A 57,671-nucleotide genomic window follows, 5' to 3' on the forward strand; every position below is an offset into this window, starting at 1 on the left:
CCGCGCACCACGCGCTGCCTGATCCTGTCGCCGACGCGCGAACTGGCCAGCCAGATCGCCGACAGCTTCAAGGCCTATGGCCGTCACCTCGGCTTCAAGGTCGCGGTCGTCTTCGGCGGCGTGAAGTACGGCCCGCAGGAACGCGCCATCCAGGCCGGCCTCGACGTCCTGGTCGCCACCCCCGGCCGTCTGCTCGACCACATGCAGCAGAAGACCCTGGACCTGTCCTCGACCGAGATCTTCGTCCTCGACGAGGCCGACCAGATGCTGGACCTCGGCTTCGTCAAGCCGATCCGCCAGATCGTCAGCCGCATCCCGGCCAAGCGCCAGAACCTGTTCTTCTCCGCCACCATGCCGACCGAAATCGGCAAGCTGGCCGGCGAGCTCCTGAAGGAGCCCGTCAAGGTCCAGGTCACGCCGCAGTCGACCACGGTCGAGCGCATCAACCAGACGGTCATCCACGTCGAACAGGGCCGCAAGCGCGCCCTGCTGACCGAGATGTTCGCCGACGACAACTTCACCCGCTGCCTGGTCTTCACCAAGACCAAGCACGGCGCCGACAAGGTCGCGGCCTATCTGGAAGCCGGCGGTGTCCAGGCCGGCGCGATCCACGGCAACAAGTCCCAGCCCCAGCGTGAACGCACCCTGGCCGCCTTCAAGGCCGGCAAGCTGCGTGTGCTGGTCGCCACCGACATCGCCGCGCGCGGCATCGATGTGGACGGCGTCTCGCACGTCGTGAACTTCGAACTGCCCTTCGTGCCGGAAGCCTATGTCCACCGCATCGGCCGGACGGCCCGCGCCGGAGCCGACGGCTCGGCCATCAGCTTCGTCGCCGGCGACGAGATGAAGCTGCTCAAGGACATCGAGAAGGTCACCCGCCAGAAGATCCCGGCGACCGACCGTCGGAACGACAAGTCGCTGGGCCTGCTGGACCAGTCGATCATGGCCGCCGGCGTCGGCACCAAGGCGACGATGCCCGACCGTGAGGACCGTCCGCGCGGCGAGCGCAGCGGCCCGCGCAATCCGCGTCGCGACGGTGTGAAGAAGGAGCACGGCGGCCAGCCGCACCGTGTGCGCGGCAAGGGCGCCCCGCGTGGCGGCCAGGGCGACCGCACGCATCACGCCGACCGGGGCGACCGGCCGCTGGCCTCGACCCAGCCGTTCGACCCGCTGGCGGCCGACCGCGCCCGTTCGGCCGCGATCGCCAACCGCCCCACCTCCAGCAACCAGGGGGCCGAGGCCAAGCCCGACGGCGAAATCCGCCGTCGCCCGCGCGGCCGTCGCCCGTCCAACGGCGGCAAGGGCTATGCCGCCAAGGGCTGAGGCTCTGAACTGAATTGATGACGGCGGGCCTTGCGAGAGGCCCGCCGTTTTCACGTCTGGAGCGCGGTCACGACACCGGCTGCGGCCAGCACCTCGGCGAGGGCCGCGACCGCCGCCTCGACCCTGGCCGCATCCCGGCCACGCACCACCAGGTTCGTGCCGATCTCGCCGTCCGACCCGGCGCCGAAGGGGTAGCTGCCGAACGACAGGTCGCGCTCTGCCTTCGCCGCCTCGGCCAGGGGCGCCGCGATCGCGCCTTCGCCGACGCCGATGACCCTCAATGTCCGGGAATGCACCACCACCCCCGTGCGCAACCTCGGCGCCACGTCTTCGAGCATCGCAGTCATGATCCTGGGCACCCCCGCCATGACGAAGACGTTGCCTATCTGAAATCCCGGCGCGTCCGTCACGGGGTTGGCGATCAGGAGGCCGCCGTCGGGAATCCGCGCCATCCGACGCCGTGCCTCATTCAACTCATCGCCGTAGCGCCGCTCGAGGATCACCAGAGCGTCCGCCCGCTCGGCGATCCCGACGCCGAACGCCTCCGCCACGCAGTCGGCCGTGATGTCGTCATGCGTCGGGCCGATCCCGCCGGTGGTGAAGACATAGTCGTGTCCCGCCCTCAGCGCGTTCAGCGCCTCGATGATCTGGCCCGGTCGATCGCCGACTGTCCGCGCTTCCATCAGGTCGACGCCCAGCGCGCCGAGGAAGCGCGCGATGGTGTTCAGATTGGTGTCGGCCGTCCGCCCGGACAGGATTTCATCGCCGATGATGAGTACGGCGGCGGTCGGTGAGGCCTGGGTCATGCGCCACACCTACGCCGCCCCGGCCCGGCCACAAGGGCCTGACTGTCGCGGCCCCTGAAAAGCCTTGAGGAACCGTGCTACACTGCCCATCTGACCCCCGATGGCGCTGCCCAGCGCGACCTTGAGACCGCCGAATGTACGAAACGCCTGAGCTGGACGCCGAGACCTGGACGCGGACCAGCGCCATCCGCCTTTATCAGCCCGAGGATTTCGAGGGCATGCGGGTCGCCGGCCGTCTGGTCGCCGAGGCGCTCGACATGATCACCCCCTTCGTCGTGCCCGGCGTGACGACCCAGGAGATCGACGACCGTATCCGCCAGTTCACCCTGGATCGCGGCGGCCTGCCGGCCTGCCTCGGCTACAAGGGCTATATGAAAACGGTCTGCACCTCGATCAATCACGTGGTGTGCCACGGCATCCCGGGCGACCGGGTGCTGAAGGACGGCGACATCGTCAACATCGACCACACCGTCATCGTCGACGGCTGGCACGGTGATTCCAGCCGCATGTACGCCGTGGGCAATGTGGCGCCGCGCGTGAAGAAGCTGGTCGATGTCACCTATGAATCCCTGGCCCTCGGCCTGGAGCAGGTGAAGCCCGGCAATACCTTCGGCGACATCGGCTTCGTCATCCAGCGCCACGTCGAGGCGGCCCGGATGAGTGTCGTGCGCGACTTCTGCGGCCACGGCATCGGCCGTCTGTTCCACGACAGCCCCAACGTCCTGCACTATGGCAGGAAGGGCGAGGGCGCGGTCCTGAAGCCGGGCATGTTCTTCACGATCGAGCCGATGGTGAACCTGGGCAAGCCGCACGTGAAGGTTCTGTCCGACGGCTGGACCGCCGTGACCCGCGACAAGTCCCTGTCGGCCCAGTGCGAGCACACGGTCGGGGTGACCGCGGACGGGGTCGAGATCTTCACCGCCAGCCCGGCCGGCCTGTTCAACCCGAACTAGAAACCCCGCCCGACACCCGCTAGCCTGACCTCGTGTCTGCAGGGGGCGGCGTGGCCGATCAGGACGATCAACCGACGACGGCCGCCGCCAGGGTCGCCCCGCACCATGCGGGCCACCGTGAACGGCTGCGTGAGCGTGCGCGTACCGCCGGCCTTCATCACCTGCCCGACTACGAATTGCTGGAGCTGTTCCTGTTCCGCAGCCAGCCGCAGGGCGACGTGAAGCCGATCGCCAAGGCCCTGCTGTCGCGGTTCGGATCGTTCGCCGCCGTTCTCGCCGCCTCCGTCGAGGACCTGATGACCGTCCGCACCGAGGACACCCGGGGCCGCATCAAGGGCGTCGGCATGGAGACGGCGCTCGACCTCGCCGCACTGCATGAGGTCGCGCGCCGCGTGGCCCTGGAGCCGGCCGTCAAACGCCCCGTCATCTCGTCCTGGACCGCCCTGCTCGCCTACGTCCGTGTCGCCCTGCAGCATGAGCCGCGCGAACAGTTCCGCGTCCTCTATCTCGACAGGAAGAACCAGTTGATCCTCGACGAAATCCAGAACCGCGGCACGGTCGATCACGCCCCGGTCTATCCGCGCGAGGTGGTCCGCCGGGGGCTTGAGGTCAGCGCCGCCGCCATGATCCTGGTCCACAACCATCCGTCGGGCGACCCGACGCCCAGCCGCGCCGACATCGACATGACCAGGCAGATCGTCCAGGCCGCGAAATCACTGAGCCTCGAAGTCCACGATCACCTGATCGTCGGCCGCGAGGGCGTGACCAGCTTCAAGCAACAGGGGTTGATGTAACTGCTGGGCAGGTCTTGGCGCGGCCGCTGCGTTTGAGGCTAGGATGATACGATGACCGTACTGACCACCGCTCGCCTGACCCTGACTCCCGCCTCGCCTGACGACTATGACGATCTCGTCGCCCTGTGGCGGGACGAGGCCTTCACCCGGTTCATCGCGCCGGGCGGTCGCAACGCCGAAGAGGTCTGGATGAGGCTGTTGCGCGACGTGGGCCAGTGGTCAGTGCGTGGCTATGGCAACTGGACGGTCAGGCTTGCCGACACCGGAGACCATGTCGGCAGCGTGGGCGCGCTTGATTTCAAACGCGTGCTGGACCCCCCGTTCGATGCGCCGGAGATGGGCTGGGGCATCGCGCCGCGTTTTCATGGGCAGGGGTTGGCTCAGGAGGCCCTGGATGCCGCTCTGCGCTGGTGCGACGCGGTCTTGAAGGCTCCCAAGACGGTCTGCATGATCGACCCGACCAACACGCCCTCGCTCGTGCTGGCGGCGCGGACGGGGTTTCGGGAGTACGCGCGCACGACCTACAAGACCGCGCCCGTGATCCTGTTCGAACGCCCCGGCGCGACGAGCACCTGAACCCGCCGGGCGGATCCGAAGATCCGTAGCCTCACATTAAGGTTTACGGGCCATTGTCGTCGCCATGCCGATGCCCGTCGAAACCCTGCATGCCTATCTGATCGAGGCGTTTCCCGACGCCGAGATCGCGATCGACGACCTTGCGGGCGACGGCGATCACTACAAGGCGCGCATCATCTCGACCGCCTTCGCCGGCCTGCCGCGCGTGAAGCAGCACCAGCTCGTCTATGCCGCGCTCAAGGGCCACATGGGCGGCGCACTGCACGCCCTCGCGCTCGAAACCTCCGCCCCTTCCACGACAGGCTGATCCGCCATGCGCTATCGCCCCTTCGGCGTCTCCGGCGCCGCCATCTCGACCCTGACGCTCAATCTCGGCGTCGATGCCCTTTCGCGGGGCGTGAACGCCGCCAACGAACTGATCTTTTCGGCGCTGGAGGCGGGCATCAACTCCTACCGGCTGGAGACGGCCGATCCGGTGCTCGCCGAGGTGGTCGGCCAGGCCCTGAGCAACGTGGATCGCAAGCTTCTGAACGTCAGCCTTGAACTGGGCGCCGGCGACGGCCGCCGGGGTTCGGCGCGCGACTTCTCGGCCGAGGGCATGACCGGCGCCATCGACCGCTGCCTGCATGTCTCCGGTCTCGGCTGGATCGACGTCGCCCTGCTGGAAGAGCCCGGCGAGGACGAACTGCCTCAAAGCTCGCTGAACGCCCTGAAGGCCCTGCGCGCCACCGAACGGGTCCGCTATCTCGGCGTCTCGGGCTCCGGCGACGTGATGGACACCTACGTCTCGACCGGGGCCTTCGACGTTCTCGGCACGCCGTTCCACGTCAACGTCGACTGGAAGATCCGCTCACGGGTCCGCGCCGCGCGCGAACAGGACATGGCCATCCTGGCCTATGACTATTTCCCGGCCGAACTCGACACCGAGAAGAAGGCCGCGACGGTCCATCAGCCGAAGAAGGGGCTGTTCGGTTTCGGCGGCCCGAAGACCAAGGACAACCCGCTGGCGCACGCCGGCACCTTCGCCTTCCTGCATCGCACGCCGCACTGGACCGCCGAGGCCATCTGCCTGGCCCACGCCATGACCGACCCCGCCATCTCCAGCGTGCTGGTCTCCGCGCGCGACGCCGAACGTCTCAACGCCCTCGCCAGCGTGCCGGAGCGCGACATGCCTCCGGGCCTCGCCGCCCAGATCGAGATGGCCAGAGTCGCGGCATAGGTTGCGGTCCGGACACGCAGGCTTGAGGGTCGCGTCCCTTGACCGGCGTCCCCGCCGTCCCTAGCTGACGCCTGCAACGAAAGGCGTCTCCCCCGTGTCCGACCAAGCTCTCGATACCGCCGCCGATCCGGTTCACGCCTTCATCGCCCAGACCGTGGCCCAGCATGACGTCGTCCTGTTCATGAAGGGCACGCCCGACAGCCCGCGCTGCGGCTTTTCCTCGCTGGCCGTCCAGATCCTCGACCATGTCGGCGCGCCCTTCGTCGGCGTCGACGTGCTGCAGGACGACGGCCTGCGCGACGGGATCAAGAGCTTCACCGACTGGCCGACCATCCCGCAGCTTTATGTGAAGGGCGAGTTCGTCGGCGGTTCGGACATCGTGCGCGAGATGTTCCAGGCCGGCGAGCTGACCGCCCTGATGGTCGAAAAAGGCGTGCCGCTCGGGCAAGAATAGTCGGGGGCCTGAACCTTGGCCCGCAAGACTCTGACCCCGCGCGAGGACCGCGAGACCTTTGAGGTCCAGCTGGAGATCCGACCCGAGCACATCGACGACAACGGCCACGTCAACAACGTCGTCTATGTCGGCTGGCTGCAGGAGGCTGGCACCGCCCACTGGAATGCGCGCTTCGACGAAGCGACGCGGGCCAGATGGTCCTGGGTCGCCCTGCGTCACGAGATAGACTACCTGCGCCCCCTGATGCCGGACGATACCGCTGTGGCCCGCACCTGGGTCGGGGATCCGCAGGGGCCGCGCTTCGCCCGCTACGTCCGCATCGAGGACGGCCAGGGCCGGCTGTGCGCCCAGGGTGTCTCCGAATGGTGCCTCGTCGATGCCGTCACCATGCGCCCGACACGCATTCCGGCGGACATGCTGCCGACCTTTGAGCGCCGCTGACGAGCTCTCAATATTCGTTGCAAGCTTCACCTTGGCGGACACGATTCCACTTTAAGTCCGGTGCTTTTTATTCGCACGCAACGTTTCGCTTATGGTAGAGTTATTTAATAACGTGGGGCGGTTTCAGAAAATCGGTCCCCCAGAATCTCCCAAAAGCTCGGCCGGGTATGACTTTCGCGTCGCGAGTCTCCGGATCACCTGAAGGGTCAGCCATGGCTGCCCACCCGCCTCTGCATCCTGACGGTCCTATGAGCCTCGCGCTCGCCGTCGTCGGATCCTCGACCGCGCCGCTGCTGCTTCTGGACCAGTCCCTGAAGGTGATCGCGGCCAGCGCCTCGTTCTGCCGCGGTTTCGACGTCGATCCCGATCGGGTCGTCGGCCGTTTCCTGGGCGAGATCGGCACCGGCGAATGGAACAAGCCTCAACTTCGCGTGCTGCTGGAAGCGACCGCCGCAGGCGACGCCGCGATTGATGCCTATGAGATGGATATGAAGGGTCCGCGCCAGGGTGTGCGCTGCCTGGTCATCAACGCCCAGCGCCTCGCCTATGCGGACGGCGCCCCCGTCCGCCTTCTGCTGACCGTCGAGGATGTCACCGCCGCCCGCGAGGACGAAAAGCAGAAGGACGACCTGCTGCGCGAGAAGGCGATCCTGCTGCAGGAGCTACAGCACCGCGTGGCGAACAGCCTTCAGATCATCGCCAGTGTCATCCTTCAGAGCGCCAAGAAGACGAACTCCGACGAGACCCGCGTTCATCTGAAGGACGCTCACAGCCGCGTCATGTCAGTCGCCGCCCTGCAACAGCAACTGGCCACATCACGCCTCGGCGAAGTCGAACTGGCCCCTTACTTCACCCAGCTGTGCAAGAGCATCGCCGCCTCGATGATCCATGATCCCGCGCGCCTGTCGCTGAGGGTCGAGGCCGATGACAGTTCAACCAGTGCAGATGTTTCCGTCAGCCTGGGTCTGATCGTCACCGAACTGGTGATCAACGCCCTGAAGCACGCCTTCCCCGGCGGCCGCTCCGGCTCGATCGTGGTGGGGTACAGCAGCCACGGGCCCAACTGGACCCTGACGGTCCGCGACGACGGCGTGGGCATGCCCAAGGACGCGGCGAGCGCGACGCCGGGCCTGGGCACCAGCATCGTCGAGGCCCTGGCCAAGCAGCTTCATGCCCGCATCCAGGTCGAAAGCCCGGGCCACGGCGTCGTCATCTCGGTGATCCACAGCCAGCTCGTGGCCGTCGAGAACCCCTCGCTGGCCGAGAGTGGGACCGCCTAGAGCATGATCGTTTCTGGTGGACCCGCTTCGCGGGTCCGACATGAAGCGTGAGTCATGCTCTAGCCTAAACCCGGAGCCTGATTCACGGCATCAGCGGAATCGAGAAGCGATTCCACCTCAGCCGATCAGGCTCTAGGTCGTCGGGATGGTGGACGGCAGCTGGTAGGGGTTGTTGACCGACACCCGCGAACCCGGCGTCAGGCCCAGTTCCTCGAACGACCAGATGACCTCGACGCCGTCGGCGATCGGGGTCTCGCAGTCATCCTGCTCGATCCGGCGCAGGGTGATGGTCGAGCCTGCGCCCACGTGATCCACGACAGGCCGCAGGTCATCCTTGTCGGTGCAGCCGTTGGAGCTGACCCAAAAGACCGCCAGGTCGCGCGTGATCGCCGCGGCGTGGATCGGCTCCACCTGGCCCGGCATGGCGACCGTGCGCATGGGGGCTTGCCTGAACAGGGCGCAACTGCTCAGCGCCAGCATCACCGCCAGGCCGCCCGTCACGATGACGATCGTTCTCTTCATGCCCTTGGTCCCGGATCCGTCCGGACAGTATCGCTCAGATCGCGATTCCACGCACGTTCAAATATCAGGAGTCGGATCTGCGGGGGCAGCTGCCCTCGACATCCCGACCCAGGCTGGCCTGAAGCTTTGGCCGATTGCGGGCCGCCGACGTCGACAGGACCAGGAACAAGGCCTGATCGTTCAGGGTCAGACAGTGCAACTCCTGTCGGAACGATCCGATGGAATCGAGCGAATAGGCTCCTGTATCGGCGGCAGTGGTGCGAACCGCACCCAGGTCGTCCAGAGCGCTCAACACCGCCTCGCGGAGTTGCGCCGGCTCGCCGGCGGTCGAGGTCACGGTGCAGGCGCCGTTGGCCTCTTCCTTCAGGTGGACCTGAACCGAGACCGTGTAGCGCCCGTCCTCATCGACACCTCGGCGGGAGGCCGCGGTCTGGAAGAACTCGGTTGCCGGCCTGCCCGTCATCACGGCTGGCACGCACCCTGAGACCACCGCATAGGCGGCCGCGGCGCGAGGCGAAAAATGGATGCCCGGCGACGGTCTTGTCATCGAATAGGTCTGCGCCTGCGCCTTCATGACCTGAGCCAGAGGATCCGACGTCGCCTCCTGGCCAAGCGCGAGGGGGATCAGGAGCGAGAGCAGGAACATGGACGCACCGGACTCTGTGAGACCGCTCCAGTCTTACAGTGTCCGGCGCGAACGAAAAAGGCCCCGGATTTCTCCGGGGCCTTCAAAGCCTTCTGGCTCAAGCAGCGCGAACGCGCGGTAGCCCAAAAAGAATGCGCGGAAGGCGAAGCCTTACGAGCTGTAGTATTCCACGACCAGGTTCGGCTCCATCTTCACCGCGAACGGCACGTCGGCCAGTTCGGGGAAGCGGACGAAGCGGACCGAGAAGCCACGGTCGCCCAGTTCCAGATAGTCGGGGATGTCGCGCTCGCCGGACTGCTGGGCTTCGAGCACCAGCGCCATGTTGCGGGACTTTTCCTTGACCTCGACGACGTCGCCGACGCGCAGGCGGTAGGAGGCGATGTTCACCTTCTTGCCGTTGACGGTGACGTGGCCGTGGTTGACGAACTGACGGGCGGCCCAGGGGGTCGGCACGAACTTGGCGCGATAGACCGTGGCGTCCAGACGGGCTTCCAGCAGACCGATCAGGATTTCCGAGGTGTTGCCCTTGCGGCGAGCGGCCTCGTCATAGGTCTTGCGGAACTGCTTTTCGGTCAGGTTGGCGTAGTAGCCCTTGAGCTTCTGCTTGGCCTTCAGTTGCAGGCCGAAGTCGGAGACCTTGGACTTGCGGCGCTGGCCGTGCTGGCCGGGACCGTAGGAACGCTTGTTGACCGGCGACTTGGCGCGGCCCCACAGGTTCTCACCCATGGCCCGATCGATTTTATACTTGGCGCTATGGCGCTTCGACATTCTGTTCTCTTTTAAATGATGCGGCCCGGCCCCTCCGCGAATGGAGGGACGATCTCAACGGCGGTCCACGCATCGTCCGTAGTGAATTCGCGCGCCGGACCGGGGTCAGGCGCGTGAAGGGGCGGCTTATGCGTTCCCCGCCCTATGGAGTCAAGGCTGGGCGGGCGTTTCCTGGACCCAGACGAAGCCGTCTTCCTGGCGTCGGAACGTGCCGAGGCCGGGGAAGGGGAAGTGGACGCCGTAGGTGCGCAGGCTCTGCGTCGCACCACGCCCCAGGATGGCCAGCCGCGTCGCGATGGCCGCGTCGGAATCGAAGTCCCACTGGTTCACATATTCCGGCCGCTCGACCGAGATGACCGAGCTGTGGAGGGCGTCGCCCAGATACAGCAGCCGGTCCTGACCGGAGACGATCTCGTAGCCCGTGTGGCCCGGCGTGTGGCCCTGCAGGGAGACGGCGGTGATCGAGGGGGTCAGTTCGGCCCCGGGCTCGAAGGTCTCGACCTTTGGCGTAATGACCGGGATCAGGGCGGTCAGTTCGGCGTCGGCCTGCAACGCCGTCCATTCGGCGGCGCTCATCCGGATCGTGGCGTTCGGGTAGGTCAGGGCGCCGTTCGACACCAGGCCGCCGACGTGATCGCCGTGGCCGTGCGAGATCAGGATGTCCGTGATCTGGCCCGGCTGGACCCCGGCGGCGGCCAGAGACGTCGGCAGACGGTTGGCGGTCCCCATCTGGCCGCCCGCGCCCGTGTCGATCAGCACGACCTTGTCGTCGCCCCGGATCAGCAGCGGCTGGATCGACAGATGGATCTTCGCATCGCCCGTGGGACGCAGCGCCTCGGCGACCCCGGCGTTGTCCGCCCAGGGGCTCTGGCCCGTGACGTTGTCGAGCGCCAGGTCGCCGTCCTTCAGCGCGACGGCCTGGAGCTCGCCGATGGTGAAGGGGTAGACGTCCGTGCTGGCGGTCGGCTGGACGGCCGGGGCGGCGGGCCCTTCGGCCTTCTCCGCAGGCTTTTGACATCCGGCGACGATAAGGCCCGACAGGATCAGGGCGGCGGCGAGCTTGAACTGGGTGGTCATGGCATCCCTTGGGGAGAACGAATGGCCCCGCTCAGATAGGTCGATGCGGACAGGACGCCAGACGGCGAACCGTGAAGCTCGTTCACGATCCGCCGCCTGTTGCAGATCGGCCTCGATCAGGCCGTGGCGGCCGCGAACAGTGCGTTGGCCTTGTTCCAGTTCACCACGGTCCAGAAGGCCTCGAGGTAGTCGGGACGGCGGTTCTGGTACTTCAGGTAATAGGCGTGTTCCCAGACGTCGGCGCCGAGGACGACGGCGCCCTTCTGTTCGGCGACGTCCATCAGGGGGTTGTCCTGGTTCGGGGTGGACGTGACCTTCAGCTTGCCGTCCTGGACGATCAGCCAGGCCCAGCCAGAGCCGAACTGGCCGGCGCCGGCGGCGTTGAAGTCTTCCTTGAACTTGTCGAGGCCACCGAGGTCGCGGTCGATCGCGGCGGCCAGTTCAGCCGAAGGCTCGCCGCCCTGACCGGCAGGGGCCAGAAGTTCCCAGAACAGGGCGTGGTTCCAGTGCCCGCCGCCGTTGTTGCGGACGGCCTTGGGCGCGGTCGAGATCGAGGCGAACAGCGCTTCCAGCGACTTGCCCTGCAGGCCCGCATCGGCGTCGACGGCCTTGTTCAGGTTATCGACATAGGCCTGATGATGCTTGTCGTGGTGGAAGGTCATCGTCTCCTTGTCGATGGCGGGCTCCAGCGCGTCATAGGGGTAGGGCAGCGGCGGCAGGGTGAAGGCCATGAGGAGATGTTCCTTGTGTTCGATGAATCCGTAACGTGCATGTAGGCGCCCTGTGTCCGCAGCCAATGGCTTCAGGCGCCAAAAACCGGGCAGCCGTGTACGGAGCCGGAAACTAAAAATGGAACATCGGTATTCATGGGCCGTTGTTCTTCCGAACGGGAAATATCCCGGGAAGGAAATCTCATCTTTCATTCTATCTCGAAAGAGAACGAAGAACGAAACCTCGCCCCGATGTCCACTAGAGGCGTCAAATTCATCACGCGCGCTGCGGCCTGCCTTGAAATTTTCGACAGGAAGCCCCGCGATCCGGCAGCAGATACTGAAATTCAGTCCGCGACAGATGCGGGCCTGCCGACGCAGCCTGCGGAACGGCTGGCCCTTCGCCTTTATCCGAACCGCCGCTTCACCACGACCGTCGGCGCGCTGGCGATCGCCTAGAGGGTGTCGGCGGGCAGATTGGCCTTCAGGCAATCGCGCACCGCCCGCTTCAGGCTTCCCGGGGCGTTGAGGAAGTCGACGCCGTCGGCCTCCAGCACCACCTTCACCGTCGCGTCGAGGCCGGACGGCAGGGCGGCGATCACCTTCTTCTGACCCTTGTCGTGCAGGCAGTGCCCCAGTTCGTTGCACAGGGCGGCGAACAGGTCGTCGTAGGTCGCGTCGGTCATCGCTTCAGTCTTTCCGCATGGAAGGCGACATGGTCGGCGATGAAGCTGGCCATGAAGAAGTAGGAGTGGTCGTAGCCGGGCTGCATGCGCAGGGAGATCCCCTGGCTCGCCGTTTCACCGGCCGCGACCAGCAGCTCGGGCTTCAGCTGCTCGGCCAGGAATGAGTCCGCGTCACCCTGATCGATCAGGATGTCATCGAAATGGCCGCGGGCGGCGCCGGCCTCGATCAGCAGGGCCGCGTCGTGCTGCGCCCATTCGGCACGGTCGTCGCCGAGGTAGGCGGTGAAGGCCTTCTCGCCCCAGGCGCAGCGCGTCGGCGAGGCGATCGGCGCGAAGGCCGAGACCGAACGGAACAGCTCCGGGTGACGCAACGCCAGGGTCAGCGCCCCGTGCCCGCCCATCGAGTGGCCGCTGATCGAGCGGGCCTTCGTCGTTGGGAACTGCGCGTCGATCAGGCCGATCAGTTCCTCGGTGACATAGGTCTCCATGCGGAAATGAGGGGCCCACGGCGCCTGCGTCGCATCGACGTAGAAGCCCGCGCCCTGACCCAGGTCATAGGCCGGATCGTCCGCCACCGCCTCGCCCTTCAGATCGGGGCCGCGCGGCGAGGTGTCGGGCGCGACGATGATCACCCCATGCTCCGCCGCCGCCCCATAGGCCCCGGCCTTGGTGGTGAAATTGTCCTCGGTGCAGGTCAGGCCGGACAGCCAGATCAGCACCGGGAACGGACCCTCGCCACCCGGAACGAAGACCGACAGCGTCATCGGCGTGCCGGTCGAGACGCTGTCGTGCCGCAGATACTTCAGCGTCCCGCCGTGGACGGCATGGGCCTTCAGAATCTGCATCAGCCCGGACGATGCATGGCGCAGATCTTGTTGCCGTCCGGGTCGCGCAGATAGGCGAGGTTCAGGCGACCGAAGGCGCCGTTGCGCTCGCCGGGCGGGTCCTCGATCGAACGGCCGCCGGCAGCGACGCCGGCGTCGTGGAAGGCCTGCACCATCGCCTCGTCTTTGGCATGGAAGCCGATGGTGCCGCCGTTGGCGTGGCAGGCGGGTTCGCCGTCGATCGGCTTGCCGATGGCGAAGGCCCCCCGATCCGTGCGCCACCAGAACCGGCCCTTGGGATCCGGTCCGGTCGACGCCGGAATGCCGAGCGCGCCCAGGGCCGCGTCATAGAATTTGCGCGACGCCTCGATGTCGTTGGCTCCCACGGTCAGGTGCGTGAACATGTTTTTCCTCCCTCAGGTATGGATAGTTTTTTTAAACAACTATCTCGACGGCGCAAGCTCTAGAACACCACCACCGAACGGATGCTCTCGCCCGAATGCATCAGGTCGAAGGCCTCGTTGATCCGTTCGAGCGGCAGGGTGTGGGTGATCATCGGGTCGATCTCGATCTTGCCGTCCATGTACCACTCGACGATCTGGGGCGTGTCGGTCCGGCCGCGCGCGCCGCCGAAGGCCGAGCCGCGCCAGACGCGGCCGGTGACCAGCTGGAACGGGCGGGTCGAGATCTCCTTGCCGGCCTCGGCCACCCCGATGACGATGCTCTCGCCCCAGCCGCGGTGGCAGGCCTCCAGCGCCTGGCGCATGACCACGGTGTTGCCAGTGCAGTCGAAGGTGTAGTCGGCCCCGCCGCCGGTCAGCTCGACCAGATGGGCGACGACGTCGGAGACGTTTTTCGGGTTCACGAAATGGGTCATGCCGAAGCGGCGGCCCCACTCCTCCTTCGTGTCATTGATGTCCACGCCGATGATCATGTCGGCGCCGACCATCTTCAGCCCCTGGATGACGTTCAGCCCGATGCCGCCCAGGCCGAAGACCACGGCGTTGGCGCCCGGCTCGACCTTGGCCGTGTTGACCACGGCGCCGACGCCGGTCGTCACGCCGCAGCCGACGTAGCAGGCCTTGTCGAACGGGGCGTCCTTGCGGATCTTCGCCACCGCGATCTCGGGCAGCACCGTGTAATTCGAGAAGGTCGAGCAGCCCATATAGTGGGCGATGGCCTGGCCTTTGTAGGAAAAGCGCGAGGTGCCGTCGGGCATGACACCCTTGCCCTGGGTCGAGCGGATGGCGGTGCAGAGGTTGGTCTTGCGGCTCAGGCACGACTTACACTGGCGGCATTCCGGCGTGTACAGAGGGATCACGTGATCGCCGACGGCGACCGAGGTCACACCCGGCCCGACCTCGACCACGACGCCCGCGCCTTCGTGGCCCAGAATGCTCGGGAAGATGCCCTCCGAGTCCAGACCGTCCAGCGTATAGGCGTCGGTGTGACAGATGCCGGTCGCCTTGATCTCGATCAGGACCTCTCCGGCGCGCGGGCCCTCCAGATCGACCTCGACAATCTCGAGCGGGCGTTTGGCCTCAAAGGCGACGGCGGCGCGGGTTTTCATGTCTGATCCTTGGTTTTCTGTTCGCGGGCCAACCGCTCCAGCACCCGTCCTCTACCCTTGGACAGGGCCGTGATCACGCCGCGAAACGTCGCGACCTCCTGGGCGGTGAAGGCGGAACGGCCCAGCATGACGCGCAGGTTCTGGCTCATGGAGCGGAACTTCTCCGGCGGATGGAAGAAGCCGGCGGCGTCCAGCTCCTTCTCCAGATGTTCGTACATGCCGAGCTGGAGCTCGCCCGGGGCCGGGGGTTCGGCGTCGCGGAAGTTCGGCGGCGGGGCGTCGAGCACCAGGGTGCGCCACTCATAGGCGTTGATCGCTACGGCCTGGGCCAGGTTCAGGCTCTGGTGGCGCGGGTCGATGGGGATGGTGGTGATGCCCTGGCACAGGGCGATGTCGGAGGTTTCGAGCCCGGCCCGCTCGCTGCCGAACAGCAGGCCGACGCCCAGACCGGAGGCGGCGTCATCGTACAGGACGCGGGAGGCCTCGCGCGGTGTCCGCACCGGCTGGCGGGTCTCGCGCGGGCGGGCGGTGGTGGCGAAGACGGTGGTCAGGTCGGCCACGGCGGCGGCCACGCTGTTGAACACCTGGACCCCGTCCAGGACCCAGTCGGCCCCGGAGGCGAGGGGCCAGGCCCGGTCCTGGGGCCAGCCGTCGCGCGGGCTGACCAGACGCAAACGGTCCAGCCCGAAGTTCGCCATCACGCGCGCCACCGCGCCGATGTTCTCGGCCATCTGCGACCGATCGAGAATAACGACGGGTGGGACAGGTTCAGCCAAGCGGGATCAATCCTCGCCGATCATGGCCAGCCAGGGGTCGGCCGTGCCCGCCTCGACCTCGGCGACCTTGACGGCCGGCCAGCCGATCGACTGCGTGCCCGCGTCGCGCCAGGCGAGGGTGATCAGGTCGCGCAGTTCGGCCGCGCCCGCCGCCAGCCGCGCCGTCGCGAACGCGGCGCCGGGCGTCAGGACGGCCGCTTCAGCGTCGGCGGCGAAGGCGCCGGCCTTCTCCAGCCGGTAGAAGGGAATGACTTCGGCCAGGGTGCTGTTCAGATAGGTCGCCATGCGGGCCCGCAGATCGAACCCGTCGAGGTTCGGCGCCGGCATGGCCGCCTCGACCGCGTCCAGCCGCGTGTTGCGACGGATGAACGCGCCCTCAAACGCCCCGTGGGTGCTGCGGGCGTTGGTGAAGCCTTCCGGGTTCGGATAGTCGCCCCAGCCGTTGTAGTGGATCGACATGTGGTGCGGCTGGGAGCCGTCGCCGACGAAATGCGACAGATAGCCGATGTCGCGCAGGATCAGGGCCTCGCGGCGCAGACGGTCCTCGCGGTACCAGGCCCGCTTGCCCGGATCTGGTTCGCGGGCCTCGGCCGCGTTCAGCACCCGCCAGGTTGCGAAGTCGCGGGCCAGCTGCTGGTACCCGTCCATGATGGCGTAGGGCAGGTAGCCGGCGTCGTTGACCTCAATGCCCGCAGCGAGGAGCTGCGCGTCGTATTCGCTCTTCAGCGTCGGCAGTTCGGACAGGGTGGGGCCTGAGGCGTTCATGACATGGCCGTTGTCGTCCAGGTCGACGAAATGGGCCGTGTCGCGCTCGCGGTCGTGCGGCTGGCCGGCGCCCTTGGTGCGGTCGGGCTCGCGCGACAGTTCGCCGACCTCGGCCACGGCGCCCGGGCTGCGCAGGAAGGCCGGCAGTTCTTCGGACAGGCCGCGCATGGCGGCGACGCCGATGGTGCGGTGGCCGGTGGATCCCCAGGCGTCGACCCGGGTTGCGGTGGCCAGGCCGCCGGCCCCGACGATCAGGGCTGCGACGGCGGCGAGCGCCAGGCGTTTGGGGGAAGGGCGCTTCATGGCGGAGCTCCGGCTGAGGTTCGCACCGCCTAGATCGGGGCGGGCGCGGCGTCCAGCGACAACTGCCCCAGATCCGGCTTGACCGTTTCAGGGTCGGACCCCTACGCCTGCGGTCCTGTTCTCCCGGAGCCCGCCATGAAGCGCCTGTCCCTCGCCGCCGTCTCCCTGATCGCCCTGCTCGCCGCGTCCGCGCCCGCTCTGGCTCAAACCGCGCAGCAGGCGCCGGTCATCGAGCAGAACTCGGTCGCCGCCCACATCGGCTTCCTCGCCGGGGAGGAACTGCAGGGCCGGGGCAGCGCCACGCGCGACGAAGCCATCGCCGCCGCCTATGTCACCGCCCAGTTCCGCCTCGCCGGCCTGACGCCCGTTCCCGGGATGACCGGCTACGTCCAGCGCGCCCCGGTGGTGAAGACCACGCCGTCCGGCGCCGCGACCGTGTCCCTCGGCGGGACCACCCTGACCCAGGGCGCCGATTTCGCCATCCTGACGGGCGGGCTCAACGCGGCCTCGGGCGTCGTGACGGTGGCGTCCGATCCGGCCGCCCTGCCGTCCGGCAGCGAGACCTTGATGATCGCGCCCGCCGAGGGACCCGGCGTGCGCGCCCTGTTCGGCGCCGCCATGCGCAGCGGCGCGAAACTGATCCTGTTGCGCCGGACGGAGGCCCTGGCGGCGGCGACCGGCGACAACGGCTCGCGCGACCCGGTCATCCGTCTGGCCGACGCCACGCCGCGCGTCGGACCGGTGGTCCTGGTCGTCGCGCCCGAGGCTTACGACCGGCTCGCGGCCGCTGGCGGAACCGCAGCCTACGATCCGGGCCAGTCCAACGTGGAGCAGGGCTTCACCTCCAACGCCATCGGCTGGCTGCAGGGGACCGATCCCTCCGCCGGCGTCCTGATGATCTCGGCCCACCTCGACCATATCGGCGTCCGTTCGGACGGGGTGGTCATGTACGGCGCCAATGACGACGCCTCGGGCACGGTGGCGGTGATCGAACTGGCCAAGGCCCTGGCCGCCTCGGGCCCCCATGAACGCAGCATCATGTTCGTCGCCTATGGGTCGGAGGAGGCCGGCCTGCTCGGCTCGCGCTATTTCGTCGCCCATCCGCCGATCCCCCTGACCGACATCGCCGCCAACCTCGAGATCGAGATGATCGGCGACCAGGATCCGCAGCTTCCGGCCGGTGTGATGATGATGACCGGCTTCGAGCGTTCGAACTTCGGCGCGGCGCTGAAGGACCGCGGCGCCCTGATCGGTCCCGACCCCTATCCGGAACAGAATTTCTTCCAGCGTTCGGACAACTACGCCCTCGCGCTCCAGGGCATCGTCGCCCACACCATCTCCGGCTGGGCCACCATCCCGACCTATCACACGGCCGAGGACACGATCGAGAACCTCGACATCCCCTTCATGACCAACGCCATCCAGTCCCTGGTCCAGCCCTTGAAGGCCATGGCCGACGGCGACTTCACGCCGGAGTGGGCCGAGGGCGGCCGACCTGCCGCGAACTAGGCCGCCAGGCCGCTCAGATCAGGCTGACCGCCTGGTTCACCGCCAGGGCCACCAGCACGGTGTTGAACACGAAGGCTGTGACGCTGTGGATCGTCGAGAGCCGCCGGATGCCGCGATCGGCGATCTGCACGTCGGCGGTCTGGGAGGCCACGCCGATGATCAGGGAAAAGTGCAGGAAGTCCCAGTAGTCGGGCTGATCGTCGCCGGGGAACAGCAGGCCGCCGCGATCGCCCCCGGCTTCGGGCGCATAGAAGCGATGGGCGTAGTGCAGGCCGAACAGGACGTGGACGAACAGCCATGAGGCCGCGACCGTGCCGAGGGTCAGCAGGGCCTCGACGCCCTTGCCGATCGCGGTGGATCCCGAGGCGGCTTCCGAGATCACGACTGCCACGCTGGCGGCCGCAGCCAGGAGGCTCAGCGGCAGGACGGCGACACCGGCCTCGTCAAGTTCGGCCGCCCGGGCGCGGATGGCGTCGACCGACCGGGTCCGGGCCAGCTTCAGGAAGGTCAGCATCAGGAACAGGGCCACGCCCGCGTCCCAGCCCGCCGCCAGCCGAACGGTCCAGCGCCATTCGGCCGGGGCGGCCAGGGCGATGATCACCGCCGCGGCCAGTCCGGCCAGAAGCACGCCGTGCAACCTCACCAGCCGGAACGGCGGGCGGGCTGCGGGCGGGGCGGGCGGCTGGGCCATCAGGTTCCGGGCTGGATATAGGGGATGGCGGCGAACAGGCGGCGTTCGGCGCCGCGCGGATCGTCCTCCATCCGGGTCGGCGCGTCCATGATCATCGTCTGGCGCCGCGTGAGATCATAGGGCGTCCAGGTCGGCAGGCCGGCGTGGTTCGGATCGCCGTCGCGGGCCAGTGCGACGAAGGCCCGGGAGAGGCGGTCGGCCATGGGCTGGGCTTCAGGGCCCTGGGCGCGGCTGCCGGTCGCCATGACGGTGTCGAGGGCCAGGGGGATGTCGTCGGTATGCATGGCCCCGCGTCGGCCGCCGTCGATCGGGGAGGTCCAGTCGAGCTGATAGACCCAGGCCGGTGACCCTGACGCCGCACGCGCCTCCGCCTCGATCACCGCGCCGCGCCAGCTGCGGGCCGCCGTGGTGGCGGCGAAGAAGACGTCGGACGGCGTGTAGTCCGGATACATCCGGCGATAGGCTTCGATGACGGGTTCGGGCGCGACATCGATGCGGAACTCGCGGTTGGTCATCTTCCCGGGCAGGTCGTCCCAGGTCAGGGCGAAATTGGCCGGGTCGTTTCCGAGGAAGGCGCGGGTCTCGTCGTGGGTGTTGCCGATGATCATCGGGATGTGCGCCGACTGCGACGGGGCGTCGGGATAGAAGGGGTGGCGCATCAGGCTGCGGTTATCCAGCACCGGCCCCCAGTAGAGGCCGCCGAAGCCGAGCACGGGGTCGGTGGCTTCGGAGGCCTTCAGCAGGGCCTCGACCGGCAGGGTCGCGGCCTCGGCGGCGCGGTCTTTCGGCAGGCCGAGGGCATCGAGCCAGGCCTCGGCCCGGCGGGTCGCGTTCCAGGCGCCGGAGGCGGTGACCTGCTGGCCGCTCATCGTGGCGGCCCGGTGGAACAGGCCGGCGGCGGACGGCGTCGCCATCATCGTCGCGATCTTGGCCCCGCCGCCCGACTGGCCGAAGACCATGACGCGGGAGGGATCGCCGCCGAAGGCCGCGATATTGTCGCGCACCCATTCGAGGGCGAGGTGCAGGTCGAGCTGGCCGGCATTGCCGCTGTCGAGGAAGGGCGCGCCGGCGATGCGGGCCAGATAGGCGTAGCCGAACAGGTTGAGGCGGTGGTTCAGGGTCACCACGACCACGTCGTTGCGCCTCGCCAGCCGGGCCCCGTCATAGAGCGGGCTGGAGCCCGAGCCGTTCGAATAGGCGCCGCCGTGGATATAGACCATGACCGGACGCCGCTCGCGATCGAGGCCGGGCGACCAGACGTTCAGGAACAGGCAGTCCTCGGACTGACTGGCTTCGCCCCCCCCCTGCGGGCTGGCGTGACCATAGGCGAAGGCTTCGGCGGGGGCGGTCCATGAGGTGGGGCGGACGGGCGGCTGGAAGCGGCGGGGTCCGGTGTCGGCGCCGTAGCGCAGCCCCCTGAACACGGCGACGCCGGCGTCGGTCTGGCCGCGCACCGGGCCGTTGGTGGTGGCGACGACGGGATGGGTCTCGGCCCGAACCGGGAGGGCGAGCGTCGGCAGGATCAGACCGGCGGCGAGAAGGGAACGACGGTTCATCCCCCTTCACCGTGCACCCCGGCGAAGGCCGGGGTCCAGATCACGGATGTCGAAGGTTCGGATCGGGCGTCGGTCTTGCTGATCATCTGACGGTGTCTTCCATCTGGACCCCGGCCTTCGCCGGGGTGCACGGATGAGAGAGTAGGGTGCGCAAGGGTGGGCTGTCACCGGTGTCATCCGCATCGGCCCTTGCAGCCCCGCTGGCGGTCGGCTCTAGTGCGATCACGCATTGTTACAGGCCGCCTCCCCAGCCGGTCTGCGCAGGAGATCCGCATGACCCATCACGACCGCGCCGGCCTGTCCGTGGCCGCCGAACTGGCGAGCTTCATCGAGGACGAGGTCCTGCCCGGCCTCGGCATTGGGGCGGACGGGTTCTGGACCGGGGTCGCCGGGGTGTTCGCCCGCTTCACGCCGGAGAACCGCAAGCTGCTGAAGCGGCGCGACGATCTGCAGGCGCGGATCGACGGGTGGTATCGCGACCGCAAGAGCCAGCCGCACGATCCGGCCGGGACCGAACGCTTCCTGCGCGACATCGGCTATCTGGTCGATGAGCCCGCGCCCTTCTCGGTGACGACGGAAAAGGTGGACGACGAACTGGCGCGGCTGGCCGGGCCGCAGCTGGTGGTGCCGATCCTGAATGCCCGCTTCCTGCTGAACGCAGCCAATGCGCGCTGGGGCAGTCTGTACGACGCCCTCTACGGTACCGACGCGCTCGGTGACCTGCCGACGGGCGGCCCCTATGACGCCGCGCGTGGAGCCCGGGTGGTGTCGCGGGCCAGGGCTTTCCTCGACGAGGCGGTCCCGCTGGAAACCGGATCGCATTCACAGGTGACCGGCTGGTCGGTCGAGGCCGGGAAGCTGGTTCCCGGGCTGCAGAATCCGGCGCAGTTCGTCGGCTATCTGGGCGAGCCCTCGGCGCCGACCTCGATCCTGCTGGTCAACAACGGCCTGCATATCGAACTGGTCATAGACCGCTCGAGCGCCATCGGCGCCGGCGATCCGGCGGGCCTGTCGGACGTGGTGCTGGAGAGCGCCCTGTCGACCATCTGCGACCTCGAGGATTCGGTCGCGGCGGTGGATGCGGAGGACAAGGTCGCGGCCTACCGCAACTGGCTGGGCCTGATGAAGGGCGACCTCTCGGCCAGCTTCCAGAAGGGCGGCCAGACCCTGCACCGGACGCTGGAGCCCGACCGGACCTTCACCGCGCCCAATACTCCAGAGGGGGGCGGCGGGGTTGTGACCCTGAAGGGACGGTCCCTGCTGTTCGTGCGGAACGTCGGCCATCTGATGACCAATCCGGCGATCCACCTGCCGGACGGGACCGAGGCGCCCGAGGGGATCCTCGACGCCATCGTGACGTCCCTGATCGCGATGTACGACCTGAAGGGTCTCGGAGGGTTCACGAACTCGGGCGCGGGGTCGGTCTATATCGTCAAGCCGAAGATGCACGGCCCGGACGAGGCGGCCTTCACCAACAAATTGTTCGATGCGGTCGAGGACCTGCTGGGTCTGGCGCGCCACACGATCAAGGTCGGGGTGATGGACGAGGAACGGCGCACCTCGGCCAATCTGGCGGCCTGTATCCATGCCGTGAAGGACCGGATCGTCTTCATCAACACCGGCTTCCTCGACCGCACCGGCGACGAGATCCATACGGCGATGCAGGCCGGACCCGTGGTGCGAAAGGCCGATATCAAATCCTCGAAATGGATCGCCGCCTATGAGGCGCGCAACGTCGCCATCGGGCTGGCTTGCGGCCTGTCGGGGCGGGCCCAGATCGGCAAGGGGATGTGGGCGGCCCCCGATCGGATGGCCGACATGCTGGAGCAGAAAATCGGCCATCCGCGTACCGGGGCGAATACGGCCTGGACGCCCAGCCCGACGGCCGCGACCCTGCATGCGCTCCACTATCATGCGGTCGATGTCTTCGCGGTCCAGAAGGATGTGGCGCAGCGCCCGACGCCGGGTCCGGAGGATCTGCTGACCCCGCCACTCGCGAACGGCGCCAATTGGTCGGAGCAGGAGGTTCGGGACGAGCTGGACAACAACGCCCAGGGCATCCTCGGCTATGTCGTGCGCTGGATCGACCAGGGCGTGGGATGTTCCAAGGTGCCCGACATCCACGACGTTGGCCTGATGGAGGACCGGGCGACCCTGCGGATCAGTTCGCAGCATATCGCCAACTGGCTGCTGCACGGAGTGTGCACTGCGGCGCAGGTCGACGCGGCCTTCCTGCGCATGGCGGCCAAGGTGGACGGCCAGAATGCGGGCGACCGCCTGTACCGGCCGATGGCGCCCGATCCCGACGGGTCGCTGGCATATCAGGCGGCGCGGGCCCTGGTGTTCGAGGGGGTGGACCAGCCGAGCGGCTACACCGAGCCTCTGCTCCATGCGTTCCGGCTGAGGGTTAAGGCGGACTGATCGCCTTGCCGCCGCCGTGATCCCGGCGGAAGCTGATCGCCTGAAGAGGGACGCATGAACCGTGACCGAACCATCATCTCCGCCATTGCCGGGGCGATCCTGATGACCGGATGCGCCGCGCCGCCGGCGTCGTCGGAGCCTCAGGAGCGGGCGCTCGCGGTCGATCAGGTTGCTGGCTACTGGGCTCTGCGCGGGCCTGGCGGGGCGCGATGCAGCGTATCGTTGGCCAACCTGGTGATCGACGGCGTCCGTCCGGTTCTGGCGGAGAACTGCGGCATCCCTGACGCTGCAAAGGCGAAAAGCTGGCGCGCCACGGCGGGCGGGTTCGAGATGCTGGCGGCTGACGGCGCCGTCCTGATGGCCTTCCGTCGCACCGGCGAGGATGCGTTCGAGGCGACCTCCGGCGGCTTCACACTGACCCGCGCGCCGCTTTCCTGACACGATCGTAACTTGCAGCCCTGCAAGGGCCGTGACAAGGTCACTTGACTGTCAGGGGGCTGCTCATGCTTACGATCAAGAATCTCGTCCACGTTTATGGCAATGGGACGCGGGCGCTGGATGATGTGTCCCTGAGCGTGCCGAACGGCATGTTCGGCCTGCTGGGCCCCAACGGCGCGGGCAAGTCGACGCTTATGCGGTCGATTGCGACTCTGCAGACCCCGACCTCGGGCTCGATCGACTTTGACGGCATCGACGTGATCAAGGATCCGGAGAAGCTGCGTCGGACCCTCGGCTATCTGCCCCAGGATTTCGGCGTCTATCCACGCGTCTCGGCCTACGACATGCTCGATCACATGGCCGTGCTGAAGGGCATCGCCTCGGGCAAGGACCGCAAACAGACGGTCGAGACCCTGCTGCAGCAGACCAATCTGTGGTCGGTGCGGAACAAGGCCATCGCCGGCTTCTCGGGCGGCATGCGCCAGCGGTTCGGCATCGCCCAGGCCCTGATCGGCAATCCGAAACTGATCATCGTCGACGAGCCCACGGCCGGCCTGGACCCCGAGGAGCGCAACCGCTTCCTGAACCTCCTGGCCGAGATCGCGGACAATGTGGTCATCATCCTGTCGACCCACATCGTCGAGGACGTGGCCGACCTGTGCCCGCGCATGGCCGTTCTGGCCGGCGGCAAGATCCAGCTGGAGGGCGCCCCCGCCCATCTGATGGAACAACTGAACGGCCGGGTCTGGAAGAAGACCATCGACAAGGAGGCGCTGGACGATCACCGGGCCAAACACGAGGTCATCTCGACCCGCCTGTTCGCCGGCAAGACCGTGATCCACGTCCTGTCGGATCGTCGTCCGGGCGAGGGTTTCGAGCCCGTGCCGGGCGGTCTGGAAGATGTCTATTTCTCGACCCTGTCGGCCTCGCGCAAAGTCGCGGCGTAAGACCATGTTCGGGAAAATCGCCGCCTTCGAATTCCGGTACCAGCTGCGCCAGCCGGCCTTCTGGGTCATCGCCATTGTCTTTGGCCTGCTCGCCTTCGGGTCGGTCGCCGCCTCGGACAACATCTCCATCGGCTCGGGCGGCAACGTCCACAAGAACGCGCCCTATGCCCTGGCCAGCATCAACGCGATCATGTCGATGTTCTTCATGCTGGCGACCACGGCGATCGTCGCCAACGTCGTCGTGCGTGACGTCCAGACGGGTTTCGGGCCGATGGTCCAGTCCACCCGCATGACAAAGTTCGACTACCTCTACGGTCGGTTCACGGGCGCCTTCCTGGCGACGGCGCTGTGCTTCGCGGTCATCTCTCTGGGCGTCATCGCGGGCACGATCGCGCCCTGGGTCGACAAGGAGACGATCGGGGCCTTCAGGCCGTGGGACTATCTCTACAACTACCTCGTGCTGGGCCTGCCGGGCGTCTTCCTGACCTCGGCCCTGTTCTTCGGCCTGGCGACCGTAACCCGGTCGATGATGGCGACCTATGTCGGCGTGGTCGCGGTCTTCATCCTGTATCTGGCCGCCTCAGGCGTGTTGGGAAACAGGCCGGAGTTCGAAACCGCCATGGCCTGGGGCGAGCCCTTCGGCGCCGCCGCCTTCGGCCTGGCCACCAAATACTGGACCGCCGCGGAGCGGAACACGCTGAACGTGCCGCTGGAAGGGATCTTCCTGTGGAACCGGCTGCTGTGGCTGGGCATCAGCGCCGCCATTCTCGCGGCCGCCTATGCCCTGTATCGGCCGGCCATCCGGGGGGCCAAGGAAGGCAAGACCGACAAGCTGCGCAAGATGGCCGAGGCCGCCGCGCCCGTCGTGACGCCGAACCGGCCGCTGCCCGCGCCTACCGAAGGCTTCGCCGCCGGCTGGACGCGACTGGCCTCGCGCACCGCGTTCGAGATGTCGCTGGTGTTCAAGAGCCCGGCCTATGTCGTCCTGATCCTGCTGGGCTTCGCCTTCGCGGTCACGACCCTGTTGTTCATCGGCGAGATCTACGGCGCGCCCGTACTGCTGGTGACGCGCGTGGTCATCGACGGCCTGCCGTTCGGTCTGATCGCGATGATCGTGGCCATCTACTATTCCGGCGAGCTGGTCTGGCGGGATCGCGAGCGCAAGGTCCACGAGATCATCGACGCCTCGTCCACGCCCGACTGGACCTTCCTTCTGCCCAAGACCCTGGCCCTGATCCTGGTGCTGGCCTCGATCTCGATCGCGGGCGTCGTGGCCGGCGTCGCGGTGCAGACCTTCAGGGGCTACACCGACTTCGAGTTCGACAAATACCTGATGTGGTACGTCGTGCCGCAGACGATCAACTTCGCCATCCTGGCCGTGCTGGCGATCTTCATTCAATCGCTGTCGCCCAACAAGTTCGTCGGCTGGGCGATCATGGTCGTCTATATGATCTCCACGATCGTGGCCCGGAACATCGGCTTCGACCACGTCCTGTACCGCTATGGCGGCGGCATCGGCGGGCCTCTGTCGGACATCAATGGACAGGGTGATTTCGTCGGCTTCTCGGCCTGGACCGACGCCTACTGGACGATGGCGGCGATCATTCTGCTGACCCTCGGCTACGCCCTGTGGCGGCGGGGAACCGAGACGCGACTGATGCCCCGTCTGAAGCGTCTGCCGCACCGGCTGAAGGGCCCGGCGGGCGCGATCGGTGGTCTCGCTCTGGTCGCCTTCATCGGCCTGGGCGCCTTCATCTACGTCAACACCAACGTCTGGAACGAGTATCGGAGCCAGGGCGATCAGGAGAAGCTGCAGGCCCAGTACGAGAAGACCCTGCTGCGCTTCGAGACCACGCCCCAGCCCACGTTGGTGGACGTGAAGCTGAACCTCGACCTGCATCCCCGCACGCCACGTCTCGAGACGACCGGAACCTATGTGATCGAGAACCGCACCGGGGCGCCGCTGTCGGAAATGCACATGCGCTGGAACGACGAGCTGCAGATGAAGACACTGACCGTCCAGGGCGCGCGGATGGTCCGGGAATGGCCCGAGTTCGACTATCGCATCTATCGCTTCGACACGCCGATGGCGCCGGGCGAGCGACGCACCGTCAGCTTCGACACGGTGCTGGAACAGCGCGGCTTCAAGAACAGCGGCAACACCACACGGATCGTCGACAACGGGACTTTCGTCAGCAACGCCGAGTTCGCACCGGAGATCGGTATGGACCGCTCCGGGGTGCTCCAGGACCGCTCGAAGCGCCGCAAGCACGGTCTGCCGGCCGAGCTGCGTCCGGCCAAGCTGGAAGACATGACGGCGACGGGCCGGAACTATATCGGCGCCGACTGGGTCACCGCGGACGTCACTGTCACAACCGACGCGGATCAGACGCCGCTCGCTCCAGGCCAGGTTCGCAGCGACACGACGGCGAACGGCCGCCGCACCATGCGCTTCGTGACCGAGAGCCCGGTGCTTTATTTCCTGTCGGTGCAATCGGCCCGCTACGAGATCGCGCGGCAGATGCACAACGGTGTGGAGATGGTCGTCTTCCATGACGCGCAGCATGGCCGGAACGTGCCCCGGATGATGACGGCGCTGGAGAACTCGCTGGACTATTTCCAGGCCAACTTCTCCCCGTACCAGTTCCGTCAGGCGCGGATCAGCGAGTTCCCCTACGGCTCCTATGCCCAGTCTATGCCGAACACCTTCGCCTGGTCCGAGAACCTCGGCTTCATCGCCGACCTCAGCGACGACACCAAGATCGACTACGTCACCTACATCGGGGCGCACGAGTTCGCGCACCAGTGGTGGGCGCATCAGGTGGTCGGGGCGAACATGCAGGGCATGACCCTGCTGTCCGAAACCCTGGCCCAGTATTCGGCCCTGATGGTGATGCGGGAGATGTATGGGCCGGACAAGATCCGGCGGTTCCTGAAGTTCGAGCTCGACACCTATCTGCGCTCGCGCGGAACGGAGCTGATCGAGGAACTGCCGCTGAACCGGGTCGAGAACCAGCCGTACATCCACTATCGCAAGGGCGCGGTGGTCATGTACTTGCTGGCCGACCAGATCGGCGAGGCGAATGTGAACCGGGCGCTGGCCCAGTTCCTTCAGGCGCATGCCTTCAAGTCCGCGCCCTATCCGCGCTCGACGGACCTGATCGACCTGTTCCGGGCCAACGCTCCGGCCGACAAACAGGCCCTGATCACCGACCTGTTCGAGAAGATCACCCTTTATGACGTCAAGACCACGGCGGCGACGGCGACCCAGCGCAGCGACGGCCGCTGGGATGTCACGCTCACGGTCGAGGCGCGCAAACTCTACGCCGACGGCAAGGGCGTGGAGACCGCCGCGCCGCTGAACGAGACGTTCGACATCGGCCTGTTCTCGGCCGAGCCGGGCAAGGGCGAGTTCGACGCCGGCAACGTGCTGCTGTTCGAGCGGCGGCCGCTGCGGTCGGGCGTGCAGACGTTCCGGTTCACGACGGCGACGAAGCCGACGTTCGCGGGGGCGGATCCGTACAACAAGTGGATCGACCGGAATTCCGACGACAACGTGCGGAAGGTGGACTGACTGTTTTCCTTCTCCTCCCTGTTCGCCACTTGGCGAATGGGGAGGTGGCGCGGCGCTGCTTCAGCGCCGTGACGGAGGGGGCGACCCGGCGCGTGACGTGAGGGCTGGTCGGTGCTCGCTCGGTGAGACCCGGTCGCCCCCTCCGTCAGCTCGCGAAGGGCTCGCTGCCACCTCCCCATCGCTGCGCGACAGGGAGGAGACGCGGCGTTGTCAGTGAATGCTCTCGCCGTGTTCGGAGTAGTCGAGGCCCTCGACCTCGCCGTCCTTGGTGGCGCGCAGGCCGGTGGTGAACTTGCAGACCATCAGGACCACGAATGTCCCCACCGCGCTCCAGGCGATGACGGCGGCGAGGCCGACGATCTGTTTCACCACGTCGGCGCCCTCGGCCACGCCGTTGATGGCGGTGGTGGCGAAGACGCCCGTCAGTATGGCGCCGACGATGCCGCCGACTCCGTGGATGCCGAAAGCGTCAAGACTGTCGTCATACTTCAGGGCATGCTTCAGCCAGACCGCCCCCGCGTAGCAGGCGGGGCCGCCGATGAGGCCGATCAGGAAGGCGCCCTTGGGGTCGACGAAGCCTGCCGCGGGGGTGATGGCGACCAGACCGCCGACGATGCCGGAGAGCAGGCCCAGAAGTGTGGGACGCTTCTTGTCGATCCACTCAATGACCATCCAGCCCAGCGCGGCGGCGGCGGGCGCGATGATGGTGTTGAGGGCGGCGACGGCGGCGATGCCGTCGGCGGCCCAGGCGCTGCCCGCGTTGAAGCCCAGCCAGCCGACGAACAGCAGGCCCGTGCCGGTGGCGGTGTAGGCGAGGTTGGCGGGCGCCATATTGTCCCGCCCGAAGCCGTAGCGCGGGCCCAGCACGAGGGCGCAGACCAGGCCCGCGACGCCTGCGTTGACGTGGACCACGGCGCCGCCCGCGAAGTCGAGCACGCCCCATGAGCCGAGGTAGCCGCCGCCCCAGACCTGATGGCAGATCGGGGCGTAGACGATCAGATGCCACAGGCCGAAGAACAGCAGGCTGGCCGAAAACTTCATCCGCTCGGCGAAGGCGCCGGCGATCAGGGCCGGGGTGATGATGGCGAACGTCAGCTGGTAGGCGATCCAGAGATATTCAGGCAGGGCGGGCGCGAGGCTGTGAGCCGTGTTGATCCCCACGCCGTCGAGGAAGACCGCCTGAAGCCCGCCGATGAAGCCGTTGGTCGCCGGACCCGAGGTGCCGAACGACAGGCTGTAGCCGGCGATGAACCACAGGATCGTCACCACCATCAGGGACGCCGTGGAGGCGGCGATGGTGGCGATGATGTTCTTCTTGCGAACCATGCCGCCGTAGAAGAGCGCGAGCCCCGGCAGGGTCATCATCAGCACGAAGGCCGTCGACACGAGGATCCACGCCGTCGCCGCGCCGTCGATGACGAGCGGCGCCTGGTGGGCCAAGAGCGTGGGCGTGGCGAGCGTCATCGGCGGGGAGGCCTCTGTAAAGTCAGGGAACCCGGATCATGCGGGGACCGCTTCGCCGGCGTCAATCTTGCGCTCCATCTCGGCGACCGGCAGCGGGACTATGCGGACGAACCGCTTCAGGCTGTCCGACCAGGTCGAGAGGAGACGCCGCGCCAGCGGCGAACCAGTCGCCGTCAGATGCGCCTCGATCAGGGTCTTCAGCCGCGCGCCGGCCGCCTCGGTGACGGGGCAGAAGCCGGCGAGGTCGCCGTTGAGCGCCAGACCCGTGCGGCCGGCTTCGTCGAGTACGAACAGCTCGCCGCCCGACATGCCGGCGGCCAGGTTCCAGCCGACCGGACCGAGGATCGCGACCCGCCCGCCGGTCATGTATTCGCAGGCATGGGCCCCGGCCCCCTCGACCACGGCCTCGGCGCCGGAGTTGCGGACCGCGAACCGCTCGCCGGCCGAACCGGCCACGAACAGCCGGCCCGAGGTGGCGCCGTACAGGGTCGTGTTGCCGATGGCGGGCTGGTGCTCACGCCACTCGATCGGCTTGACCACGATATCGGCGCCGGACAGGCCCTTGCCGACATAGTCGTTGCCCTCGCCCGTCAGCTCCAGCTTCAGGCCCTTTGCCGCAAAGGCGCCGAAGGACTGGCCGGCCGAACCCTGCAGCTTGAGCGTCAGGACGCCGGTCGGACCGGTCGGACCCCAGCGGCGAACGATGGCGGAGGACACGCCCGCGCCGATGGTGCGCATGACGTTGGAGATCGGATAGGTCAGCTCCGAGGTCTGACCGCGATCGAGGAAGGCCCAGGCGTCGTTGAGGACGCGGGCGTCCAGCGTCGGCGGAACCTCGGCCCGACCCTTCTCGGCCCACAGCTTCTTCTCGGCCGCCTCGACGCGGACCAGCAGGGGGTTGAGGTCGAGGTCATCGAGGTGCGAGCCGCCGCGTCGCACCTGACGCAGCAGGTCGGTGCGGCCGACGATCTCGTCGAGCGTCCGGGCGCCCAGCATGGCCAGGTATTCCCGGACTTCTTCCGCGATGAAGCTGAACAGGTTCACGACCTTGTCGGCCGTTCCGGTGAACTTCTCGCGCAGGCGCGGGTCCTGCGAGCAGACGCCGACGGGGCAGGTGTTCGAATGGCACTGGCGCACCATCAGACAGCCCATGGCGATCAGGCTCGCCGTGCCGATGTTGAACTCCTCGGCGCCCAGGATGGCGGCGATGACGATGTCGCGGCCGGTGCGCATGCCGCCGTCCGCACGGACCACGACATGGCTGCGCAGATTGTTGAGGCTGAGCACCTGATGGGTTTCGGCCAGGCCGATCTCCCACGGCAGGCCGGCGTGCTTGATCGAGGACTGGGGCGAGGCCCCGGTGCCGCCGTTGTGGCCGGCGATCAGGATACAGTCGGCCTTGGCCTTGGCGACGCCCGAGGCGATGGCCCCGATGCCGGAGGCGCTGACCAGTTTCACCGTCACGCGGCAGTCTGGATTGATCGACTTCAGATCGTAGATGAGCTGGGCCAGATCCTCGATCGAATAGATGTCGTGGTGCGGCGGCGGCGAGATCAGGGTCGTGCCGGGCGTCGAGTGACGCATCCGGGCAATGAACTCGGTGACCTTGAAACCGGGCAGCTGTCCACCCTCGCCGGGCTTGGCGCCCTGGGCGATCTTGATCTCGATCTCGCGGCACTGGTTCAGATATTCGGCGGTGACGCCGAACCGGCCCGACGCGATCTGCTTGACCGCCGAGTTCATGTTGTCGCCGTCCGGACGGGTGGCGTAGCGGTCCGGATCCTCGCCGCCCTCGCCCGAGACCGAGCGGGCGCCGATGCGGTTCATGGCGACGTTCAGGACGCCGTGGGCCTCGGGCGACAGGGCGCCCAGGGACATGCCGGGGGTCAGGAAGCGCTTGCGGATATCCGAAACGGATTCGACCTCGGACACCGGGACCGGCTTCAGGCCTTCGCGCCAGTCGAGCAGGTCACGGGGCGCGTTGTCGGGCTGGGTCGCGACGGCTTCGGAATACTGCTTGAAGCGTTTGTAGTCGCCGCGATTGCAGGCGTCCTGCAGCAGGTGGATGGTCCTGGCGTCGTGGGCGTGGCTTTCCTGTCCCGCGCGGATGCGGAAGAAGCCGCCGACGGCCGGGGAGGGAGTCGCCTCGGTCCAGGCCTGGGCATGGCGTTGCAGCGCCGCCCGCTCAAGACCCGCCAGGCCGATGCCGGAGATACGCGACGGGGCGCCCGGGAAGAACTCGGCCGTGACGGCGCGTGACAGGCCCAGAACCTCGAACTCGCAGCCGCCGCGATAGGCGGAGATGATGCTGATGCCCTTGCGAGCCAGGGTCTTCATCAGGCCGGCCTCGAGCGCGGCCTTGTAGTTCAGGCAGGCGTCGCGGAGGCTGAGGCCCGGCCAGGCGCCGCGATCGAGACGTTCCTGGAACATCTCCTGGGCCAGCCACGGGTTGATGGCCGTGGCGCCGACGCCGACGAGGACGGCGAACCCGTGAGGGTCCAGCACCTCGGACGAGCGGACGACGATGGAGACGAAGCTGCGCAGACCCTTGTCGGTCAGGCGGCCGTGGGCGCCGGCCGTGGCCAGGATCATGGGGACGGACAGGCGGATCTCCGACGCGCGTTCGTCGGTCAGAACGACGAGGCTGGAGCCACCCCGAACCGCCGCCTCGACCTCGTCGCGGATGCGATCCAGCGCGCTGCGCAGGCCCGCGCCCGGGCGGGCGCCGGCCTCCGGTAGCGGATAGGAACAGTCGATGATCACGGTCGAGCCGGCGCCGACGACATCAAGCATCCGCTCGTACATGCCGGTCGTCAGGACGGGGCTGTCGAGGACGAAGACGTTCGTCTGCGCTTCCTCCTCGGCGAGGATGTTGCCGAGGTTCTTGAACCGGGTCTTGAGGCTCATGGCCCCCGCTTCGCGCAGGGGGTCGATCGGCGGGTTGGTGACCTGGGAGAAGTTCTGACGGAAATAGTGGGCCAGCGGACGGGGCAGGGCGGACAGGACTGCGGGCGGGGTGTCGTCGCCCATCGATCCGACCGCCTCCTTGCCGTCCTTGATCATCGGATCGAGCAGCAGGTCCAGGTCTTCCCGCGAATAGCCGGCGGCGATCTGGCGACGGGTCAGGGCTTCGCCGGTGGCGGCGCGGGGCTCGGGTCCTGGGCCGATGATCGGCTCCAGATCGACCATGTTCTCCAGCCACTCCGTATAGGGGTGGTCGGCCGCGAGGGCGTCGATGGTCTCGATCTCGTCGAGCAGGACGCCGTTCTGGAGATCGGCGACGATCATGCGGCCGGGACCGATCGGCAGGCGACGTTTGATGCGGCTTTCCGGCAGGCCCGCGAGGCCGGCTTCAGACCCTGCCAGGAGCAGACCGTCGTGGGTCTCCATGGCGCGCAAGGGGCGGAGACCGTTGCGATCCTTGCCGCAGACGACCCAGCGGCCGTCGGTGGCGCAGATGGCGGCGGGGCCGTCCCACGGCTCCATCACGGCGTTGCAGTAGGCGTACAGCGCGCGATGCTCGGCCTTCATCAGGCCCTCGTCGCGGGCCCAGGCTTCGGGGATCAGCAGGGCCTTGGCCATGGGCGCGGGACGGCCGGCGCGGACCAGGACCTCGAACACATTGTCCAGTGCGGCGGAATCGGACCCACCCGGCTGGACGACGGGCTTCACGTCGCCGTCGTGGTCTCCGAAGGCCTGGGCCGTCATGCGGATCTCGTGCGACCGCATCCAGTTCAGATTGCCCTTCAGCGTGTTGATCTCGCCGTTATGCGCCAGCATCCGGAAGGGCTGGGCCAGGCGCCACTCGGGGAAGGTGTTGGTCGAATAGCGCTGGTGGAAGATGGCGTAGGCGGCCTGGAAGGTCGGATCCAGCAGGTCGGGGTAGAGCTGGTCCAGCAGTTCGGCGCGGACCATGCCCTTGTAGATCAGCGACCGGGCCGACAGTGAGCAGATGTAGAAACCGGGCACGCTCTCCGCCGCGACCGCGCTCTCGATGCGGCGGCGGACCAGGTAGAGTTCGCGCTCCAGCGCCTCGCCGTCGTCGGCCAGATCGGCGGGGACGGCCAGCATGATCTGTTCGATCTCGGGGCGGGTCGCATCGGCCTTGGAGCCGACGACGCTGAGGTCGATCGGCGTCTGGCGCCAGCCGTAGATGGTGAACCCGGCGCGCAGGACTTCGGTTTCGACGATGGCGCGAGCGCGGTCCTGGGCGCCCAGGTCGGTGCGCGGCAGGAAGATCTGGCCGATGGCGATAGGGCCGGGCTTCAGCGTCTGGCCGATGACCCTGACCTGTTCGGCGAAGAAGGCCTGGGGCGCCTCGACCATCAGGCCAGCACCGTCACCCGACAGACCGTCGGGATCGACCGCGCCCCGGTGGGCGACGTTCTTCAGCGACTTGATGGCGAGCTCGACCACCTCGCGGCGGGGCTTGCCGTCGATCGCGGCGACGAGGCCGACGCCGCAGGCGTCCTTCTCCGACGACGGCTCATAGGCATGGGCGTCGATCAGGCGCTGGCGGTCTTGCTGGTATTTGGTCAGCCAGGTCATGCGGCGGCTTCTTCAGTCTGGGTACGCAGGTAACGGTCGATCTCGGCGGCGGCGTCCTGGCCGTCGCGGACGGCCCAGACGACGAGGGAGGCGCCGCGGACGGCGTCGCCGGCGGCGTAGACGCCGGGCAGGGAGGTGGCGAAGCCCGAGCGGGCCGTGGCCACGGTGTTCCATTGGGTCAGCGACAGCTCATCGTGATGGGCGGCGAACTTCTCCGGCTCAAAGCCGAGAGCCTCGATGACCATGTCGGCGGGCAGGTCGAAGTCGCCGCCGGGGACGGCGACGATATCGCGGCGCTTGCCGAACTCGGGCTCTGACAGGGTCATGCGCGCGGCGCGGACGGCCGAGGTCGAGCCGCCCTTCGACATCAGGGCCTTGGGCGCGCCGAGCCACTCGAAGACGACGCCTTCTTCCTCGGCGTTGGAGACCTCGCGGGCCGAGCCGGGCATGTTCTCGCGGTCGCGACGGTAGAGGCAGGTGACGCTGGCCGCCCCCTGGCGGATGGCGGTGCGGACGCAGTCCATGGCCGTATCGCCGCCGCCGATGACGACGACCTTGCGGCCCCTGGCGTGATGCCAGGTGTCGTTGTCCGCCTCCCCAAGGTCGCGACGGTTCTGGTGGATCAGGAACTCCAGTGCAGGGATGGTCGAGCCGGGGCCGACGCCGGGCGCCTGGAGCGCCCGGGCCTGATAGACGCCCATGGCCAGCAGGACGGCGTCATGCTTCTCGCGCAGTTCGGCGAGCGTGATGTCTGTACCGACGTCGCAGTTGGCGATGAAGGTCACGCCGCCGTCGATCAGGCGATCGACACGACGCTGGACGACGCGCTTCTCCAGCTTGAAGCCGGGGATGCCGTAGGTCAGCAGGCCGCCCGGACGGTCGTGGCGGTCGTAGACGGTGACCTGATAGCCCTGTTCGCGGAGGCGGTCGGCGGCGGCCATGCCGGCGGGACCCGCGCCGACGATGCCCACGGACTGGCCGCGCTCATGCAGGGGGCGGATGGGTTCGACCCAGCCGTTGTCGAAGGCGGTGTCGCCGATGAAGGCCTCGACCGAGCCGATGGTCACGGCTTCCCAGCCGGACTGGTTCAGGGTGCAGGAGCCCTCGCACAGGCGGTCCTGCGGACAGATGCGACCGCAGATCTCGGGCATGGTCGAGGTGGCCGAGGCGATGCGCCAGGCCTCGCGCATCTCGTCCTCGGCCGACAGGCCCAGCCAGTCGGGGATGTTGTTCTGGAGCGGGCAGGCGGTCTGGCAGAAGGGCACGCCGCAGTCGGTGCAGCGCCCGGCCTGTATTTCGACGTTCTCCGCGGTCGGTTTGACGATGATCTCGCCGAAATCCTGCACGCGCACGGACGCCTCCGCCTTGGGCAGGCGACGCGGTTGAACGACGAACCCTTGCGGTCCGGATGGGCCTTTCTGTTGCATGGCAACATATAAAGCGTCGCCGGGCCGTCAGCGCAAATGATTTCCCCGATCCGGGGCCAAATCATATGTCATGCGCATGAAATGACCTCGATCTGAGAACCGTTCGCGGTTTTGTTCGCCTCAGCCCTGATCCCAGCCGCCGGCCAGGGCCTTGAACAGGGCGATCTGATAGGTGGTGACCAGCGCATCCGACTGGGCCAGGGTCGCTTCGGCGGCCGCTTCCGTGCGCTGGGCGTCCAGCACGGTCAGGAAGCTGTCGGCGCCGGCGTCGAAACGCAGGCGGGCCAGTCGGGCGGCGTTGGCGGCCTGGTCCCGCGCCTCGGTCAGGGCCGCGCGGCGGTCCAGTTCGTTGGCGTAGTTGGTCAGGGCCGTCTCGGTCTCCTGCAGCGCCAGAAGCACGGTCTGGTCGAAGGTCGCCAGGGCCGCGTCGGTGCGGGCGTCGGCGGCCTCGATCCGGGCGCGGGCGGCCAGGATGTTCGGGAAGCTCCAGCTGATCAGCGGGCCGAACGAGAACCGGTAGGACGTGTCGTCGCTGAGGTCGCCGGCCTCCAGCGCCGTCGATCCGATCGATCCGCCCAGAGATATGGTCGGGAAGAGGGCGGCGGTGGCGACGTTGACCCGAGCGGCGGCGCCGGCGAGGGCGCGCTCCGCCTGACGGATGTCGGGACGGCGGGCCAGCAGGGCCGCGCCATCGCCAACCGGGATCGGCTGGGAGAGCTGCGGCGGACGCTGGCACGACCGGGCGGCTTGCGAGGCCTCGGCCGGGGTGACGCCGGTCAGGGTCGCGAGGCGATAGAGGGCGCCGTCGCGCTGGGCTCGCAGGCTCGGCAGTTGCGCCCGGGTGGAGGCCAGCAGGGACCGGGCGCGGGCGGTATCGAGACCCGTGCCGGCGCCGCCTTCCAGCAGGCGCTGGGTCAGGTCGGCGGTGTTCTGCTGCAGGCCGATGGTCCGTTCGGCGACCGCGATCTGGGCGTTTGCGGAACAGGCGTCGGCATAGGCTCGGGCTGTCTCGGCGGCGACCGTGACGCGGATCACATCGAGCGCCGCGGCCTGGGCGTCTGCATCGGCGTTAGCGGCGCGGATGGTGGAGGCGACCCGACCGAACAGGTCGATCTCGTAGGAGGCGTCGAGACCGACGGAATAGGCATCGACCTCCGGTGCTTCCTGACCTGCGGGCAGGCCGGGGGTGGTCGCGGCCGAGGCTCGGCTGCGGGTCGCGGAGGCCGAGGCGCCGGTCGTCGGGAAGAGGCCCGAACGGGCTTCCGACAGGCTGGCCCGGACGGCGCGGAGATTGGCGACGGCGGCTTCCAGTTCGTTGTTCTGGGCGAAGGCCTGTTCGATCAGGCTGTCCAGCGTGGGGTCGGCGTAGAGCCGCCACCAGTCGCTGCGGGCCTCGGCCGACGTGGTGGCGCCGGCGGCGGTCCCGAGCGGCGAACTCACGAAGGCGCCCGACGCGAGGGGGGGGAGAGGGGCGTCGGGCGCCTTCGGCCCGACCGCGCAGGCCGCCAACAGGGCGGAGGCGGCGCACGCGGTCAGGAGGGGGGGGAGGCGGAAAGTCATGCGGCGTCTCCCGTGCGCGGGGCGGTGAGCGCCGGCGTGGGGTGAATGGCGTCGTCCGAAGGGGCGCCGGTCGTCGGGGTCACGCTGGGCGCGGCCGGCCGCTGCGGGATCTTCGAGGCCAGGCCCCGGCAGATCACATAGAAGACCGGCGTGAACAGCAGACCGAAGACGGTCACCCCGATCATACCGAAGAAGACAGCGGCCCCGAGGGACCGGCGCATCTCGGCGCCGGCGCCCTCGGCCAGCACCAGGGGCAGGACCCCCAGGATGAAGGCGAAGGACGTCATCAGGATCGGGCGCAGGCGGGTCCGGGCGGCCGTGACGGCGGCGTCCCAGCGGTCCAGACCGTGCTCGTCCTCGTTCTGCTTGGCGAACTCGACGATCAGGATGGCGTTCTTGGCCGCCAGGGCGATCAGCACCACCAATCCGACCTGGACCAGGATGTTGTTGTCCAGCCCCAGGGCGTTGACCCCCAGCATGGCCGCCAGCAGACACATCGGCACGATCAGGATGACCGCCAGCGGAAGGGTGAAGGCCTCGTACTGGGCGGCGAGCACCAGGAAGACCAGCAGCACCGCGACCACGAAGATGATCGTCGCGCCGCCGGAGGCCTGTTTCTCCTGGAAGGCCAGTCCGGTCCATTCGTAGGAGAAGCCCGGCGGCAGGGTGGTCGCCGCCATATTCTCCATGATTCCGATCGCCGTCCCTGACGAGACGCCCGGCGCGCCCTGGCCCTGCAACTCGGCTGCCGGGAACAGGTTGTAGCGCACGATCCGGGACGGACCCGAGCTCTCGCGGAAGGTGGCGACCGAACCCAGGGGCACCATGGCGCCCGAGGCCGAACGGACCTTCAGATTGGCGATGTCGGCCATGTCGTCGCGATAGGCCGGCTCCGCCTGCGCCGTCACCCGGAAGGTGCGACCCAGCATGTTGAAGTCGTTGACGTAGGACGAACCCAGGTAGATCCCCATCGTGTTGAACACGTCGGAAGGCTGGACCCCCATCATCAGGGCGCGATCACGGTCGACGTCGGCTTCGACGCGCGGCGAGGCGGTGTTGTAGGTCGAGAAGACCTGCTGCACCTCGGTCGGCGCCTGGGCTGCGGCCCCCATCATGGCGAAGGTCGCGCCTTCCAGCGCGCCGTAGCCGGCCCCGGTCCTGTCCTGGATCATCATCGCAAAACCGTTGCCGGTGCCCAGGCCCTGGATGGACGGCGGGGCGATGACGAAGATGTTGGCGTTCTGGATGCCCTGGGCCGCGCCGGTGATGGCGCCGGCCAGGGCCGTCGCGGTCGTCTCGCGCGTCTCCCGATCATGGAAGTCGTTCAGGCGCACGAAGATGGTCGCGGCGTTTGAGCCGAACGAGAAGCTCGTCCCGTCGAGACCCGAGAAGGCCACGGTGCCGTCGACACCCTCGGTGTTCTCGATGATCTCGCGGGCGCTGGTCATCACCGCATTGGTGCGTTCCAGCGACGAGCCGGCGGGCAGCTGGATCACGCCGATCAGGAAGCCTTGATCCTGGTCCGGGATGAATCCCGACGGGGTGTCGATCAGACGCCAGGCGGTCAGGCCGAGCAGGCCGGCATAGACGACCAGAACCACGGCGACCGTGCGCACCAGGCGGGCGGTCAGGCGGCCATACTTCTGCGACAGCCAGTCGAAGCCATCGTTGAACTTCCGACCGGCCCAGCCGCCATAGTAGCGGGCCTTGCCGAGGATGGTCGTCGGACGTGCGGCGTGCTCGTCGTGCTCGTCGTGTGGCTTCAGCAGCAGGGCGGCCATGGCGGGCGACAGCGTCAGGGAGACAAACAGCGAAACCACCGAGGCGGCCGCGATCGTCACGGCGAACTGACGATAGAAGATGCCCGGGATGCCCGGCACGAACATGGTCGGAATGAACACGGCGACCAGAACCAGACCGATGGCGATCAGGGCGCCCGAGACCTCCTGCATGGACTTGTAGGCGGCGTCCTTGGGCGACAGGCCTTCGCGGATGTAGCGTTCCACGTTCTCGACCACGACGATGGCGTCATCGACCACGATCCCGACCGCGAGCACCAGGGCCAGCAGGGACAGGGAGTTGATCGAATAGCCGAGCGCCAGCTGCACTGCGAAAGTGGCGACCAGGGCGATCGGGATGGCGACGATCGGAATGATGGCGGCGCGCCAGGACTGCAGGAAGATCAGCACTACGAGCACGACCAGGATGATCGCCTCGATCAGGGTATGCTGCACCGACTCGACCGAGGCGGCGACGAACTCCGTCGGGTTGTAGGGGATGCCGATTTCGAGACCCTGGGGCGCGTCTGCTTTTATGAGCTCGAGCTCCGCCATCACGCGTTCGGCGGTGCCGAGGGCGTTGGCGCCCGGCTGCTGAACGATAGCGATGCCGACGCCGCGTTGACCGTCGAAATAGCCCTGGATACCGTAGTCCTGTGCGCCCAGTTCGACACGGGCGACGTCGCGGACGCGGGTGACCCGTCCCTCGGCATCGGTCTTGATGACGATCTCGGCGAACTCGTCCGGGTTGGACAGACGACCCTGAACCTGGATCGGCTGCTGGAAGGCGGAGGCGTTGGTGGCGAACGGAGGCTGGCCGATCGAGCCGGCGGCGGCCTGGATGTTCTGACCGCGCAGGGCGACGACGATGTCGGTCGCGTTCAGACCGCGTGCGGCGGCCTTGGCCGGATCGATCCAGATGCGCATCGAATAGTTGCCGCCGCCGAAGATGGTGACGTTGCCCACGCCCTCGATCCGCAGCAGCCGGTCGCGCAGGGTCGAATTGGCGTAGTTGCCGACATAGTCGTTGTTCAGGACGTTCCCGGGCGAGGTCAGGCCCAGGATCATCAGGAAGCCAGACTCCTGCTTGTTCACGATCACGCCGACCTGGCGCACGGCCTCGGGCAGGCGGGGTTCAGCGAGGGCGACGCGGTTCTGGACCAGCACCTGGGCGCTATCCAGATCGGTGCCGGGCTGGAAGGTCACGGTGATCGCCACCGCACCATCGGAGGTCGAGGACGAGGACAGATAGAGCATCCCCTCGACGCCGTTCACCTCCTGCTCGATGGGGGCGGCGACGGTCTCGGCCAGGGTCTCGGCCGAGGCGCCGGCGTAAGCGGTGTTGATGGTGATCGTGGGTGGCGCGATCTCCGGATACTGCGCGAGCGGCAGCAGCGGGTAGGCGAAGATCCCGACCAGGGTGATGAACACCGACAGGACGGCCGCGAAGATCGGTCTGTCGATGAAGAAGCGTGAAATGTTCATGCGCCCGGCCTCAGTCGCCGACGGTGACGGATTGCGTCAGGGCGCCGGCGGAGGTGCCGGTCGCGGCTGGCGGGGCGTAGGTGGTCGGGACGGATTCCGGGCGTGGCTGGCGCGCGATTCGGCCGTTGGTGGGGGCCACCTTCATGCCCGGCATGGCGCGCTGCAGACCATCGATAATGATCCGGTCGGTCGGACGGAGGCCCGAGCGGACGACGCGCAGACCGTCGACGAGCGGTCCGAGTTGAACCGGGGTCGGGGTGACCGTGCCGTCGGCGTTGACGACCGAGACCACCCGTCGGGCCTGGTCCGTGCCAATGGCCGAATCCGGAACCAGCAGGGCGTCATAGGCGCCGGCGCCGGCGACGCGGGCCTGGGCGAACATGCCCGGCTTCAGGAAGCCGTCGCCGTTGGGGATGACCGCGCGCAGCCGGATGGTGCCTGAGCTGGCGTCGACGGCGTTGTCGGTGAAGTCGAGCGTGCCCGAGCGGACGAAGTCGCTCTCGTCCTGCAGGCGGATGCGGACCGGCGCCGAACGGCCCGCGCGCGCATCGCGCTGATACTTGAGCAACAGGGCTTCGGAGCCTTCGAACACGAAATAGATCGGTGAAGAAGAGACGATGGTGGTCAGAACGTCGGCGGCGGACGAGCCGCCTGCGATGACATTGCCCGGATCGACCCGCCGATCCGAGACGCGGCCCGAGGCCGGGGCGGTGACGCGGGTGAACTCGAGTTCCAGCTGCCGGGCGCGGACGGCGGCCTGCGCGGAGGCGACCGACGCCTCGGCGGTCTGGACCGCGCCCGTGTTGGTGTCGACCTCGGCCTGGCTGACGGCCTGGCTGGCCAGCAAGCCTTCGGAACGGTTCAGGTTGGTGCGGGCGAGCGTCAGTTGCGCCTGGGCCTGATTGAGGGCGGCACGGGCCGAGGCCAACTGGGCCTGGGCAGGTCGCTGATCGAGCGTGAACAGCAGCTGGCCGCGCTGCACATAGTCGCCGTCGCGGAAGTGGACGGACTGGATGAAGCCGCCGACGCGGGCCCGGACGTCTACGGAGGAGGTGGCCTCGAATCGACCGGTGAAATCGTCCCAGTCGACGACGCGTTCAGCGAGCGGAACCGCCACGGTGACCGGCGCGGCGGGCGGCGGGCCCTGGGCCTCCGAACGTTGCGAACAGCCGTAAAGCGCGCCCGTCACGAGGACGGACACGGCAATGATCTTCAGCCTGCGCATGCGCGCAATCTCCCTGGTGGGCAAATTCCCTGTCGGGCGCGACCAGCATCACGGGGGAGGAGGTCCCGGTCATCGCCTGATGACTTACTTGTGTCCATCGGCCGCTCTTGTCAACAGCCGATGACATGGCCATACCTTTCCTACGGTTATTGGAGATCACATTGAGTTTCGCCGTTTGCCATCGACCCCGGAACGCCGCTGCCACCCGCAGTGCGATTCTCGACGCGGCCAGCAAACGGTTCGCGGCCGAGAGCTATGACCAGGTGGGGATGCGAGACATCGCCAAGGATGTGGGTGTCGATCCCGCCCTGATCTCCCGCTATTTCGGCTCCAAGGAAGAACTGTTCCGGGCCGTGCTGGACGACTGCGACGGGAAGGACCTGATGGAAGGCGACCGCTCGACCTTCGGCGAGCGGATGGCCGACGACCTGGTCTATGGCCCGGCCAAGGATGATGATCTGGCTTGGCTGCTGATCATGCTGAAGTCGGCCGGCTCGCCCAAGGCGGCGGAGATCGTCCAGCAACTGTCGACCGAGTGCTTCTATCAGCCGTTCACCGAATGGCTGGGCGGGAAGGACGCGCCGATCCGGGCGCGGATACTGGCCGGCATCCTCATGGGCGTGGCCGTAGGGCGCGATCTGTCCGGGGGCATGAAACTGTCGGCCGAGGAGTGCGAACGGATGAAGGCGCGCCTCGCCCCCATGCTGCAGGAACTCGTCGACGGCTGAACCTCATTCCCCGACATCGCCGGACTTTGGTCCGGCGATGCTTGCGCGTCCCCCGACAGCCTCTAAGGTTCATCTCTGCTTTCAGGTTTGGTTCGAGAGTCTCGCATGCGGGTAATGTTTCTTGTCGCGGCGCTGGCCGTCGCCTTCACCGGGGCGGCCCAGGCCCAGGTGAGCCAGGGTCCGGTCCAGCAGACCGTCGGGACCTTTGAGGACAAGTTTCGCCAGTTCGAGGGCGAGGACTGGCCGACCCCGACCGACTATCGCAACGCCTCGGGGGCCCCCGGCCACCGCTACTGGCAGCAGAAGGTCGATTACGACATCGACGTCGCCCTGGACGAGCGGGAGCGGTCGCTGACAGGCGTCGAGACCATAACCTATACCAATAACTCGCCGGACGGACTTCAGTATCTCTGGCTGCTGCTGGACCAGCAGAACTATCGCCGTGCTTCGCTGGCCGAGCGTAGCCGCACTGTCGGGGGCGACACGACCCTGTCCGTCAATGAGGTGGTTCGGGTCCAGCGATTCCAGCAGTGGGAAGGGGGCTTCAACGACCTGAAGGTCACCGGGCAGGACGGTCAGGATCTGCCGTTCTCGATCACCGATTCCATGTTGCGAATCGAACTGCCGCAGACCCTCGGGACAGGACAGAGCTTCACCTTCACCCTCGCCTTCACCCTTCCGCTGCCCGAGACCAATGTCGTGGGCGGCCGCAGCGGCTACGAGTGTTTCACCAAGGCCTGGGAGGACGGCAACTGCATCTTCCTCGCCGCCCAGTGGTTCCCCCGCCTCGCGGTCTACTCGGACTACGAGGGCTGGCATAACGCGCAGTTCCTCGGCTCCGGGGAGTTCACGCTGGAGTTCGGCGACTACAACGTCTCCATCACCGCCCCCGCCGACCACCAGGTCTCGGCAACCGGCGCCCTGCAGAATCCCGAAATCCTGACGGCCGCCCAGCGCGAACGGCTGGCTGAGGCGCGGACCGCCGATGAGCCCGTCTATATCGTGACGCCGGCCGAAGCCGCGGCCGCCGAAGCCAGTCCGGCCCGCTCCGGCACCCGCACCTGGACCTTCGCCGCCGAGAACGTGCGCGACTTCGCCTTCGCCTCGAGCCGCAAATTCATCTGGGACGCCATGGGCGTTGAGCAGGACAGCGCCGAGCATCCGGTGGTGATGGCCATGTCCTTCTATCCCAAGGAGGCGCGCCCGTTGTGGGATGCCTGGTCGACCAAGGCCGTGGCCCACACCCTGGACGTCTACAACCAGTTCTCGATCACCTATCCCTATCCCACGGCCCAGTCGGTCAACGGCCCGGTCGGGGGGATGGAATATCCCATGATCACCTTCAACGGCCCGCGCCCGCTGCGGGGTGATGACGGCAGTCTGACCTATTCGGAGCGGACCAAGGCCGGTCTGATCGGGGTCATCATCCATGAGGTGGGGCACACCTATTTCCCGATGATCATCAACTCCGATGAGCGCCAGTGGACCTGGATGGACGAGGGGCTGAACAGTTTCCTGCAGTATCAGGCCGAAAAGCTGTGGGCCGCCGACTTCCCGGCCCGCGGAGAGCCGCGTCAGATCGTCGAATACATGATCTCGGAAAACCAGGTGCCGGTCATGACCCAGTCGGACAGCATCCTGCAGTTCGGCAACAACGCCTATGCCAAGCCGGCGACCGCCCTGAACATCCTGCGCGAGACCATCATGGGCCGCGAGCTGTTCGACCGGGCCTTCCGCGAATACGCCCAGCGCTGGGCCTTCAGGCGGCCCACCCCCTATGACTTCTTCCGTACCATGGAGGAGTCTTCCGGCATGGACCTGGACTGGTTCTGGCGCGGCTGGTTCTACTCGACCGATCACGTCGATATCGCGCTGGACAACGTCATCGCCGTATCACTGGAATCAACCGACCCCGAGGACCGCGCCCGTGCCGCCCGCGCCCGGTTCGATGCAGAGCCGGAATCGCGCACCGTGGTCAACAACCGCGGCATCGAAACCGTGACCGAGCGCGATCCCTCGGTCCGCGACTATTACGACGAGACCGACGCCTTCACCGTCACGGCCAGCCAGCGGCGCGACGCCGCCAGCGCGCGCACAGCCGCCGAGGCGGATGCGAACCGCCGTCAGGCCCTGACGTTTGACGACAACGTCTATCGTTTCACCTTCTCCAACCGGGGCGGTCTGGTGATGCCGGTGATCCTGAAGCTGAACTGGTCGGACGGTTCGGACGAGATCGTCCGTATCCCGGCCGAGGTCTGGCGCCGCAACAGCCGGAGCGTGACCTGGCAACATGTGTCTTCAAAGACCCTGGTCTCGGCCGAGGTGGATCCCCTGTGGGAGACTGCCGACGCCAACCGGGCCAACAACGGCTTCCCACAGTCGATCCAGCCCAGCCAGGTCCCGCTGCAGCCGCAGGGGCCGCAGGGGGCCAACCGGATGCGTGACGACGACCGCCGGGTGACGCCCGACAGCTTGCGCCCACAGCCGGCGGCGCGATGAGGGGCCGCACCTTTCTGGCCGGCCTCGTCGCCGGCCTGGTTCTGGCCACGCCGGTCCTGGCCCATCGCGGCCATTCCGGGCTTACCGTGATCGAGGTCGATCCCAGGACCGGAGTCGTCACCGTGTCCCACCGCTTCGCCGCCCATGACGTCGAGCCCGCGCTGGTGACGGTCGCTCCTGACGCCCAGCCGACTCTGGACGATCCGGACGCGGTGGCCGCGCTGGAAGAGCATCTGGACCGCCGGTTCCGGCTGGAGCTGGACGGCGCCCGCATCGATCTAGACCATGCCGAGACCGATCTGGCCGCAGACGATATCCGGGTCGACTACGTCGGCAGCGGGCCGTCCGGCGCCGCAGTGCGCACCGTCCGGGTCGATCTCGACTTCTTCCCCGGCGTCCACGACGATCAGGAACAGCAGGTCAACATCCGCGTGGCGGGCGTGACCCGGACTGTGGTGTTTCGACCCGGCAGCGCGGCCCAGACAGTGACTTTCGGCCGCTGAGCGGTCCCGGAGGGTGGAAATACCCCTCCGGGCGCCTTAGGCCGCCAAAATTGGAAGTTTTTTCCAGAACGCCTTGTGCAGCGCCGAGATTTCTGGTCCTATGCACAGGTAATCAGGAGCCGGCCGTGAGTCACCCGAACCGTCATGCCTCGAACCGCCACCCGGCCCGCGCCGTCGCTGCGCCGAGGCCTGTGATCACGCCTGCCGCCCTGACCACCCTTATTGTCAGCGTACTCCTTGGCCTGCTCTCCGGAGCGGCGTGGATGCAACTGACCTGAACCCAAGCAAAATCAGGATCGAACGCAGCCACCCGCTCCCGAAAGGAAGCGGGTTTTTTGTTGCGCCGATCCGGGACCTCTCTCGGAACGCCTTAAGACAATGACGCAAGATTTCACCCCGGAAGACACGTCGCCTTCGCCTCAGCGAAGAAGCGCCGTCGTGACCGCTGGAGCCAACCGCGCCGCGGCCCGCAGCTATCTGCGGGCCGCCGGCATGGACGACGCCGACTTCGAAAAGCCGATGATCGCGGTGGTCAACACCTGGTCGTCCGTGACGCCGTGCAACATGCACCTGGATCGTCTGGCGAAAGACGTTCGTGCCGGCATCATCGCGGCCGGCGGCTTCCCGATTGACTTCAACACCATCGTCGTCACCGACGGCATCTCGATGGGCACGCCGGGCATGAAGGCCTCGCTGATCTCCCGCGAGGTTGTCGCCGACTCGATCGAGCTGGCCGTTCAGGGGCATCAGCTGGACGGCGTCGTCTGCATCGTCGGTTGCGACAAGACCATCCCGGCCGCCGCCATGGCGCTGGCCCGGATGGATATCCCGGGTCTGGTCTACTACGGCGGGACGATCATGCCGGGCGTCATCGGCGGCAAGGAGATCTCCATCCAGGACGTGTTCGAGGCCATCGGCGCGCACGGCGCCGGGACCATCGACGACGATCAGCTGAAGAGGGTTGAGAGCGCGGCCTGCCCCGGCGCCGGCGCCTGCGGCGGCCAGTTCACGGCCAACACCATGGCCATGGCCCTGTCGGTCATGGGGTTGTCGCCGATGGGAGCGAACGACGTGCCCGCCGTCGATCCTATGAAGGGCGCCCAGGGACATCGCTGCGGCGAGCTGATCGTCGAGCGCGTCTTCGCCGGCGACACGGCCCGCAAGTACATTACCCGCGCCTCGCTGAAGAACGCGGCGGCGGCGGTTTCGGCCTCGGGCGGATCGACCAACGCCGTCCTGCATCTGACCGCCATCGCCATTGAGGCGGGCATCGAGTTCGGGGTCGAGGACTGCAACACCGCCTGTGAGGAAACGCCGGTCATCTGCGACCTGAAGCCGGGCGGACGGTTCCTGGCCTCGCACCTGTACGCCTCGGGCGGCACCCGACTGGTGACCCAGCGTCTGGCCGAGGCCGGCAAGCTGGTCAACGCGCCGACCGTCTCGGGCCGCAGCCTGTTCGCCGAGGCCGCCGAGGCAGAGGAGACGCCGGGCCAGCAGGTCGTCTCGACGGTTGCTGAGCCGTTCAGCCCGCGCGGCTCCTATGCCGTGATCTATGGCGACATCGCGCCGGACGGCGCCGTCATCAAGCTGACCGGCCACAAGGTCGACCGGTTCGAAGGCCCGGCCTGCGTGTTCGACTCGGAAGAAGACGCCTTCCACGCTGTCCAGGACGGTTCGGTCGGCGAGGGCGACGTCATCGTCATCCGCTACGAGGGTCCGCAGGGCGGCCCGGGCATGCGCGAGATGCTGCAGGTCACCGCCGCCCTGAAGGGCAGGGGCATCCACAACGTGGCCCTGATCACTGACGGCCGGTTCTCGGGCGCCAGCTACGGCTTCGTCGCCGGGCATGTCTCTCCTGAAGCGGCGGCGGGCGGCCCGATCGGCCTGATCCGCGACGGCGACAGAATCACCATCGACGTCACCGCGCGTCGCATCGACGTCGCCGCTGACCTGGCCTCGCGTCGCGCGGCTCACACCGCCCCGCCGCTGAATGCCGCGACCGGTGTCTTCGCCAAATACCGCGCTTCGGTGGCCTCGGCCGCCCAGGGCGCCGTCACCATTCCCAACCCGCCGCCGGCCCAAGTCCGTGCGGAAACTCGCCAAACCGAGGAAGCCTGAGCCATGGAAATCTACACCAACGACGACATCCGTCCCGGCGTCATCGCCGGCCAGCGCATCGCCGTCATCGGCTATGGCTCGCAGGGCCGCGCCCATGCGCAGAACCTGAAGGACTCGGGCCACGACGTGGTCGTCGGCGTCCGTCACGGCGGCAAGGGCTGGAAGAACGCCCAGGCCGACGGTGTGCCGACCGCCGAGCCCTCGGAGGCCGTCAAAGGGGCGGACATCATCGCCATCCTGACGCCCGACATGGCCCAGGCGCAGATCTACAAGGACATCATCGAGCCCAACGCCAAGAAGGGTTCGGCCATCCTGTTCGCCCACGGATTCTCGATCCTGTACGGCCGGGTCCAGCCGCGCGCCGACATGGACGTGATCCTGGTGGCGCCCAAGGGGCCGGGCGATCTGGTCCGTCGTGAGTATGCGCGCGGCCGGGGCGTCCCCGCCCTGTTCGCCGTCGAGCAGGACAAGTCGGGCAAGGCCCGCGACCGGGCCATGGGCTATGCCAAGGGCATCGGCGGCGCGACCGGCGGCCTGCTGGAAACCTCCTTCAAGGAAGAGACCGAGACCGACCTGTTCGGCGAACAGGCCGTCCTGTGCGGCGGCGCCAAGGAACTGGTCATGGGCGGGTTCACCACCCTGGTCGAGGCCGGCTACCAGCCCGAGATCGCCTACTTTGAATGCATGCACGAGCTGAAGCTGATCGTGGACCTGTTCTACGAGGGCGGCATCACCAAGATGAACGAGTTCATCTCGGAGACGGCCAAATGGGGTTCGGTCGTCTCAGGCCCGCGCGTGATCAACGCCGAGACCCGCGCGCGCATGAAGGAGATCCTGACCGAGATCCAGGACGGCACCTTCGCCCGCGAATGGATCGCCGAGAACGAAGCCGGCAAGGGCGCCTATGACGCCCTGGTCAAGGCCGACAGCGAGCACCTGATCGAGTCGGTCGGCAAGGGTCTGCGCGAGCGGATGGCCTGGCTGCACGCCCCCAAGACCGCCGAAGCCGCATAGTCGAACCGCAAAAAAGTTAGCGTCAGAACCGCAATGTCAGCCGTCGCCACCGCCATCAGCGCCAAAGCCGCAACCGCTCCCCGGAGCGGGGCGCAGCTGCTCGTCCAGACCCTGGACCGGTTGGGTGTCGAGGTGGTGTTCGGCTACCCGGGCGGGGCGATCATGCCGGTCTATGACGCCCTGACCGGCGCCGGCGTGAAGCACATCCTGGTTCGCCACGAGCAGGGCGCGGCCTTCGCGGCCGACGCCTATGCCCGGGCGACGGGCAAGGTCGGGGTCTGTATGGCCACCTCGGGTCCGGGGGCGACCAACCTGATCACCGGCATCGCCAATGCGATGATGGATTCGGTGCCGATGGTCTGCATCACCGGAAACGTCGCCACCCACCTGATGGGGACCGACGCCTTCCAGGAGATCGACATCCTGGGCGTCACCCTGCCGCTGGTGAAACACTCCTGGGTCGTCCGTGATCCGGCCGACGTCCCCGCCGTCATCGAGGAGGCGTTCCACGTCGCCCGCTCGGGCCGGCCTGGTCCGGTCCTGGTCGACCTGCCCAAGGATGTTCAGGTCGGCACGACCTCGGACGATTTCGGCTTCCACTACCCGAACGAGGTCACGCCGCTGGACCACGCCGCGATCGCCGAGGCGGAGACCCTGATCCGCGCCGCCGAACGCCCGCTGATCTACATCGGCGGCGGGGTGAAGATCGCGGGCGCCGTCGAGGCCCTGCGCGACTTCGCCGAGCGCACGGGCATCCCCTCGGTCTCCACCCTGAACGCCCTGGGGTCGATCCGCACGGATGCGCCGGGCTTCCTGGGCATGCTGGGCATGCACGGCACCCGCGCCGCCAACGAAGCGGTTCAGGAGTCAGATCTGCTGATCGTCTTCGGCGCCCGGTTCGACGACCGTGCGACCGGCAAGCTGAACGAGTTCGCCCCCCATGCGAAAGTCGTCCATTTCGACATCGACCCGGCCGAGATCAACAAGCTGCGGAACGCTCACGTCCCCGTCGTCGGCGACCTGAAGGCCGGCATCGAGGCGCTGACGGCCCGGATGGCGGGCACGTCCCTGACGATCGATCCGTGGATCATCCGTTCGACCTCGAACGCAAAACGCACCGCCTTCCGCTATGACGCGCCGGGCGAGGGGGTCTATGCCCCGGCCCTGCTGAACGAGCTGTCGAAGACCGCCGGAGACACCTTCGTCGCCGCCTGCGACGTCGGCCAGCACCAGATGTGGGTGGCCCAGCACTGCGAGTTCGCGCGTCCCGAGAGTCACCTGACCTCGGGCGGACTGGGCGCGATGGGCTACGGCCTGCCCGCCGGTCTGGGGGCCAAGCTGGCCAAACCCGAGGCCCATGTCGTCACCATCTCGGGCGACGGCAGCTTCATGATGAACATCCAGGAGCTGGCGACCCTGCGCCGCTACGGCGTCGCCCTGAAGATCGTTCTGCTCGACAACTCCAGCCTGGGCCTTGTGCGCCAGTGGCAGGAGCTGTTCTTCGCCGAGAACTATTCCGAGGTCGACCTGTCGGACAATCCCGACTTCGTCGCCGTGGCCCAGGCTTTCGGCATCGAAGCCTTCATGATCGACCGCCGGGATCAGGTCACGGACGGCATCGCCCGCCTGCTGGCAGCGCCCGGTCCGTGCCTGATGCACGTCCTGATCGACCCCAAAGAGAACGTCTGGCCTCTGGTGCCGCCGGGCAAGAACAACGCCGAAATGATGCACGACACGCGCTTTGAAGGAGACATGTGATGACCGACACCATCCAGATCCAGATCGATCGGGCCGACGGCTCGCTTCAGCGTCTCATCGGTCTCGTGGAGCGTCGCGGCTTCCATATCGACGGCATGAGCCTGTCGGACGAGGGCGCGATGCGCCGCGTCCAGCTGCAGGTCCGCGGGCGTGACGATGGGCGCTGCACCGAGAACCTGGGCCGCCAGATCGACAAGCTGATCGGCGCGACTCGCGTCGGATACGCGCCGTCGACCTTCGCCTGTCAGAGCGTCGCCGCAGCATGACCGGCTCCATCATCGATCGAGTAAGCACCGACCCGAACCGGGTCATCGTCTTCGACACCACAATGCGCGACGGTGAACAGGCGCCGGGCTTCTCCATGTCGCCCGACGACAAGGTCCGCATGGGTCGCAGCCTGAAGGCCCTGGGCGTCGACGTCATGGAAGCCGGCTTCGCCGCCGCCTCGCCGGGCGACGAGGACTGCATCCGGGCGGTCGTCGGCGAGCTGGCCGAGGACGACAGCGGTCCGGTTTTCTGCTCCCTGTCGCGGTCGAACGAGAACGACATCGACGCCTCGTATCGCGCCCTGCGCGGGACGAAGCGTCGTCGCTGCCACGTCTTCATAGGCACCAGCCCGATCCACCGCGCAGCCAAGCTGAAGATGACGCCGGATCAGGTGCTGGCCCAGGCGGTGCGCTCGGTTGAATACGCCCGCACCCATTTCCACGACGTGGAGTTTTCGGCCGAGGACGCGATCCGCACAGAGCCCCAGTTCCTGGCCGAGGTGCTCGAGGCTGCGGCGGGCGCCGGGGCCTCGACCCTGAATGTGCCCGACACGGTCGGCTATGCGACGCCGGACGAGATCGCCAGTCTGTACCGGTTCCTGATCGCCAGGATCCGCCCGAGCTTCCCGAATGTGATCTTCTCCACCCACTGCCATAACGACCTGGGCCTGGCCGTCGCCAACAGCCTGTCGGCGGTCGAGGCGGGGGTGCGGCAGGTCGAGTCGACCATCAACGGCATCGGCGAACGCGCCGGCAACGCGGCGCTGGAAGAGGTTGTCATGGCCCTGCGGGTCCGGGCCGAACGCTATGGCGTCACCACCGGCATCGACACGACGAAGTTGCTGGAGACCAGCCGCATGCTGAGCGAGGTCACCCACTCGCCGATCGTGCGCAACAAGGCCATCGTCGGCATCAACGCCTTCGCCCACGAGGCCGGCATCCACCAGCACGGCATGTACGCCGACGCCCGCACCTATGAGATCATGCGTCCCGAGGACGTCGGCTTCTCGGGCAGCTTCTTCGTCCTGGGCAAGCATTCGGGCCGGACGGCAGTTCAGAAGCGGGCCGAGGTCCTGGGCTACCCGCTGGTCGGCGAGCACCTGAACGAGGCCTTCGCCGCCTTCAAGACGCGGGCCGACGAGATCGGCGAGATCGACGACGCAGAGCTGATCGCCATCTGCACGGCGACGCAAAGGGACGCGCATGTCGCCGCCTGACACCCGCGTGCCACGGACCCTGTTCGACAAGGTCTGGGATGCCCACGTCGTAACGCCGGAGACGGCCGAGACCCCGGGCGTTCTCTATATCGACCTGCATCTGGTCCACGAGGTCACCAGCCCCCAGGCCTTCACCGAGATCGAGGCGAGGGGGCTGAAGGTCCGACGCCCCGACAAGACATTCGCGACCCTCGACCATTCGACCCCGACCCTGCCGGCCGGGCTGAACGGCCTGAAGCCCTATGTCACCGCCGAGGCCGAGGCCCAGGTGCATCGGCTGGAGGCCAACTGCGAGCGGCATGGAATTGACCTGGCCGGGTGGGACTCTGCGGATCGCGGCGTGGTCCATGTCATGGGTCCGGAACTGGGCCTGACCCAGCCGGGCATGACCGTCGTCTGCGGCGACAGCCATACGGCGACCCACGGCGCCTTTGGAGCCCTCGCCTTCGGAATTGGCACGTCGGAGGTCGCTCACGTCCTGGCGACCCAGTGCCTGCTGCAGCGCAAGTCGAAAGCCATGCGGGTGACCGTCACCGGCGCCCTGACGCCGGGCGTGTCGGGCAAGGACGTGGCCCTGTCCGTCATCGCCGAACTGGGCTTCGGCGGCGGCACCGGATTTGTCATCGAATACGCGGGCGAGGCCGTGCGGTCGCTCGACATGGAAGGGCGGATGACCCTCTGCAACATGTCGATCGAGGCCGGAGCGCGGGCGGGGATGATCGCGCCGGACGCCGTGGCCATCGACTGGTTGCGCGGCCGTAAGCACGTGCCGCAGGGCGAGGCCTATGAGGCGAAGGCCGCCGAGTGGCTGACGCTGGCGACGGATCCGGGCGCTGTCTTCGACGCCGAGATCGTGATCGACGGCGGCGCCATCCGCCCGATGGCGACCTGGGGCACGACGCCGGACGCCGGTTCGCCGATCGGGTCACGCGTGCCGGAGCCGAAGTCGGACAGCGACCGGAAGGCCCTGGCCTATATGGGTTTTGAGGCTGGGGAGACGACGACGACCCAGGCCGTTGACGTGGTCTTCATCGGCTCCTGCACCAACGGGCGCCTGCCCGACCTGCGCGCCGCCGCCGATGTGCTGCGCGGGCGCAGGGTCAAGGCTGGCGTTCGCATGCTGGTCGTGCCGGGGTCAGAGGCGGTGCGTCGCGACGCGGAAGCCGAAGGCCTGCACCACGTCTTCACCGAGGCCGGGGCGGAGTGGCGGATCCCGGGCTGTTCGATGTGTATCGCCATGAACGGGGACTTCGTCGCGCCGGGCCAGCTGGCCGTCTCGACCTCGAACCGCAATTTCGAGGGCCGGCAAGGCAAGGGCGCCCGCACCATCCTGGCCAGCCCGGCGACGGCGGCGGCCTCGGCCATCGCCGGAGTCCTCACCGATCCGCGCGTCTATCTGTCGGAGGCGGCCTCCCTCAAGCAGTCGAGCGCCGCGCGCGAGACGGTAGGGGGCTACAATGCCTGAGCCCCTGAAGGTTCTGACATCGCGGACCCTGGTTCTGACCCAGGCCAATATCGACACCGACCAGATCATTCCGGCACGCTTCCTGACCACGACCGAGACGACCGGTTTGGGTCAGAAGGCCTTCTACGACTGGCGCTATGAGGCCGACGGCTCGGCGCGGCCGGAGGCCGTGCTGAACCGGATCGATCCGGCCGAGCATCGCATCCTCGTGGCCGGCGACAATTTCGGCTGCGGATCCTCGCGCGAACACGCGCCCTGGGCGCTGTACGACTACGGCTTCCGGGCCGTGATCTCGACCTCGATCGCCGACATCTTCACCTCCAACGCCCTGAAGAACGGCTTCCTGCCCGTCGTGGTCGATCAGGCGACGTGGGAGGATCTGGTCGCCAATCCGGAGCAGGTCGTGACCATCGACCTGGAGGCCGGCGAAGTCCGTCGCGGCAACCATGCGCCGGTCGCCTTTGCCGTCGAGCCGTTTGCGCGCCAGTGTCTGCTCGATGGCGTCGACACCCTGGGCTGGCTCCAGAAACACATGCCTGACATCGAAGCCTACGAACGTACCCAGTCTGAACAAGCCCTGGCCCCGGAGCCCGCGTGATGCCGAACACCCAGACCTACAACATCGTCCTGTTGCCCGGTGACGGCGTGGGACCGGAGGTCATCTCGGCGGCGAAGGATGTGCTGCGCGTCATCGCCGACTTCTATGGCCACAAGTTCGAATTCGCCGAGCATTTGATCGGCGGGGCCGGCATCGACGCGACCGGCGACCCCCTGCCGCCCGAGACGACGGCCGCCTGTCTGGCGGCCGACGGCGTGCTGCTGGGTGCGGTGGGCGGGCCAAAGTGGGACGGCGGCAAACGTCGTCCGGAAGAGGGGCTGCTGGGCATCCGCAAGGCGATGGGCCTGTTCGCCAACCTGCGTCCGCTGCAGGTCTCACCGGTTCTGGCGCACCGCTCGCCGCTGAAGAAGGAGATCGTCGAGGGCGTTGACTTGATCGTCTTCCGCGAGCTGACCGGCGGGGTCTATTTCGGCGAGAAAACCCGCACCGACACCATGGCGTCGGACCTGTGCATCTATACGGTGCCCGAGATCGAGCGCGTCGCCCGCGCCGCCTTCAAGACCGCCCTGCAGAGACGCGGAAAGGTGACCTCGGTCGACAAGGCCAACGTCATGGAGACCTCAAGGCTGTGGCGCGAGGTCGTGACCCGCATCCACGCCGAAGAATTCCCGCAGGTCCAGCTGGAGCACGCACTGGTCGACTCCATGGCCATGCACCTGATCCGCAAGCCGCGCGAGTACGACGTCATCCTGACCGAGAACATGTTCGGCGACATTCTGTCGGACGAGATCTCCGTACTGGGCGGATCGATCGGCCTGCTGCCGTCGGCGTCGCTCGGCGAATCGGGACCGGGCCTGTTCGAGCCGATCCACGGCTCGGCCCCCGACATCGCGGGACAGGACCTGGCCAACCCGGTGGGGACCATCCTGTCGGCCGCGATGATGCTGCGTCACAGTCTGAACCTCGATGACGAGGCCTCATCGATCGAGGCGGCGGTGGCCGCTGTACTCGCCGCCGGCGCCACAACCGCCGATCTGGGTGGGGAGTTGGGGACACGCGCGGCGGCGGAAGCGATCATCGACGCCATCCGAGCCATCCACTGGGCGGCCGCGCACCGGGTCCAGATGCACTGGGGTTAACCTTTTCGTCACACCTGCAACGCGTGAAACGATTGTGCGCCGCAGCTATAGTGAAGGTTATTTCTTGCCCATAGTTGGTGTGTAACCCACGACACGGACACGAAAATTGCGCCGGATACGGCTCAACCCCTTGCGTCTCTCGCCTTTGCGGTAAACAGTTCGCAACTGCGAGATCACACAGGGGGATGCATCCATGTCGCAGTTCTTTAATCGGCTACCGGGCATTCTTGCCCTCTGTCTTCTGACCATCGGACTCTTCTACGCGGGCGGAGCGTTCGCCCAGGAGGCCGCCACACCGGCGCCGATCACCGAGGCCGCTGCTCCGGCGACGCCGGTCGCGGACGCCGCCGCCGCAGTCGAAACCGCCGCTGCCGAGGTGGTCGAAGCGGTCGAGGAGGCCGCTCCCGCCGCGCCGCTCCTGGCGCACCAGGCGCCGCTCGAGATCAACGAGGCGTCCACTTCCTGGATCCTGACCTCCACGGCCCTCGTGCTGTTGATGACCATGCCGGGCCTGGCGCTGTTTTACGGCGGCATGGTGCGCAAGAAAAACGTCATCGCCACCATCACCCAGTCGGTCGGCGTCGCCGCCGTCTCCACACTGTGCTGGTTCGCCATCGGCTACAGCCTCGCCTTCGGCGTGGGCCAGCCGATGTTCGGTTTTGACGGCGACTCTGTGCAGTCGGTGATCGGGTCGACCCAGGCCGCCTTCCTGAACGGCGTCACCATGACCACGGCCCACAGCCTGGCTCCGGGCCTGCCCGAGTATCTGTGGATCGCCTATCAACTGACCTTCGCCATCATCACGCCCGCCCTGGTCACCGGCGCTTTCGCCGAGCGTCTGAAGTACTCGGGCCTGCTGCTGTTCACGGTGCTCTGGTCGATCTTCGTCTACGCGCCTGTCGCCCACTGGGTCTGGGGCGGCGGCTTCCTGGGTTCGGCCGGCGTGCTGGACTTCGCCGGCGGCGCGGTGGTTCACGTCAACTCCGGCGTGGCCGGACTGGTCTGCGCATTGTTCCTTGGGCCGCGTAAGGGCTACGGCGTCGATGCCATGAACGCCCACAACCCCGTCCTGACCATGATCGGCGCCTCGCTCCTGCTGGTCGGCTGGATCGGCTTCAACGCCGGTTCGGCCTGGGCGGCGGACGGCATCGCTGCGGTGGCCCTGCTGAACACGATCGTCGCCGCCTTCGCCGCCGCCCTGACGTGGAAAATCGTCGAGGTGATCGAGAAGCGTAAGCCTTCGCTGATCGGTATTCTGTCCGGCCTGGTCGCCGGCCTGGTCGCGATCACTCCGGCCGCAGGCTTCGTGGATCCCAAGGGCGCGGTCATCATCGGCCTGATCGCCGGTCCGGTCTGCTACGCCTCCTCGGTGTGGCTCAAGAAGCTGCTCCGCTACGACGACTCGCTGGACGCCTTCGGCATCCATGGCGCGGGCGGCGTGCTGGGCGCCCTTCTGACCGGCGTGTTCGCGACCACGGCGGTCAACGGCCTTTCGGACGGCGCCAACATCCCGACCCAGGCCCTGGGCCTGGCCTGGACGATCGCCTGGAGCGCCGTGGTGACCTTCGTCATCCTGGTGATCTGCAAGTTCACCACGGGCCTGCGCGTCACCGATGCCCAGGAAGCCGAAGGCCTCGACACTACCCTCCACGGCGAAGCCCTGGAACACTGAGCAAGACGACGCCGGGCGCGACTCTCCTTGCGCCCGGCGGTAACTCGACGATCAATCAAAAACATACGGGGATAAAAGAATGAGACTGCAAGTTTCCTGCGCCGCGCTCGTCGCCGCGCTCGCCACCTTCGCCGCCGGCTCCGCTTCCGCCCAGGACGTGGACATCGCCTTCAACGCGGCCGTCACCAGCGACTATGTCTTCCGCGGGTACAGCCAGACCGACGAAGATCCCGCTCTGCAAGCCGGCGTCGATCTGACCTCCGGCAGCTGGTACGCGGGCGCCTGGGCCTCGAACGTCGATTTCGGCGACGACACCGACGCCGAGATCGACGTGTACGGCGGTTTCCGCACAGAGGCCGGCGGCTTTGCCCTCGACTTCGGCGTCGTCGGCTACGGCTACGTGAACGAACCCTCGTCGGCCGACTACGGCTACGTCGAACTGAAAGCGGCCGCGTCGCGCGCGATCGGTCCCGTCACTGCGGGTGTCGTCCTCTATTATTCGCCCGACTTCTTCGGCGCGGATGGAGAAGCCTTCTACACCGAGGCGAATGCCGCCTTCTCGCCGGCTCCGGGCTGGACGGTGTCGGGCGCTGTCGGCAAGCAGGTGCTGGACATCAACGCGGACTACACGACGTGGAACGCGGGCGTGGCCTGGGCTTTCACCGACAACCTCGTCGCGGATGTCCGCTACCACGACACCGACGTCGACGGCCCCCTGTCCGACGATCGCATCGTGGGCACGTTGAAGGTGCTGTTCTAGGGCCTTGAGGTCCGTCCGCAGGTCGGAGAAGGCGCGCCCCCGGGGCGCGCCTTTTTCATTTCGCGATGTCGATCAACCGCGCGTCAGGATCACGCCCGCCATCGGGGACAGCAGCGCCTGAAGGTCGCCCCGATTGACCCCGTCCAGCACCCGCCAGCCGGCGGGGATCGACCAGGCGACAGGCGTGTGCCCGAGGTTGAAGGCGCACAGGATGACATCGTCGTCGGTCTCGCGCCTGAACAGGAGGAGGTCATTGCCCGTCTCCAGCACGGTCATCGACCCGAGCCTCAAGGCCGGGTGGGCGCGTCTCAGGGCGATCAGCCGACGAGCCAGGTGCAGGGTGGAAGCCGGGTCGGCCTCCTGGACTTCGACCGCCAATGCCGTGTGCCTCGGATCGACCGGCAGCCAGGGCTCGACGGTCGAGAAACCGGCGAAGGGCGCGTCCGCCGTCCACGGCATCGGCGTACGGGCCCCGTCGCGGCCGAGGGTTTCTGGCCAGTTGGCGATGGCTTCGGGATCGACCAGCCGCTCGAAAGGCACCTCCGCCTGGGGCAGGCCCAATTCCTCGCCCTGATAGACGAAGACGTTGCCGCGCAGGCAGATCAACAGCAGCAGGGCCATCTCGGCGAAGGCCTTGGGGTCCCGCCCTTCGGCCCAGCGTGACATGGCGCGTGGCGCATCATGGTTCGAGAAGGCCCAGGACGGCCAGCCCTCGCCCGGCGCACCCGGCCACTGCGCCGGACCCTGTCGGACCAGATCGGGCGTCAGCCGGTCGGCATAGAGGTAGAGGAAGCCATAGGCCGACTGCAGCCGGTCGGAACCTTCGGTATAGGCCTTCATCTCTTCGTCGGACCGAT

At 67.6% G+C, this 57,671-nt stretch carries 50 protein-coding genes (1 of these 50 running past the window's edge); 29 read left to right on the forward strand and 21 right to left on the reverse strand.

Features of this window, described 5'->3' with window-relative positions; translation table 11 throughout:
• Positions 1-1,323: helicase-related protein (locus tag RMO01_RS16985; RefSeq protein WP_309630248.1), on the forward strand; the 1,323-nt coding region annotated here is incomplete at its 5' end.
• A 50-nt stretch (positions 1,324-1,373) separates the two neighbouring features.
• Here RMO01_RS16985 and RMO01_RS16990 read toward each other — a convergent pair.
• Complete coding sequence (locus RMO01_RS16990; RefSeq protein ID WP_309630249.1) at positions 1,374-2,129, reverse strand: molybdopterin-binding protein; 756 nt, start codon at positions 2,127-2,129, stop codon at positions 1,374-1,376.
• A gap of 134 nt (positions 2,130-2,263) precedes the next feature.
• Here RMO01_RS16990 and map point away from each other — a divergent pair, with 134 nt between their 5' ends.
• The 8 genes from map (at position 2,264) to RMO01_RS17030 (ending at position 7,846) form a co-directional block, all read left to right on the forward strand.
• The gene (map, locus tag RMO01_RS16995) at positions 2,264-3,082 is read left to right on the forward strand and encodes a type I methionyl aminopeptidase (protein ID WP_309630250.1); all 819 of its coding nucleotides are present in this window, start codon (positions 2,264-2,266) and stop codon (positions 3,080-3,082) included.
• 50 nt (positions 3,083-3,132) lie between these two features.
• Positions 3,133-3,876 (forward strand): RadC family protein, encoded by a 744-nt coding sequence (gene radC / locus RMO01_RS17000; RefSeq protein ID WP_309630251.1) that lies wholly within the window; start codon positions 3,133-3,135, stop codon positions 3,874-3,876.
• A 51-nt stretch (positions 3,877-3,927) separates the two neighbouring features.
• Positions 3,928-4,452 carry a GNAT family N-acetyltransferase gene (locus RMO01_RS17005; protein WP_309630252.1) on the forward strand — a complete coding sequence of 175 codons (525 nt, stop codon included), beginning with the start codon at positions 3,928-3,930 and terminating at the stop codon, positions 4,450-4,452.
• A gap of 64 nt (positions 4,453-4,516) precedes the next feature.
• Positions 4,517-4,759, forward strand: coding sequence for a BolA family transcriptional regulator (locus tag RMO01_RS17010; RefSeq protein ID WP_309630253.1), 243 nt, complete (start codon positions 4,517-4,519; stop codon positions 4,757-4,759).
• Between the two features lie 6 nt (positions 4,760-4,765).
• Positions 4,766-5,671, forward strand: a complete 906-nt coding sequence (locus RMO01_RS17015; protein WP_309630254.1) for an oxidoreductase — start codon at positions 4,766-4,768, stop codon at positions 5,669-5,671.
• 94 nt (positions 5,672-5,765) lie between these two features.
• Complete coding sequence (gene grxD, locus RMO01_RS17020; RefSeq protein WP_309630255.1) at positions 5,766-6,125, forward strand: Grx4 family monothiol glutaredoxin; 360 nt, start codon at positions 5,766-5,768, stop codon at positions 6,123-6,125.
• A 15-nt stretch (positions 6,126-6,140) separates the two neighbouring features.
• Entirely contained in the window at positions 6,141-6,566 is a 426-nt protein-coding gene (locus RMO01_RS17025; RefSeq protein ID WP_309630256.1) for an acyl-CoA thioesterase, read from the forward strand.
• Positions 6,567-6,814: 248 nt separating this feature from the next.
• The gene (locus tag RMO01_RS17030; RefSeq protein ID WP_309630257.1) at positions 6,815-7,846 is read left to right on the forward strand and encodes a histidine kinase dimerization/phosphoacceptor domain -containing protein; all 1,032 of its coding nucleotides are present in this window, start codon (positions 6,815-6,817) and stop codon (positions 7,844-7,846) included.
• A 132-nt stretch (positions 7,847-7,978) separates the two neighbouring features.
• On the opposite strand, the gene RMO01_RS17035 is transcribed toward RMO01_RS17030, so the two are convergent.
• The 5 genes from RMO01_RS17035 to RMO01_RS17055 all read right to left on the reverse strand — a co-directional run bounded on the left by RMO01_RS17035 (position 7,979) and on the right by RMO01_RS17055 (position 11,590).
• Positions 7,979-8,368, reverse strand: coding sequence for a hypothetical protein (locus tag RMO01_RS17035; protein ID WP_309630258.1), 390 nt, complete (start codon positions 8,366-8,368; stop codon positions 7,979-7,981).
• Between the two features lie 64 nt (positions 8,369-8,432).
• Positions 8,433-9,014, reverse strand: a complete 582-nt coding sequence (locus tag RMO01_RS17040) for a hypothetical protein (protein ID WP_309630259.1) — start codon at positions 9,012-9,014, stop codon at positions 8,433-8,435.
• A gap of 150 nt (positions 9,015-9,164) precedes the next feature.
• Entirely contained in the window at positions 9,165-9,782 is a 618-nt protein-coding gene (rpsD, locus tag RMO01_RS17045) for a 30S ribosomal protein S4 (protein ID WP_292152148.1), read from the reverse strand.
• Positions 9,783-9,932: 150 nt separating this feature from the next.
• On the reverse strand, positions 9,933-10,859 hold the full coding sequence (locus tag RMO01_RS17050) for an MBL fold metallo-hydrolase (RefSeq protein WP_309630260.1): 927 nt from the start codon (positions 10,857-10,859) through the stop codon (positions 9,933-9,935).
• Positions 10,860-10,975: 116 nt separating this feature from the next.
• Positions 10,976-11,590 (reverse strand): superoxide dismutase, encoded by a 615-nt coding sequence (locus RMO01_RS17055; protein WP_309630261.1) that lies wholly within the window; start codon positions 11,588-11,590, stop codon positions 10,976-10,978.
• 135 nt (positions 11,591-11,725) lie between these two features.
• Between RMO01_RS17055 and RMO01_RS17060 the strand changes: the two genes are divergently transcribed.
• On the forward strand, positions 11,726-12,028 hold the full coding sequence (locus RMO01_RS17060) for a hypothetical protein (protein WP_309630262.1): 303 nt from the start codon (positions 11,726-11,728) through the stop codon (positions 12,026-12,028).
• On the opposite strand, the gene RMO01_RS17065 is transcribed toward RMO01_RS17060, so the two are convergent.
• Genes RMO01_RS17065 through RMO01_RS17090 form a run of 6 tightly spaced genes read right to left on the reverse strand, consistent with a single transcriptional unit; the run spans position 12,025 to position 16,493 of the window.
• Positions 12,025-12,255, reverse strand: coding sequence for a hypothetical protein (locus tag RMO01_RS17065; RefSeq protein WP_309630263.1), 231 nt, complete (start codon positions 12,253-12,255; stop codon positions 12,025-12,027). The genes RMO01_RS17060 and RMO01_RS17065 overlap by 4 nt on opposite strands.
• Entirely contained in the window at positions 12,252-13,100 is an 849-nt protein-coding gene (gene fghA, locus RMO01_RS17070; protein WP_309630264.1) for an S-formylglutathione hydrolase, read from the reverse strand. The genes RMO01_RS17065 and fghA overlap by 4 nt, the downstream gene beginning before the upstream one ends.
• Positions 13,100-13,483 carry a VOC family protein gene (locus RMO01_RS17075; protein ID WP_309630265.1) on the reverse strand — a complete coding sequence of 128 codons (384 nt, stop codon included), beginning with the start codon at positions 13,481-13,483 and terminating at the stop codon, positions 13,100-13,102. The genes fghA and RMO01_RS17075 overlap by 1 nt, the downstream gene beginning before the upstream one ends.
• A gap of 59 nt (positions 13,484-13,542) precedes the next feature.
• Positions 13,543-14,649: an S-(hydroxymethyl)glutathione dehydrogenase/class III alcohol dehydrogenase gene (locus RMO01_RS17080; RefSeq protein WP_309630266.1), complete on the reverse strand. Its 1,107-nt coding sequence runs from the start codon at positions 14,647-14,649 to the stop codon at positions 13,543-13,545.
• Positions 14,646-15,425, reverse strand: coding sequence for an RNA methyltransferase (locus RMO01_RS17085; protein WP_309630267.1), 780 nt, complete (start codon positions 15,423-15,425; stop codon positions 14,646-14,648). The genes RMO01_RS17080 and RMO01_RS17085 overlap by 4 nt, the downstream gene beginning before the upstream one ends.
• 6 nt (positions 15,426-15,431) lie before the next feature.
• Positions 15,432-16,493: a S1/P1 Nuclease gene (locus tag RMO01_RS17090; protein ID WP_309630268.1), complete on the reverse strand. Its 1,062-nt coding sequence runs from the start codon at positions 16,491-16,493 to the stop codon at positions 15,432-15,434.
• 135 nt (positions 16,494-16,628) lie between these two features.
• Between RMO01_RS17090 and RMO01_RS17095 the strand changes: the two genes are divergently transcribed.
• Positions 16,629-18,002, forward strand: coding sequence for a M20/M25/M40 family metallo-hydrolase (locus RMO01_RS17095; RefSeq protein ID WP_309630269.1), 1,374 nt, complete (start codon positions 16,629-16,631; stop codon positions 18,000-18,002).
• Between the two features lie 13 nt (positions 18,003-18,015).
• Here the strand turns inward: RMO01_RS17095 and RMO01_RS17100 are convergent, their stop codons facing one another.
• Both RMO01_RS17100 and RMO01_RS17105 read right to left on the reverse strand, forming a co-directional pair.
• Positions 18,016-18,693 (reverse strand): DUF1345 domain-containing protein, encoded by a 678-nt coding sequence (locus tag RMO01_RS17100; RefSeq protein WP_309630270.1) that lies wholly within the window; start codon positions 18,691-18,693, stop codon positions 18,016-18,018.
• A complete protein-coding gene (locus RMO01_RS17105) occupies positions 18,693-20,249 on the reverse strand; it encodes a carboxylesterase/lipase family protein (RefSeq protein WP_309630271.1) in 1,557 nt (518 codons plus the stop codon). The genes RMO01_RS17100 and RMO01_RS17105 overlap by 1 nt, the downstream gene beginning before the upstream one ends.
• Before the next feature lie 273 nt (positions 20,250-20,522).
• Between RMO01_RS17105 and RMO01_RS17110 the strand changes: the two genes are divergently transcribed.
• From RMO01_RS17110 to RMO01_RS17125, 4 genes are all read left to right on the forward strand, one after another.
• Entirely contained in the window at positions 20,523-22,670 is a 2,148-nt protein-coding gene (locus RMO01_RS17110) for a malate synthase G (protein ID WP_309630272.1), read from the forward strand.
• Between the two features lie 54 nt (positions 22,671-22,724).
• Positions 22,725-23,108, forward strand: coding sequence for an AprI/Inh family metalloprotease inhibitor (locus tag RMO01_RS17115; RefSeq protein ID WP_309630273.1), 384 nt, complete (start codon positions 22,725-22,727; stop codon positions 23,106-23,108).
• Positions 23,109-23,173: 65 nt separating this feature from the next.
• A complete protein-coding gene (locus RMO01_RS17120; protein WP_309630274.1) occupies positions 23,174-24,055 on the forward strand; it encodes an ABC transporter ATP-binding protein in 882 nt (293 codons plus the stop codon).
• Positions 24,056-24,059: 4 nt separating this feature from the next.
• Complete coding sequence (locus tag RMO01_RS17125) at positions 24,060-27,629, forward strand: M1 family aminopeptidase (protein WP_309630275.1); 3,570 nt, start codon at positions 24,060-24,062, stop codon at positions 27,627-27,629.
• Between the two features lie 210 nt (positions 27,630-27,839).
• Here the strand turns inward: RMO01_RS17125 and RMO01_RS17130 are convergent, their stop codons facing one another.
• From RMO01_RS17130 to RMO01_RS17155, 6 genes are all read right to left on the reverse strand, one after another.
• Complete coding sequence (locus RMO01_RS17130) at positions 27,840-29,093, reverse strand: ammonium transporter (protein ID WP_309630276.1); 1,254 nt, start codon at positions 29,091-29,093, stop codon at positions 27,840-27,842.
• Between the two features lie 36 nt (positions 29,094-29,129).
• Positions 29,130-33,641, reverse strand: a complete 4,512-nt coding sequence (gene gltB / locus RMO01_RS17135) for a glutamate synthase large subunit (protein WP_309630277.1) — start codon at positions 33,639-33,641, stop codon at positions 29,130-29,132.
• A complete protein-coding gene (locus tag RMO01_RS17140) occupies positions 33,638-35,068 on the reverse strand; it encodes an NAD(P)-dependent oxidoreductase (RefSeq protein ID WP_309630278.1) in 1,431 nt (476 codons plus the stop codon). The genes gltB and RMO01_RS17140 overlap by 4 nt, the downstream gene beginning before the upstream one ends.
• 120 nt (positions 35,069-35,188) lie before the next feature.
• On the reverse strand, positions 35,189-36,628 hold the full coding sequence (locus RMO01_RS17145) for a TolC family protein (RefSeq protein ID WP_309630279.1): 1,440 nt from the start codon (positions 36,626-36,628) through the stop codon (positions 35,189-35,191).
• Positions 36,625-39,891, reverse strand: a complete 3,267-nt coding sequence (locus tag RMO01_RS17150) for a multidrug efflux RND transporter permease subunit (protein ID WP_309630280.1) — start codon at positions 39,889-39,891, stop codon at positions 36,625-36,627. Before RMO01_RS17150 ends, RMO01_RS17145 begins: the two co-directional genes overlap by 4 nt.
• Before the next feature lie 10 nt (positions 39,892-39,901).
• Complete coding sequence (locus RMO01_RS17155) at positions 39,902-41,116, reverse strand: efflux RND transporter periplasmic adaptor subunit (RefSeq protein ID WP_309630281.1); 1,215 nt, start codon at positions 41,114-41,116, stop codon at positions 39,902-39,904.
• 161 nt (positions 41,117-41,277) lie between these two features.
• Between RMO01_RS17155 and RMO01_RS17160 the strand changes: the two genes are divergently transcribed.
• The 14 genes from RMO01_RS17160 to RMO01_RS17225 all read left to right on the forward strand — a co-directional run bounded on the left by RMO01_RS17160 (position 41,278) and on the right by RMO01_RS17225 (position 56,814).
• Entirely contained in the window at positions 41,278-41,844 is a 567-nt protein-coding gene (locus RMO01_RS17160; protein ID WP_309630282.1) for a TetR family transcriptional regulator, read from the forward strand.
• A 105-nt stretch (positions 41,845-41,949) separates the two neighbouring features.
• Positions 41,950-44,343 carry a M1 family metallopeptidase gene (locus tag RMO01_RS17165; protein ID WP_309630283.1) on the forward strand — a complete coding sequence of 798 codons (2,394 nt, stop codon included), beginning with the start codon at positions 41,950-41,952 and terminating at the stop codon, positions 44,341-44,343.
• A complete protein-coding gene (locus tag RMO01_RS17170; protein ID WP_309630284.1) occupies positions 44,340-44,846 on the forward strand; it encodes a DUF6702 family protein in 507 nt (168 codons plus the stop codon). Before RMO01_RS17165 ends, RMO01_RS17170 begins: the two co-directional genes overlap by 4 nt.
• Before the next feature lie 125 nt (positions 44,847-44,971).
• A complete protein-coding gene (locus tag RMO01_RS17175; protein ID WP_309630285.1) occupies positions 44,972-45,124 on the forward strand; it encodes a hypothetical protein in 153 nt (50 codons plus the stop codon).
• A gap of 100 nt (positions 45,125-45,224) precedes the next feature.
• On the forward strand, positions 45,225-46,964 hold the full coding sequence (locus tag RMO01_RS17180) for a dihydroxy-acid dehydratase (RefSeq protein WP_309630286.1): 1,740 nt from the start codon (positions 45,225-45,227) through the stop codon (positions 46,962-46,964).
• A 3-nt stretch (positions 46,965-46,967) separates the two neighbouring features.
• The gene (ilvC, locus tag RMO01_RS17185; RefSeq protein WP_309630287.1) at positions 46,968-47,978 is read left to right on the forward strand and encodes a ketol-acid reductoisomerase; all 1,011 of its coding nucleotides are present in this window, start codon (positions 46,968-46,970) and stop codon (positions 47,976-47,978) included.
• A 33-nt stretch (positions 47,979-48,011) separates the two neighbouring features.
• Positions 48,012-49,736, forward strand: a complete 1,725-nt coding sequence (ilvG, locus tag RMO01_RS17190; RefSeq protein WP_309630288.1) for an acetolactate synthase 2 catalytic subunit — start codon at positions 48,012-48,014, stop codon at positions 49,734-49,736.
• On the forward strand, positions 49,736-50,002 hold the full coding sequence (locus tag RMO01_RS17195) for an ACT domain-containing protein (protein WP_309630289.1): 267 nt from the start codon (positions 49,736-49,738) through the stop codon (positions 50,000-50,002). The genes ilvG and RMO01_RS17195 overlap by 1 nt, the downstream gene beginning before the upstream one ends.
• Positions 49,999-51,219 carry a 2-isopropylmalate synthase gene (locus RMO01_RS17200; protein ID WP_309630290.1) on the forward strand — a complete coding sequence of 407 codons (1,221 nt, stop codon included), beginning with the start codon at positions 49,999-50,001 and terminating at the stop codon, positions 51,217-51,219. Before RMO01_RS17195 ends, RMO01_RS17200 begins: the two co-directional genes overlap by 4 nt.
• Positions 51,206-52,684 (forward strand): 3-isopropylmalate dehydratase large subunit, encoded by a 1,479-nt coding sequence (gene leuC / locus RMO01_RS17205; protein ID WP_309630291.1) that lies wholly within the window; start codon positions 51,206-51,208, stop codon positions 52,682-52,684. The genes RMO01_RS17200 and leuC overlap by 14 nt, the downstream gene beginning before the upstream one ends.
• On the forward strand, positions 52,677-53,282 hold the full coding sequence (gene leuD, locus RMO01_RS17210) for a 3-isopropylmalate dehydratase small subunit (protein WP_309630292.1): 606 nt from the start codon (positions 52,677-52,679) through the stop codon (positions 53,280-53,282). The genes leuC and leuD overlap by 8 nt, the downstream gene beginning before the upstream one ends.
• A complete protein-coding gene (gene leuB / locus RMO01_RS17215) occupies positions 53,282-54,382 on the forward strand; it encodes a 3-isopropylmalate dehydrogenase (RefSeq protein WP_309630293.1) in 1,101 nt (366 codons plus the stop codon). The genes leuD and leuB overlap by 1 nt, the downstream gene beginning before the upstream one ends.
• A gap of 193 nt (positions 54,383-54,575) precedes the next feature.
• On the forward strand, positions 54,576-56,054 hold the full coding sequence (locus RMO01_RS17220) for an ammonium transporter (RefSeq protein WP_309630294.1): 1,479 nt from the start codon (positions 54,576-54,578) through the stop codon (positions 56,052-56,054).
• Between the two features lie 79 nt (positions 56,055-56,133).
• Positions 56,134-56,814, forward strand: coding sequence for a TorF family putative porin (locus RMO01_RS17225; RefSeq protein WP_309630295.1), 681 nt, complete (start codon positions 56,134-56,136; stop codon positions 56,812-56,814).
• A 72-nt stretch (positions 56,815-56,886) separates the two neighbouring features.
• Here the strand turns inward: RMO01_RS17225 and RMO01_RS17230 are convergent, their stop codons facing one another.
• On the reverse strand, positions 56,887-57,671 hold the 3' end of the coding sequence (locus RMO01_RS17230; RefSeq protein ID WP_309630296.1) for an alpha-amylase family glycosyl hydrolase. 847 nt of this gene lie beyond the right edge of the window; only the last 785 of its 1,632 coding nucleotides appear in the window; its start codon lies beyond the right edge, outside the window — the gene reads right to left on this strand; it ends in the stop codon at positions 56,887-56,889.

It is taken from the genome of Brevundimonas sp. (assembly GCF_031412435.1).
Lineage (GTDB): Bacteria > Pseudomonadota > Alphaproteobacteria > Caulobacterales > Caulobacteraceae > Brevundimonas.

Bases quoted from the DNA above. Each gene is read 5' to 3' on its own strand.
- leuD (WP_309630292.1), top strand. From the start codon at position 52,677: ATGCCTGAGCCCCTGAAGGTTCTGACATCGCGGACCCTGGTTCTGACC.
- RMO01_RS17010 (WP_309630253.1), top strand. From the start codon at position 4,517: ATGCCGATGCCCGTCGAAACCCTGCATGCCTATCTGATCGAGGCGTTT.
- RMO01_RS16990 (WP_309630249.1), bottom strand. From the start codon at position 2,129: ATGACCCAGGCCTCACCGACCGCCGCCGTACTCATCATCGGCGATGAA.
- RMO01_RS17035 (WP_309630258.1), bottom strand. From the start codon at position 8,368: ATGAAGAGAACGATCGTCATCGTGACGGGCGGCCTGGCGGTGATGCTG.
- RMO01_RS17130 (WP_309630276.1), bottom strand. From the start codon at position 29,093: ATGACGCTCGCCACGCCCACGCTCTTGGCCCACCAGGCGCCGCTCGTC.
- RMO01_RS17095 (WP_309630269.1), top strand. From the start codon at position 16,629: ATGAAGCGCCTGTCCCTCGCCGCCGTCTCCCTGATCGCCCTGCTCGCC.
- RMO01_RS17195 (WP_309630289.1), top strand. From the start codon at position 49,736: ATGACCGACACCATCCAGATCCAGATCGATCGGGCCGACGGCTCGCTT.
- RMO01_RS17015 (WP_309630254.1), top strand. From the start codon at position 4,766: ATGCGCTATCGCCCCTTCGGCGTCTCCGGCGCCGCCATCTCGACCCTG.
- RMO01_RS17155 (WP_309630281.1), bottom strand. From the start codon at position 41,116: ATGCGCAGGCTGAAGATCATTGCCGTGTCCGTCCTCGTGACGGGCGCG.
- RMO01_RS17140 (WP_309630278.1), bottom strand. From the start codon at position 35,068: ATGCAACAGAAAGGCCCATCCGGACCGCAAGGGTTCGTCGTTCAACCG.
- RMO01_RS17115 (WP_309630273.1), top strand. From the start codon at position 22,725: ATGAACCGTGACCGAACCATCATCTCCGCCATTGCCGGGGCGATCCTG.
- RMO01_RS17120 (WP_309630274.1), top strand. From the start codon at position 23,174: ATGCTTACGATCAAGAATCTCGTCCACGTTTATGGCAATGGGACGCGG.
- leuC (WP_309630291.1), top strand. From the start codon at position 51,206: ATGTCGCCGCCTGACACCCGCGTGCCACGGACCCTGTTCGACAAGGTC.
- RMO01_RS17080 (WP_309630266.1), bottom strand. From the start codon at position 14,649: ATGAAAACCCGCGCCGCCGTCGCCTTTGAGGCCAAACGCCCGCTCGAG.
- RMO01_RS17055 (WP_309630261.1), bottom strand. From the start codon at position 11,590: ATGGCCTTCACCCTGCCGCCGCTGCCCTACCCCTATGACGCGCTGGAG.
- RMO01_RS17170 (WP_309630284.1), top strand. From the start codon at position 44,340: ATGAGGGGCCGCACCTTTCTGGCCGGCCTCGTCGCCGGCCTGGTTCTG.
- rpsD (WP_292152148.1), bottom strand. From the start codon at position 9,782: ATGTCGAAGCGCCATAGCGCCAAGTATAAAATCGATCGGGCCATGGGT.
- RMO01_RS17060 (WP_309630262.1), top strand. From the start codon at position 11,726: ATGGGCCGTTGTTCTTCCGAACGGGAAATATCCCGGGAAGGAAATCTC.
- RMO01_RS17145 (WP_309630279.1), bottom strand. From the start codon at position 36,628: ATGACTTTCCGCCTCCCCCCCCTCCTGACCGCGTGCGCCGCCTCCGCC.
- RMO01_RS17065 (WP_309630263.1), bottom strand. From the start codon at position 12,255: ATGACCGACGCGACCTACGACGACCTGTTCGCCGCCCTGTGCAACGAA.
- RMO01_RS17110 (WP_309630272.1), top strand. From the start codon at position 20,523: ATGACCCATCACGACCGCGCCGGCCTGTCCGTGGCCGCCGAACTGGCG.
- RMO01_RS17125 (WP_309630275.1), top strand. From the start codon at position 24,060: ATGTTCGGGAAAATCGCCGCCTTCGAATTCCGGTACCAGCTGCGCCAG.
- RMO01_RS17220 (WP_309630294.1), top strand. From the start codon at position 54,576: ATGTCGCAGTTCTTTAATCGGCTACCGGGCATTCTTGCCCTCTGTCTT.
- RMO01_RS17040 (WP_309630259.1), bottom strand. From the start codon at position 9,014: ATGTTCCTGCTCTCGCTCCTGATCCCCCTCGCGCTTGGCCAGGAGGCG.
- RMO01_RS17050 (WP_309630260.1), bottom strand. From the start codon at position 10,859: ATGACCACCCAGTTCAAGCTCGCCGCCGCCCTGATCCTGTCGGGCCTT.
- RMO01_RS17075 (WP_309630265.1), bottom strand. From the start codon at position 13,483: ATGTTCACGCACCTGACCGTGGGAGCCAACGACATCGAGGCGTCGCGC.
- ilvC (WP_309630287.1), top strand. From the start codon at position 46,968: ATGGAAATCTACACCAACGACGACATCCGTCCCGGCGTCATCGCCGGC.
- map (WP_309630250.1), top strand. From the start codon at position 2,264: ATGTACGAAACGCCTGAGCTGGACGCCGAGACCTGGACGCGGACCAGC.
- ilvG (WP_309630288.1), top strand. From the start codon at position 48,012: ATGTCAGCCGTCGCCACCGCCATCAGCGCCAAAGCCGCAACCGCTCCC.
- RMO01_RS17180 (WP_309630286.1), top strand. From the start codon at position 45,225: ATGACGCAAGATTTCACCCCGGAAGACACGTCGCCTTCGCCTCAGCGA.
- RMO01_RS17225 (WP_309630295.1), top strand. From the start codon at position 56,134: ATGAGACTGCAAGTTTCCTGCGCCGCGCTCGTCGCCGCGCTCGCCACC.
- fghA (WP_309630264.1), bottom strand. From the start codon at position 13,100: ATGCAGATTCTGAAGGCCCATGCCGTCCACGGCGGGACGCTGAAGTAT.
- RMO01_RS17005 (WP_309630252.1), top strand. From the start codon at position 3,928: ATGACCGTACTGACCACCGCTCGCCTGACCCTGACTCCCGCCTCGCCT.
- RMO01_RS17200 (WP_309630290.1), top strand. From the start codon at position 49,999: ATGACCGGCTCCATCATCGATCGAGTAAGCACCGACCCGAACCGGGTC.
- RMO01_RS17100 (WP_309630270.1), bottom strand. From the start codon at position 18,693: ATGGCCCAGCCGCCCGCCCCGCCCGCAGCCCGCCCGCCGTTCCGGCTG.
- gltB (WP_309630277.1), bottom strand. From the start codon at position 33,641: ATGACCTGGCTGACCAAATACCAGCAAGACCGCCAGCGCCTGATCGAC.
- RMO01_RS17165 (WP_309630283.1), top strand. From the start codon at position 41,950: ATGCGGGTAATGTTTCTTGTCGCGGCGCTGGCCGTCGCCTTCACCGGG.
- RMO01_RS17105 (WP_309630271.1), bottom strand. From the start codon at position 20,249: ATGAACCGTCGTTCCCTTCTCGCCGCCGGTCTGATCCTGCCGACGCTC.
- RMO01_RS17030 (WP_309630257.1), top strand. From the start codon at position 6,815: ATGAGCCTCGCGCTCGCCGTCGTCGGATCCTCGACCGCGCCGCTGCTG.
- RMO01_RS17150 (WP_309630280.1), bottom strand. From the start codon at position 39,891: ATGAACATTTCACGCTTCTTCATCGACAGACCGATCTTCGCGGCCGTC.
- leuB (WP_309630293.1), top strand. From the start codon at position 53,282: ATGCCGAACACCCAGACCTACAACATCGTCCTGTTGCCCGGTGACGGC.
- RMO01_RS17090 (WP_309630268.1), bottom strand. From the start codon at position 16,493: ATGAAGCGCCCTTCCCCCAAACGCCTGGCGCTCGCCGCCGTCGCAGCC.